General features: G+C 61.8%; 53 protein-coding genes, 4 tRNA genes and 2 pseudogenes. 33 read left to right on the top strand and 26 right to left on the bottom strand.

Annotation, left to right across the window (positions count from 1 at the left end; translation table 11 throughout):
* Positions 1-29 precede the first annotated feature (29 nt).
* Positions 30-106 (top strand) — tRNA-Arg (locus P0D84_RS04070).
* Between the two features lie 115 nt (positions 107-221).
* Here the strand turns inward: P0D84_RS04070 and P0D84_RS04065 are convergent.
* The 5 genes from P0D84_RS04065 to P0D84_RS04045 form a co-directional block, all read right to left on the bottom strand.
* Positions 222-710 (bottom strand): phage protein NinX family protein, encoded by a 489-nt coding sequence (locus P0D84_RS04065; RefSeq protein WP_408332660.1) that lies wholly within the window; start codon positions 708-710, stop codon positions 222-224.
* 137 nt (positions 711-847) lie between these two features.
* On the bottom strand, positions 848-3,205 hold the full coding sequence (locus P0D84_RS04060) for a RelA/SpoT family protein (RefSeq protein ID WP_408332659.1): 2,358 nt from the start codon (positions 3,203-3,205) through the stop codon (positions 848-850).
* Between the two features lie 124 nt (positions 3,206-3,329).
* Positions 3,330-3,533, bottom strand: coding sequence for a DNA-directed RNA polymerase subunit omega (rpoZ, locus tag P0D84_RS04055; RefSeq protein ID WP_006025620.1), 204 nt, complete (start codon positions 3,531-3,533; stop codon positions 3,330-3,332).
* 141 nt (positions 3,534-3,674) lie between these two features.
* Positions 3,675-4,355 carry a guanylate kinase gene (gene gmk, locus P0D84_RS04050; protein ID WP_323043300.1) on the bottom strand — a complete coding sequence of 227 codons (681 nt, stop codon included), beginning with the start codon at positions 4,353-4,355 and terminating at the stop codon, positions 3,675-3,677.
* Positions 4,356-4,373: 18 nt separating this feature from the next.
* Positions 4,374-5,297 carry a YicC/YloC family endoribonuclease gene (locus P0D84_RS04045; protein WP_408332656.1) on the bottom strand — a complete coding sequence of 308 codons (924 nt, stop codon included), beginning with the start codon at positions 5,295-5,297 and terminating at the stop codon, positions 4,374-4,376.
* 267 nt (positions 5,298-5,564) lie between these two features.
* Between P0D84_RS04045 and rph the strand changes: the two genes are divergently transcribed.
* The 8 genes from rph (at position 5,565) to P0D84_RS04005 (ending at position 10,555) form a co-directional block, all read left to right on the top strand.
* Positions 5,565-6,305, top strand: coding sequence for a ribonuclease PH (rph, locus tag P0D84_RS04040; protein ID WP_408332654.1), 741 nt, complete (start codon positions 5,565-5,567; stop codon positions 6,303-6,305).
* Positions 6,298-6,945, top strand: coding sequence for an RdgB/HAM1 family non-canonical purine NTP pyrophosphatase (gene rdgB / locus P0D84_RS04035; RefSeq protein WP_408332652.1), 648 nt, complete (start codon positions 6,298-6,300; stop codon positions 6,943-6,945). The genes rph and rdgB overlap by 8 nt, the downstream gene beginning before the upstream one ends.
* Positions 6,942-8,171 (top strand): radical SAM family heme chaperone HemW, encoded by a 1,230-nt coding sequence (gene hemW, locus P0D84_RS04030; RefSeq protein ID WP_408332650.1) that lies wholly within the window; start codon positions 6,942-6,944, stop codon positions 8,169-8,171. The genes rdgB and hemW overlap by 4 nt, the downstream gene beginning before the upstream one ends.
* Before the next feature lie 55 nt (positions 8,172-8,226).
* Positions 8,227-8,316, top strand: a tRNA-Ser gene (locus P0D84_RS04025).
* A 238-nt stretch (positions 8,317-8,554) separates the two neighbouring features.
* A complete protein-coding gene (locus P0D84_RS04020) occupies positions 8,555-8,734 on the top strand; it encodes an AlpA family phage regulatory protein (protein ID WP_408332648.1) in 180 nt (59 codons plus the stop codon).
* 295 nt (positions 8,735-9,029) lie between these two features.
* Positions 9,030-9,410 (top strand): PAAR domain-containing protein, encoded by a 381-nt coding sequence (locus P0D84_RS04015; protein ID WP_408332646.1) that lies wholly within the window; start codon positions 9,030-9,032, stop codon positions 9,408-9,410.
* Positions 9,403-9,834: a PAAR domain-containing protein gene (locus P0D84_RS04010; RefSeq protein WP_408332644.1), complete on the top strand. Its 432-nt coding sequence runs from the start codon at positions 9,403-9,405 to the stop codon at positions 9,832-9,834. The genes P0D84_RS04015 and P0D84_RS04010 overlap by 8 nt, the downstream gene beginning before the upstream one ends.
* Positions 9,835-9,961: 127 nt before the next feature.
* Positions 9,962-10,555, top strand: a complete 594-nt coding sequence (locus tag P0D84_RS04005) for a peptidoglycan recognition protein family protein (RefSeq protein ID WP_408332642.1) — start codon at positions 9,962-9,964, stop codon at positions 10,553-10,555.
* Positions 10,556-10,710: 155 nt separating this feature from the next.
* Here P0D84_RS04005 and P0D84_RS04000 read toward each other — a convergent pair whose 3' ends face one another.
* Positions 10,711-11,034: a hypothetical protein gene (locus P0D84_RS04000; RefSeq protein WP_408332640.1), complete on the bottom strand. Its 324-nt coding sequence runs from the start codon at positions 11,032-11,034 to the stop codon at positions 10,711-10,713.
* 101 nt (positions 11,035-11,135) lie between these two features.
* Here P0D84_RS04000 and P0D84_RS03995 point away from each other — a divergent pair, with 101 nt between their 5' ends.
* Complete coding sequence (locus P0D84_RS03995; protein WP_408332638.1) at positions 11,136-11,585, top strand: YdcF family protein; 450 nt, start codon at positions 11,136-11,138, stop codon at positions 11,583-11,585.
* Positions 11,586-11,695: 110 nt separating this feature from the next.
* Here P0D84_RS03995 and P0D84_RS03990 read toward each other — a convergent pair whose 3' ends face one another.
* Both P0D84_RS03990 and P0D84_RS03985 read right to left on the bottom strand, forming a co-directional pair.
* The gene (locus P0D84_RS03990; protein WP_408332636.1) at positions 11,696-12,028 is read right to left on the bottom strand and encodes a hypothetical protein; all 333 of its coding nucleotides are present in this window, start codon (positions 12,026-12,028) and stop codon (positions 11,696-11,698) included.
* A 226-nt stretch (positions 12,029-12,254) separates the two neighbouring features.
* The gene (locus P0D84_RS03985; RefSeq protein ID WP_408332634.1) at positions 12,255-13,613 is read right to left on the bottom strand and encodes a hypothetical protein; all 1,359 of its coding nucleotides are present in this window, start codon (positions 13,611-13,613) and stop codon (positions 12,255-12,257) included.
* Between the two features lie 190 nt (positions 13,614-13,803).
* Between P0D84_RS03985 and P0D84_RS49170 the strand changes: the two are divergent.
* Positions 13,804-13,959 (top strand): annotated as a pseudogene (locus tag P0D84_RS49170) (FapB/FapC family functional amyloid domain-containing protein); the annotation flags it as partial.
* Between the two features lie 43 nt (positions 13,960-14,002).
* Here the strand turns inward: P0D84_RS49170 and P0D84_RS03980 are convergent.
* The 3 genes and pseudogenes from P0D84_RS03980 to P0D84_RS03970 all read right to left on the bottom strand — a co-directional run.
* Positions 14,003-14,095, bottom strand: a pseudogene (locus P0D84_RS03980) (RidA family protein); the annotation flags it as partial.
* Positions 14,096-14,410: 315 nt separating this feature from the next.
* Positions 14,411-14,641 carry a hypothetical protein gene (locus tag P0D84_RS03975; RefSeq protein ID WP_408332632.1) on the bottom strand — a complete coding sequence of 77 codons (231 nt, stop codon included), beginning with the start codon at positions 14,639-14,641 and terminating at the stop codon, positions 14,411-14,413.
* 201 nt (positions 14,642-14,842) lie between these two features.
* Positions 14,843-16,063: a Bcr/CflA family multidrug efflux MFS transporter gene (locus tag P0D84_RS03970; RefSeq protein ID WP_408332630.1), complete on the bottom strand. Its 1,221-nt coding sequence runs from the start codon at positions 16,061-16,063 to the stop codon at positions 14,843-14,845.
* A gap of 339 nt (positions 16,064-16,402) precedes the next feature.
* Between P0D84_RS03970 and P0D84_RS03965 the strand changes: the two genes are divergently transcribed.
* From P0D84_RS03965 to P0D84_RS03940, 6 genes are all read left to right on the top strand, one after another.
* Positions 16,403-16,987 (top strand): hypothetical protein, encoded by a 585-nt coding sequence (locus tag P0D84_RS03965; RefSeq protein WP_408332628.1) that lies wholly within the window; start codon positions 16,403-16,405, stop codon positions 16,985-16,987.
* A 433-nt stretch (positions 16,988-17,420) separates the two neighbouring features.
* On the top strand, positions 17,421-18,704 hold the full coding sequence (gene hemL, locus P0D84_RS03960; protein WP_408332626.1) for a glutamate-1-semialdehyde 2,1-aminomutase: 1,284 nt from the start codon (positions 17,421-17,423) through the stop codon (positions 18,702-18,704).
* Positions 18,705-18,775: 71 nt separating this feature from the next.
* Positions 18,776-19,945: a bifunctional diaminohydroxyphosphoribosylaminopyrimidine deaminase/5-amino-6-(5-phosphoribosylamino)uracil reductase RibD gene (gene ribD, locus P0D84_RS03955; RefSeq protein WP_408332624.1), complete on the top strand. Its 1,170-nt coding sequence runs from the start codon at positions 18,776-18,778 to the stop codon at positions 19,943-19,945.
* A gap of 15 nt (positions 19,946-19,960) precedes the next feature.
* Positions 19,961-20,596 carry a riboflavin synthase gene (locus P0D84_RS03950; RefSeq protein WP_408332623.1) on the top strand — a complete coding sequence of 212 codons (636 nt, stop codon included), beginning with the start codon at positions 19,961-19,963 and terminating at the stop codon, positions 20,594-20,596.
* Between the two features lie 458 nt (positions 20,597-21,054).
* Complete coding sequence (locus P0D84_RS03945) at positions 21,055-21,420, top strand: YkgJ family cysteine cluster protein (RefSeq protein ID WP_408339660.1); 366 nt, start codon at positions 21,055-21,057, stop codon at positions 21,418-21,420.
* A 41-nt stretch (positions 21,421-21,461) separates the two neighbouring features.
* A complete protein-coding gene (locus tag P0D84_RS03940) occupies positions 21,462-23,429 on the top strand; it encodes an APC family permease (protein WP_408332621.1) in 1,968 nt (655 codons plus the stop codon).
* Between the two features lie 250 nt (positions 23,430-23,679).
* On the opposite strand, the gene ilvD is transcribed toward P0D84_RS03940, so the two are convergent.
* Complete coding sequence (ilvD, locus tag P0D84_RS03935; protein WP_408332619.1) at positions 23,680-25,542, bottom strand: dihydroxy-acid dehydratase; 1,863 nt, start codon at positions 25,540-25,542, stop codon at positions 23,680-23,682.
* A gap of 259 nt (positions 25,543-25,801) precedes the next feature.
* Between ilvD and ribBA the strand changes: the two genes are divergently transcribed.
* From ribBA to P0D84_RS03915, 4 genes are all read left to right on the top strand, one after another.
* Positions 25,802-26,938 (top strand): bifunctional 3,4-dihydroxy-2-butanone-4-phosphate synthase/GTP cyclohydrolase II, encoded by a 1,137-nt coding sequence (gene ribBA / locus P0D84_RS03930; protein WP_408332617.1) that lies wholly within the window; start codon positions 25,802-25,804, stop codon positions 26,936-26,938.
* A gap of 50 nt (positions 26,939-26,988) precedes the next feature.
* A complete protein-coding gene (ribH, locus tag P0D84_RS03925) occupies positions 26,989-27,495 on the top strand; it encodes a 6,7-dimethyl-8-ribityllumazine synthase (RefSeq protein ID WP_006050161.1) in 507 nt (168 codons plus the stop codon).
* Positions 27,492-27,926 (top strand): transcription antitermination factor NusB, encoded by a 435-nt coding sequence (gene nusB, locus P0D84_RS03920; protein ID WP_408332615.1) that lies wholly within the window; start codon positions 27,492-27,494, stop codon positions 27,924-27,926. The genes ribH and nusB overlap by 4 nt, the downstream gene beginning before the upstream one ends.
* A gap of 331 nt (positions 27,927-28,257) precedes the next feature.
* Positions 28,258-29,454 (top strand): pyridoxal phosphate-dependent aminotransferase, encoded by a 1,197-nt coding sequence (locus P0D84_RS03915; RefSeq protein ID WP_408332614.1) that lies wholly within the window; start codon positions 28,258-28,260, stop codon positions 29,452-29,454.
* Positions 29,455-29,649: 195 nt separating this feature from the next.
* Here the strand turns inward: P0D84_RS03915 and P0D84_RS03910 are convergent, their stop codons facing one another.
* Entirely contained in the window at positions 29,650-30,834 is a 1,185-nt protein-coding gene (locus P0D84_RS03910; RefSeq protein WP_408332612.1) for a transglycosylase SLT domain-containing protein, read from the bottom strand.
* A gap of 608 nt (positions 30,835-31,442) precedes the next feature.
* Between P0D84_RS03910 and P0D84_RS03905 the strand changes: the two genes are divergently transcribed.
* On the top strand, positions 31,443-33,011 hold the full coding sequence (locus tag P0D84_RS03905; protein WP_408332610.1) for a UbiD family decarboxylase: 1,569 nt from the start codon (positions 31,443-31,445) through the stop codon (positions 33,009-33,011).
* A gap of 125 nt (positions 33,012-33,136) precedes the next feature.
* Entirely contained in the window at positions 33,137-33,814 is a 678-nt protein-coding gene (locus tag P0D84_RS03900) for a LysE family translocator (protein WP_408332608.1), read from the top strand.
* Positions 33,815-33,899: 85 nt separating this feature from the next.
* On the opposite strand, the gene P0D84_RS03895 is transcribed toward P0D84_RS03900, so the two are convergent.
* Positions 33,900-34,865, bottom strand: a complete 966-nt coding sequence (locus tag P0D84_RS03895) for a threo-3-hydroxy-L-aspartate ammonia-lyase (protein ID WP_408332606.1) — start codon at positions 34,863-34,865, stop codon at positions 33,900-33,902.
* A gap of 147 nt (positions 34,866-35,012) precedes the next feature.
* Positions 35,013-35,303 (bottom strand): hypothetical protein, encoded by a 291-nt coding sequence (locus P0D84_RS03890; RefSeq protein ID WP_408332604.1) that lies wholly within the window; start codon positions 35,301-35,303, stop codon positions 35,013-35,015.
* A gap of 767 nt (positions 35,304-36,070) precedes the next feature.
* Between P0D84_RS03890 and P0D84_RS03885 the strand changes: the two genes are divergently transcribed.
* The 5 genes from P0D84_RS03885 (at position 36,071) to trmB (ending at position 39,641) form a co-directional block, all read left to right on the top strand.
* Entirely contained in the window at positions 36,071-37,009 is a 939-nt protein-coding gene (locus P0D84_RS03885; RefSeq protein WP_408332602.1) for a Rossmann-like and DUF2520 domain-containing protein, read from the top strand.
* Between the two features lie 77 nt (positions 37,010-37,086).
* On the top strand, positions 37,087-37,407 hold the full coding sequence (locus P0D84_RS03880; protein ID WP_408332600.1) for an EthD family reductase: 321 nt from the start codon (positions 37,087-37,089) through the stop codon (positions 37,405-37,407).
* A 218-nt stretch (positions 37,408-37,625) separates the two neighbouring features.
* Complete coding sequence (locus P0D84_RS03875; protein ID WP_408332598.1) at positions 37,626-38,189, top strand: YggT family protein; 564 nt, start codon at positions 37,626-37,628, stop codon at positions 38,187-38,189.
* An 84-nt stretch (positions 38,190-38,273) separates the two neighbouring features.
* Positions 38,274-38,347: transfer RNA gene (locus P0D84_RS03870), tRNA-Gly, on the top strand.
* A 496-nt stretch (positions 38,348-38,843) separates the two neighbouring features.
* Complete coding sequence (gene trmB, locus P0D84_RS03865) at positions 38,844-39,641, top strand: tRNA (guanosine(46)-N7)-methyltransferase TrmB (RefSeq protein ID WP_408332597.1); 798 nt, start codon at positions 38,844-38,846, stop codon at positions 39,639-39,641.
* Between the two features lie 97 nt (positions 39,642-39,738).
* Here trmB and P0D84_RS03860 read toward each other — a convergent pair whose 3' ends face one another.
* The 3 genes from P0D84_RS03860 to P0D84_RS03850 form a co-directional block, all read right to left on the bottom strand.
* The gene (locus P0D84_RS03860) at positions 39,739-40,572 is read right to left on the bottom strand and encodes an undecaprenyl-diphosphate phosphatase (RefSeq protein WP_408332595.1); all 834 of its coding nucleotides are present in this window, start codon (positions 40,570-40,572) and stop codon (positions 39,739-39,741) included.
* Between the two features lie 80 nt (positions 40,573-40,652).
* Positions 40,653-41,246 carry a DUF1439 domain-containing protein gene (locus P0D84_RS03855; protein WP_408332593.1) on the bottom strand — a complete coding sequence of 198 codons (594 nt, stop codon included), beginning with the start codon at positions 41,244-41,246 and terminating at the stop codon, positions 40,653-40,655.
* A gap of 94 nt (positions 41,247-41,340) precedes the next feature.
* Positions 41,341-41,706 (bottom strand): YkgJ family cysteine cluster protein, encoded by a 366-nt coding sequence (locus P0D84_RS03850; protein ID WP_408332591.1) that lies wholly within the window; start codon positions 41,704-41,706, stop codon positions 41,341-41,343.
* Positions 41,707-41,892: 186 nt separating this feature from the next.
* On the opposite strand from P0D84_RS03850, the gene hemN reads away from it, so the two are divergent.
* The 3 genes from hemN to P0D84_RS03835 all read left to right on the top strand — a co-directional run bounded on the left by hemN (position 41,893) and on the right by P0D84_RS03835 (position 44,119).
* Positions 41,893-43,278 (top strand): oxygen-independent coproporphyrinogen III oxidase, encoded by a 1,386-nt coding sequence (hemN, locus tag P0D84_RS03845; protein ID WP_408332589.1) that lies wholly within the window; start codon positions 41,893-41,895, stop codon positions 43,276-43,278.
* A 118-nt stretch (positions 43,279-43,396) separates the two neighbouring features.
* Positions 43,397-43,481 (top strand) — tRNA-Leu (locus P0D84_RS03840).
* A 116-nt stretch (positions 43,482-43,597) separates the two neighbouring features.
* Complete coding sequence (locus P0D84_RS03835; RefSeq protein ID WP_408339657.1) at positions 43,598-44,119, top strand: PH domain-containing protein; 522 nt, start codon at positions 43,598-43,600, stop codon at positions 44,117-44,119.
* A gap of 75 nt (positions 44,120-44,194) precedes the next feature.
* On the opposite strand, the gene P0D84_RS03830 is transcribed toward P0D84_RS03835, so the two are convergent.
* Positions 44,195-45,580, bottom strand: a complete 1,386-nt coding sequence (locus P0D84_RS03830) for an amino acid permease (protein WP_408332587.1) — start codon at positions 45,578-45,580, stop codon at positions 44,195-44,197.
* A gap of 213 nt (positions 45,581-45,793) precedes the next feature.
* On the opposite strand from P0D84_RS03830, the gene P0D84_RS03825 reads away from it, so the two are divergent.
* Positions 45,794-46,762: an alpha/beta fold hydrolase gene (locus P0D84_RS03825; protein ID WP_408332585.1), complete on the top strand. Its 969-nt coding sequence runs from the start codon at positions 45,794-45,796 to the stop codon at positions 46,760-46,762.
* Positions 46,763-46,811: 49 nt separating this feature from the next.
* Here P0D84_RS03825 and P0D84_RS03820 read toward each other — a convergent pair whose 3' ends face one another.
* The 5 genes from P0D84_RS03820 to gsiB form a co-directional block, all read right to left on the bottom strand.
* Complete coding sequence (locus P0D84_RS03820) at positions 46,812-47,645, bottom strand: M55 family metallopeptidase (RefSeq protein ID WP_408332584.1); 834 nt, start codon at positions 47,643-47,645, stop codon at positions 46,812-46,814.
* Positions 47,646-47,652: 7 nt separating this feature from the next.
* Entirely contained in the window at positions 47,653-48,729 is a 1,077-nt protein-coding gene (locus tag P0D84_RS03815; protein ID WP_408332582.1) for a DmpA family aminopeptidase, read from the bottom strand.
* Positions 48,726-49,631 (bottom strand): glutathione ABC transporter permease GsiD, encoded by a 906-nt coding sequence (gene gsiD / locus P0D84_RS03810; RefSeq protein WP_408332581.1) that lies wholly within the window; start codon positions 49,629-49,631, stop codon positions 48,726-48,728. The genes P0D84_RS03815 and gsiD overlap by 4 nt, the downstream gene beginning before the upstream one ends.
* A 7-nt stretch (positions 49,632-49,638) precedes the next feature.
* The gene (gene gsiC, locus P0D84_RS03805) at positions 49,639-50,559 is read right to left on the bottom strand and encodes a glutathione ABC transporter permease GsiC (RefSeq protein WP_408332579.1); all 921 of its coding nucleotides are present in this window, start codon (positions 50,557-50,559) and stop codon (positions 49,639-49,641) included.
* A gap of 117 nt (positions 50,560-50,676) precedes the next feature.
* Entirely contained in the window at positions 50,677-52,239 is a 1,563-nt protein-coding gene (gene gsiB, locus P0D84_RS03800) for a glutathione ABC transporter substrate-binding protein GsiB (protein WP_408332577.1), read from the bottom strand.
* Positions 52,240-52,333: 94 nt separating this feature from the next.
* Here gsiB and P0D84_RS03795 point away from each other — a divergent pair, with 94 nt between their 5' ends.
* Complete coding sequence (locus tag P0D84_RS03795) at positions 52,334-52,546, top strand: DUF6444 domain-containing protein (RefSeq protein WP_408332575.1); 213 nt, start codon at positions 52,334-52,336, stop codon at positions 52,544-52,546.
* Positions 52,547-52,636: 90 nt separating this feature from the next.
* On the opposite strand, the gene tnpC is transcribed toward P0D84_RS03795, so the two are convergent.
* Entirely contained in the window at positions 52,637-54,040 is a 1,404-nt protein-coding gene (gene tnpC / locus P0D84_RS03790; RefSeq protein ID WP_408332573.1) for an IS66 family transposase, read from the bottom strand.
* Positions 54,041-54,214: 174 nt separating this feature from the next.
* Positions 54,215-56,137 (bottom strand): dipeptide ABC transporter ATP-binding protein, encoded by a 1,923-nt coding sequence (locus tag P0D84_RS03785; RefSeq protein ID WP_408332572.1) that lies wholly within the window; start codon positions 56,135-56,137, stop codon positions 54,215-54,217.
* Positions 56,138-56,198: the final 61 nt, after the last annotated feature.

The raw sequence follows: 56,198 nt of genomic DNA, 5'->3' as shown, positions 1-56,198 counted from the left end.
CATCACTGCAAGTGTCACCTGTTTAGCGTGCGGCTGTAGCTCAGTTGGATAGAGTACTTGGCTACGAACCAAGGGGTCGTGGGTTCGAATCCTGCCAGCCGCACCATCTATGAAGGGCCTTCCGATCGGAAGGCCCTTTGTTTTTGCGTGACCGTTTTGCTTCAGCGCGCCCGTCAGGACAAATCCCACCAAGCCAGAAGGCCTTGGCAGGGTCACAGCAACTAGCGCGGTGCCGACTGGATATCACCGATCTGCCCGTCGGGACGGGGCACATCCTCGAATGAACCTCCCGCCAATTCCTCGCCGATCGGTTCCGCACTCGCTCCAGTGACGGCCTGCGCCTCGCGCAACACATCGTCCACGCGATCACCGAAGCGGCTTTCGACAAACGCCCGCAACAGCGCGACGCGCAACGAGTCGCCCCGCCCTTCCACGGTTCGATGGCCGCCCTCGAATTCCGCGATGCAATGTGCCGCGCCATGGTCAGTTCGCTCTCGCACTTCCAGCCGCTGCGCGCGCTCCAGCACCGCCGCGGCTGCTTCCCATGACGTGGACGGCGTAAAACGGCCATCCCATGGACGGCCACGGTCGATGCCGCGGATCGAGACGGTTTCGCCGCCGTCGGTAAAGTGGATTTCGCGCACGAAGTCGTGCAGGCTGCGGGCGACCCAATAGTCGAGCGCCATGCCGGTGAGCTCAGCTACGTTCATAAGCGTTCTCCCTGAAGTTCCGGTGAGACTCGCTGGCGAGCGGTGCGTTCAGATTCGAACGAAGGCCACCCGAAGCCCGAAGCCGCCCGCGCCGCCCTGACGCCCACGTCGTCGAGCAGCCTCAGCCAGCCGTCAGATCAGTAATCCGCCCGCTCGCGGTCGATCCGCATCCCGCCGTCATGACGGTGATGCCCTTCCTCGCTCGGCCGCTCGCGCGCAATACGCATCACGTCCGGATTGGTCCGCACGCGACGCATCACGTTGGCGAGATGGACGCGATCGCTGACCTGGATGACGAAGCGCAGCACGGTGGATTCCTGCGACAGGTCTTCGTCCATCGCGATGTGGACGATGTTGGCATCCGCCGACGTGATGTCGGCCGCCACGCGGGCGAAAACACCCTTGGTGTTCTTCACCAGCACCTTTATGGCGACGTCGAACAGGCGGCCCGGCTGCGGCGCCCATGCCACGTCGATCCAGCGGCCCGGGTCGCGGCGGTGGATCCGCTGCGCGACGCGGCAATCCGTGGTGTGAATGGCCATGCCAAGGCCGATGCCGATGTAGCCCATGATGTCGTCGCCCGGAATCGGTCGACAGCAAGCGGACAGTTGCACCGACATGCCTTCGGTACCGGTAATGACAACCGGCGGCGCATGCGGATGACTACCGTCGGAGCGCGAGCCGTCGTCGTCGGCATCGCGGCCGCTCATCAGCACTTCGATGCGCTTGGCCATGACCGCCGCAACGCGCCGGCCGAGGCCGATATCCGCGAAGATTTCCTGACGGTTCTTGTTGCCCGTCCACTGCACGAGCTTTTCCCACGCTTCCGGCGTGACATCCGAGAGCGCCAGACCATAGCCCTTCAGCGCCTGATCGACCAGCCGCTCGCCGAGCTGCACGGACTCGTTCAGCCGCATGGTCTTCAGATAATGGCGGATCGCCGAACGCGCCTTGCCCGTGCGCACAAAGCCTAGCCACGCCGGATTCGGCTTCGAATACGGCGCGGTGATCACTTCGACGATATCGCCGCTCTTCAGCTCGGTACGCAGCGGCAGCAGTTCATTATTGATCTTCACCGCGACGCACTGGTTACCCAGGTCGCTGTGGATCGAATACGCGAAGTCGAGCGCGGTGGCGCCGCGCGGCAGCGCCATGATCTTCGACTTCGGCGTGAACACGTAGACCGCATCCGGGAACAGATCGATCTTGACGTGTTCGAGGAATTCGCTCGAATCGCCCGCTTCGCTCTGAATGTCGAGCAGCGACTTGAGCCATTGATGCGCGCGCTTCTGCACGTCGTTCAGGTCCGCGCCGCCGTTCTTGTACAGCCAGTGCGCGGCGACGCCCGCTTCGGCGATTTCGTGCATCTTGCGCGTGCGCACCTGGAACTCGATCGGCGCGCCGAACGGGCCGACCAGGGTGGTATGCAGCGACTGATAGCCGTTCACCTTCGGGATCGCGATGTAATCCTTGAACTTGCCCGGCACCGGCTTGTAGAGCGCATGCAGCGCGCCGATGCAGGTGTAGCACTCCAACGCACTTTCGACCACCACGCGGAAGCCGTACACGTCGAGCACCTGCGAGAACGACAACTGCTTGTCGCGCATCTTCTTGTAGATGCTGAAGATGGTCTTTTCGCGGCCGGTGACTTCGGCGTCGAGCTTCGCGTCGGCAATCGCGCGCTGCACCGACTCGAGAATCTTGCCGACCACTTCGCGCCGGTTGCCACGCGCGGCCTTGACGGCTTTCTCGAGCGTGGCGTACCGATGCGGATTGAAGTTCGCGAAGCTCAGGTCCTGCAGCTCGCGATAGGTATTGTTCAGGCCAAGCCGATGGGCGATCGGCGCGTAGATGTCCAGCGTTTCGCGCGCCACGCGGCGGCGCTTTTCATGCGGCACCGCACCCAGCGTGCGCATGTTGTGCAAGCGGTCGGCGAGCTTCACCAGAATCACGCGGACGTCGCGCGCCATTGCGAGCAGCATCTTGCGGAAGTTTTCCGCCTGCGCCTCTTCGCGATTGCGAAACTCCATCTTGTCCAGTTTCGACAAGCCGTCGACCAGTTCCGCGACCTTCGCGCCGAATCGCTCGGCGAGTTCGGCCTTGGTCACGCCCTGGTCTTCCATCACGTCATGCAGCAGCGCCGCCATGATCGACTGGGCGTCGAGATTCCAGCCAGCGCAGATTTCCGCGACGGCGACAGGATGCGTGATGTACGGTTCGCCGCTCTGGCGATACTGGCCGAGGTGGGCTTCGTCGCTGAAATGGAACGCCGCCTTGATGTCCTTGATCTCTTCCGGCTGCAAATAGCCGGACAAGGCGGACGTCAGCTTGGCGATCGAAACGACGTCATGCCGGCGCGGTTGCTCCGGCGTGGCGGTCGGCCCGAACAGATGGCGAAACGACTGTTCGAGGACCGCGTCGATGTACTTCCGTGCAGACGAGGGCGAGTCGGCGTCGTGTTCCACTTCCGTGGCGGTGGGCGGGGTAGTACTCATTTTCGCCTCCGTAGCGGTTAGGGTTGGACGCCGGTCTGCACGTTGATGCGACTACATGTGGCAGCCAGGTGTGGCAAATGCGGGTAAATCAAAACGCAAAAACGCGAAATCGGAACAGTGCGCCTTAAACCGGCACCTTCTTCAGCATTTCGACGCCAACCTGGCCAGCCGCGATTTCACGCAATGCGACGACCGTGGGCTTGTCGCGGCTTTCGATCTTCGGCGTGTGACCTTGCGCGAGCTGACGCGCGCGATAGGTCGCGGCAAGCGCGAGTTCGAAACGGTTCGGGATCTGTTTGAGGCAGTCTTCGACGGTAATGCGGGCCATGTTGGGTTCCTTCTTGCAAGAAAACGCTGGGCCGCCCCAAGTTTTCTTGTCCCCCTCGGGGGGCCTGGCGCGAAGCGACAGGTCTGGGGGCGTTAATTGATGTTGCTTATTCTACCTTATGTGCTCGGCACACCGCCGCGCTCACGCGTGTGGCAGGTGGATGCCGAGCTGCACGAAAAGCTGCGTGTGGCGCGCGTATTGCGAGGCGAAGCGCGAACGCGTCGCCGCCACGAGGCACTGCAGTTCGCCGAGCGCGCGATCGAAGTTCTCGTTGATCACGACATATTCCGCTTCGGCCGCATGCGCCATCTCGCTACCGGCTGCGAGGAGACGCCGCGTGATCACGTTCGGTTCGTCCTGGCCGCGCTTTTTCAGACGCTCTTCGAGCGCATCGAGCGACGGCGGCAAGATGAAAATTTCAACGGCGTTGTGAAACTGTTTCTTCACCTGTTGCGCGCCTTGCCAATCGATTTCGAGCAGCACGTCATGCCCGCTTTTCATCTGCTCTTCGATCCACACGCGCGAAGTGGCGTAGTAGTTGCCGTGCACTTCCGCGCTTTCCAGAAACTCACCTTCCGCGTGACGCGTCAGGAAATCGTCGACGGTCGTGAAGTGATAGTGCTCGCCGTCCTGCTCCTTCGGACGCGGCGGGCGCGTCGTGTACGAAATCGACAGACGGATCGCGTCGTCGCCGGCGAGCAGCGCGTTCACGAGCGTCGACTTGCCCGCGCCCGATGGCGCGACAACCATGAACAGATTGCCAGGGTAAGCCCCGGCGTAAGGATTGCGCGGTGCGCTATGTTCGCGTGTGTGGTCGGTCATGTTCGTGTTGCTCCAGCCTTATTCCAGATTTTGTACTTGCTCGCGCATCTGCTCGATGAGCAACTTCAGGGTCATCGACGAATCCGCCAGTTCCTTCGCAGCCGCCTTCGACCCGAGCGTGTTCGCTTCGCGATTCAGTTCCTGCATCATGAAGTCCAGGCGCTTGCCGACCTTGCCGCCCTTCTCGATCACGTGACGCGTTTCGTTCAGGTGAGCCGTGAGACGCGACAGTTCTTCGGCAATATCGATGCGGATGCCGTACATCGTCACTTCCTGGCGAATCCGTTCGTTGATTTCCTCGCGCGAGACAATCGTGGCCGCGGTATCGGGCGCGGCGATACCGAGCGCTTCCTGCAGACGTTCGACAATCTTCTGCTGGTGCTTCGCGATCAGTTCCGGCACCAGCGGCGTGATCTTCGTGACGATCGCTTCCATTTCGGTGACGTTGGCGAGCAGCATCGTCGCCAGTTGCGCGCCTTCGCGGGCACGCACGTCGATCAGATCGGTAATTGCCTGCTTGCCGCATGCGAGCACCGCATCGCGCAGCACTTCCGGCGCCACGCCGGTTTCGGCCAGCACGCCCGGCCAGCGCAGAATTTCGCCGGTACGCAGGCGCCCTGCTTCCGGAAACGTCGACAACACCGTGCGCTCGAGCAACGCCAGTTGCGTCAGCGCGTCGCGATTGACCGAGCCCGCGTTGGCCGACTGCTCGCTGCGCTGCAGATTGATACGGATGTCGACCTTGCCGCGCGAGAGCTTGTTCATCAGCATTTCGCGCAACGTCGGTTCAGAGACGCGCACGTCTTCCGGCATGCGGAAGTTCAGATCGAGAAAGCGCGAGTTCACGGTGCGCAGTTCAACCGATACGCTCACGCCACCTGTGCCCGAGGCCGCGACGAGTTCGCGCGTGGCGCTCGCATAGCCAGTCATACTGTAGATCATCGTGTTTCTCGCGATTGTGGCCATGCGTTCGACGATGGCCGGAGAGTCGAATCGCCCGGCGTGTACGAGACGCGGGGCGGGCAACCCACATTATCCCATTTTTACCGGCGAGACCGCTTCCAACGAGGTCAGCACGCGTAAAGCGCAACCTCGCGCAGAGCCCCGGCACATGCGGGCAGGCGTCCCAGGGACCGGCTGCCGCTTGCGCGCCGCGATCAGCGGTAAAATTGAGGTTTCCCTCCTGCCTTTCTTCCAGATCGATCCAACATGACCAACAACACCCAACGCCCCAGCGGCCGCCAGGCCAATCAGCTGCGCGACGTGCGCATCACGCGCCACTACACGAAGCATGCGGAGGGCTCGGTGCTGGTCGAATTCGGCGACACCAAGGTCATCTGCACGGCGAGCATCGCCGAAAGCGTGCCGTCGTTCCTGCGCGACCGTGGCCAGGGCTGGCTAACCGCCGAATACGGCATGCTGCCGCGCGCCACGCACACCCGCAGCGATCGTGAAGCCGCGCGTGGCAAGCAAACCGGCCGCACCCAGGAAATCCAGCGTCTGATCGGCCGCGCACTGCGCTCGGTGTTCGATCTCGAGAAGCTCGGCGCGCGCACGCTGCATATCGATTGCGACGTGATCCAGGCCGACGGCGGCACGCGCACGGCCAGCATCACCGGCGCATTCGTCGCCGCCCATGACGCGGTGGCCAGGCTGCTGGCTACGGGGCGCATCGAAAGCTCGCCGATCAGCGACTATGTCGCGGCGATTTCAGTCGGCGTGTACGACGGTCTGCCGGTGCTGGATCTCGACTACGACGAAGATTCGCAATGCGACACCGACATGAATGTGGTGATGACGGGCGCGGGCGGCTTCGTCGAAATTCAGGGCACGGCCGAAGGCGTGCCTTTCTCGCGCGACGAAATGAATGCGCTGCTCGATCTGGCGAGCGACGGCATCAACACGCTGATCGCGAAGCAGAAAGAAGCGCTGGAGCAAAAGAGTGAGTGAAGTTCGTCAAGGCAACGGCGCGGTTGCGTCTGACTCGCCGTTGAAGAAAGTCGTGCTGGCGTCGAACAACGCGGGCAAGCTGCGCGAGTTCGCGGCGCTGCTCGGCGCGGCCGGCATCGACCTGATTCCGCAAGGCGAATTGAACGTGCCGGAAGCGGAAGAGCCGTATCCGACTTTCGTCGAAAACGCGCTGACCAAGGCACGTCATGCGGCGAGACTCACCGGCCTGCCCGCGCTCGCCGACGATTCCGGCTTATGCGTGCGCGCGCTACGCGGTGCACCGGGCGTTTATTCGGCGCGTTACGCGCAGCTCGCGGGCGGTGAAAAGAGCGACGCGGCTAACAACGCGCAGCTCGTTGCAGCCTTGCAAGGTGAGACCGATCGTCGCGCGTATTACTACTGCGTGCTGGCGCTCGTGCGTCATGCGGACGATCCCGAACCGCTGATCGCCGAAGGCCGCTGGCACGGCGAAATGCTGGATGCACCGCGCGGCGAGCATGGTTTCGGCTATGACCCGTACTTCTTCCTGCCGTCGCTGAATGCGAGCGCCGCGGAACTCGAACCGGCGGTAAAGAACGCCAGCAGCCATCGCGCGATTGCCTTGCGCCAACTGCTCGCGCGTTTGACGGAGGAAGCGTGATTCCGATCAAACCAGCGCCCGCCGATATCGGCAACGGCGTCATCAAGGCATTCACGTCGCCAGGCAGCATTCGCCTGACCTCGTTGCCGCCGTTGGCCCTGTATGTGCACTTTCCGTGGTGCGTGCGCAAATGCCCGTACTGCGATTTCAACTCGCATGAGTGGAAAGGCGACACGTTCCCGGAAACCGAGTATCTCGACGCTTTGCGCGCCGACCTCGAGATGGCGCTGCCGCTCGTGTGGGGGCGTCAGGTGCATACGGTGTTCATCGGCGGCGGCACGCCCAGCTTGCTGTCGGCGGCTGGGCTCGATCGGATGCTGTCCGACGTGCGCGCGCTGCTGCCGCTCGACGCCGATGCGGAAATCACGCTCGAAGCCAACCCGGGTACCTTCGAAGCCGCGAAGTTCGCGCAGTTTCGCGCGAGCGGCGTGAATCGCCTGTCGGTCGGGATCCAGAGTTTCAATGAAGCGCATCTGAAGGCGCTCGGCCGGATTCACGATTCCACGCAAGCACGTCATGCGATCGAAGTGGCCGCAACCACCTTCGATAACTTCAATCTCGATCTGATGTTCGCACTGCCGCAGCAGACGCTCGCGCAATGTCAGGCGGATGTGGAGACGGCGTTGTCGTTCGCGCCGCCGCATTTGTCGCTGTATCACTTGACGCTCGAACCGAACACGCTGTTTGCGAAATTCCCGCCCACGCTCCCCGACGACGATGCATCCGCCGACATGCAGGACTGGATTCACGAACGCACAACGGCTGCCGGCTATGGACGCTACGAAGTGTCCGCGTATGCGCAGCCGCATCGGCAGAGCAAGCACAATCTGAATTATTGGCGCTTTGGCGACTATCTCGGCATCGGCGCAGGTGCGCACACCAAGCTGTCGTTTCCGAACCGCGTGCTGCGTCAGGCGCGCTACAAGCATCCGGCCACCTTCATCGAGCAGGCTAAGGGCGGCACGGCGGTGCAGGAAGAGCACGAAGTCGGGCCGCGCGATCTGCCGTTCGAGTTCATGCTGAACGCGCTGCGGTTGGTGGAAGGGTTTCCGGTGCATCGGTTTATCGAGCGTACGGGGATGTCGATGACCTCGATCGAGCCGGCTTTGCAGGAGGCGGAACGGCGCAAGCTGATTACACGCGACCACGAAAAGATCGCGCCGACGCCGCTTGGCCAAGCCTTCCTGAACGATCTGCAGGAACTGTTTTTGAAAGATCCGCAGTGATTGCGACCTCACGGAGCGCCGCAACGAGGATTTTTCAGGTTACAATTTAGGGCTTGGAGGTGTGGCCGAGTGGTTTAAGGCACCGGTCTTGAAAACCGGCGAAGGAGTGATCCTTCCGTGAGTTCGAATCTCACCGCCTCCGCCAGAGCTCCACACAAAACCCCGCAAGTTCAATGACTTACGGGGTTTTGTCTTTTCTGGTCCATCAAACAGCCCATCATCGGGCAAAGTTTCACGGCTATCCCGGCGATTTCTCTTGCCGCTTGCTCCCCGTCGCGCGTTCGCTACACTGAACTCACCCCGCTATTCACGGCCCGATTGCGCCAATCTAATACCGCCATGCCGTGTCATACCGGCGCGCACCGTTCCTCACAAGGTGAGTCATGGCCGATCTAACCATCCCCGTTCTGATTCTCCGCTCGCGCGTTTTCGCGATTACGGGTCTCCAGCGTAGCGCGCTGTATGAGCGCATCGCGCGCGGCGAATTCCCGAAGCCGGTCGCTATCGGCAGCGCCGCCGGACGACACGATGACGCGCGCCGTGCGCGAGCGACATACGCGTGACACCGACGCAGACAGCGGCGCGTGAATAACCTCACTGGTTGAATCTTCCGCCCAAAAAAAGCGGCGGGTACGTGTCGCGGCGCATCGCCACACCATTTGACAGCCGGGAAAGACCGACATGAAAACCGACCTCGCAAGGGTCGGTTTTTGCTTGAAGCATGGCCGGACAATCAGCGCGACTCATTGACATGCGCTGGCACTTGACGATTTTTGACAAAGCATCTGGGCGAGATGGTTAGTCTTGCAAGACGCACTCGTTTCAGGTGTGGCATTCGTTCATATAGGAGACTTAAACATGCCGGAACAGCAAAGCAATGAAACCACCTACCTTTTCGTTACCCTGGATTCGCGTACTGAGCGCGGCGGGCGAGTCAGCCGGGTAACGACCAAGGCGGAGTATCAAGGGATGGCGCTAGCGCGTGTCGGCGATATCGTCACCTATGGCGACGGCAGCGAGGCCACCATCATTGATGGCGCGGGGTTTGCCGCTACCTGGGAGGATAAGCCGCTTGCGCTGGTTGGTTCCTGTTTGAGCAACGGCGACACGATCACGGAGACGTTACAGGACGGATGGGGTATCACGGTTCGCGACGGTGAACGGATTCCCGGCCTGTTTGATCCGGCTTATACGCTGCCCCCGAACATCGCCACGGACGGAGGAAACATCCATGCGTAAGGCGGCGGTACGGCATGGCGACCCGACAACGACGCGTGGCTTTGTTATAGCGTATTCGTCCACCATTCACGACGATGGCAAGAAGGTCGCACTGAGCGGTGATGAGGCGACATGTGAAAACTGCAAAGGAACGTTCAAGATATTTGGCACGGGCAAGGGCATGTCGGAAAAAGGACGGGACGTTGTTGTCGAAGGCGATCTGGTGCTGTGCCCGTGCAAGAAGAACAGGGTAATCGTCGGCAGCGATCCGGTATTTTTCTCACCATCTCTGACGGTTCGGCGGGTACGAGCAGCGTTACCGCCGCAGCATCCCCATCACAGGCCGCAGATGAGGCGAAGCATACCCGCTGGTGCTTGGTATTGGACAGTGTTACTTGTGAGCCAGTGTCCAATCGGGATTTTATTGCCAATATCGGAGGCGTAAGACAACCCGGAAAGACGGACGGGCAGGGCTACGCGAAGATCGAGACCAACGGCGAGCAACCTTTCATCATCCATGTCATCTTTTCGTCGCCGAAGCGCGTCCTGAAACCTCGTCAAGGAAATTAGTCGTGGCAACAGATTACAACATTAAGCATTGGACATCGGCTTGTACGATGGTTGGTAGCAGCAAGGATGATGCTGTATCAATCAAGGTTGATGATCGGTCGGCAACGCGACAGGCCGTTATCACGCAATTGAAGCAGAAGGGCTACGCATTACTAGAAAGATCGTCATGGGGCGCAACGCCACCAAAGAACGCACTAACGCCATCACACTGGGATTATCGCGATATTGCAGTTCACCACGCAGGGCATAGTTATTCGTGTGCAGTGGACGAGCACAGCGCGATCGAACAAATGAAGAAGGTTCAATCCTATGACATGGGCGTTCAATCGTTTGATGACGTTGGTTATCACTATGCCGTTTCATGCCCCGGTGAGGTAATCGAAGCCCGCGACATTCGTTTCACCGGTTCTCACGTGAAAGGCGACAACACTGGCAAGCTTGGTATCGTCCTGCTTGAGAATCTGGCCGAAGCCGGCGAAGCTTGGCAACAAGAGTACAGCAGGAAATCACTTTGGCGACGGATATCGCGAAAGATGCTGTGGCCTTTGACCACGCGATGCCAACAAAGGCACAGATTGATGCCCTGTCGGCCTTAATAGCAACGTTGAAGGAATTCTTCAATATCACGGCGTTAGGCGGGCATCGCGAATATCAGCTTCTAGCGCCAGGGAACGAGGGGCGGGCCTGTCCAGGTAAGTACGGTACGCTGGTGGTCGAAGAAATGCGCGCGAAATTTGGACTTGCAGCACCTTCAAAGTGAGATTGTCCAGCCAAGCTGTTCGTTGATGATGTAAGTATGGCGCTCAAGCTGGCCCTGAACTAGTCGGCAGCGTTTCTGTTTTGGAAGACGATTTGTCACCGGCAGCTTGGCTCTTTCCTCAAATGCGTTAAACCATTCACTGTTGCCCAAGTCAGGTCCGTGCCCTTCCCCATCTGAGATATCGAAGTAATGGCTGTCGAGGTATGAAAACCACTCTTGCGTACACGGCTGGACGACTGGGGCACGGGGTACGCTGGTAGTAACGAACAGCCACGCGAGAACGATAACGGAACAGATGCCAGTGAGGATTTTCATTTGCGCCTTTTGAAGATAATTGCTTACTTATGGTTATTTTCGGGGGGCGTGCTGGCTTCAGTCGGCCTGTTTCTCGACCGCGTCCAGCGGATGTAGCCGTTGTGCTGGGAAATACGGTACATGCCGATGGTAGTCTGTCGCCACGGTTGGCGGCAAGGCTGGATAGAGCCTATCAGTGCTATGAGCAACGGCAATGCAAACTCGTTTTTGTCAGCGGTGGTGTTGATGCATCTGGTACAGACGAAGCGCTCGCAATGCGCGCCTATCTTGTGCTTCGTGGCGTTCCATCCGACAGCATCGTGCTTGATCGTTCGGGAAACGACACTTGGTCTACCGCGCGTGACGCGAGTGCCTTCATGCGGGATCGCGGCTTGTCGAGTACGTTGGTAGTGACGCAGTATTTTCATCTTCCGAGGGCGATGTTCGCGCTTAAGCGCTTTGGCGTTCGTGAAGTTAGTGGTACGTATCCCGTTTTCTGGGAGGTGCGTGACATCTATTCGATTGCGCGTGAAGTGCCGGCCTTAATCTGGTACGGCATTCGCCCGCTTTAGCATCGGTCTGACAATGCTCGGTTGTGGCTGGGTTGCCACTGAATATGCAGCATGTGATCGGAGTTGCTAGCCTGTTGGCTTCGTGAGGATCGGCGTTGCTATCAGCAGACTCACGGCACGATTGGCTCAGTTGCTGCAAGCATGCTTTGCCCAAGCTTCCAGCATCGGGCGGCGCTGTTCCAGCAGGTCGGTGCGGTGATAGGCCGCTTCAACCTTATTCGCCACTGCATGCGCGAGCGCCCGCCGGCGAGATCGCGCGCATAACCTTGTTCGCTGGCCCAATCGCGAAAACTTGAGCGGAAGCCATGCGCTGTTGCCACGCGTCTGGGCGTGTCGCCTTTAGCTTGGACGTGGCGCAGGAAAGACGTGAGCACCATGTCACTGACATCCTTCGCGCGCGGCGAAGGAAATACAAGCGTCTCGTGCAGCTTCTGTTCCTTCAATGCCTTGACGAGTGCGAGCGCGGGAGCCGATAGCGGGACGCGGTGAGGCTCTTTCGCCTCCGTCAATCGCTCAGATTCAATTGCCGGGAAGCCCATTAACAGGGCTCCCGTGCCTCAACTGCACGATTTCCATCCGAATCCCCAACGGTTAGACACCGGCCCAACCGCCAGCACCGTTCAGCCTGAGTGGCTTACGGCCCGCTCTCTATAGCGGCCACAATTGCAACTAGTGGAACTGTTGTATCTGCTGCAGCAACTGCTGCAACTCCTGATTCACGTTCTGCAGCCGATTGTTCACGTCAGCGAGACGGCCCCGCAACATATTGTCCAGATAGGCCAGTTCCATGCCTGAGCGGCCCGCATGCTGGGGGCCTGGAAACTGACGTATCTGTTCTTCCAGCTCGTGCTGGTCATGCTGTAATTGCTGTCGCTGATTTTCCAGCTGCGTTCGTCGTGCCTGAAGATCCGGCGGGACATTGGTTGCATTCCCCCCGCCCTTGAGACCGACGTCGTCGTGCACCTGCCAGTCGCCATGCTCATCCTGTCGGACGGGATATTGAAACTTCGCCGGATCATCGGGGTTGTACACGCGCCACGTGCCATTGTCCTTGTCGTATCTGACCGGGTAGGTCTTGCCGGACATGTCGATATAAGCTTGGCCCTTGTCGTCCCTGAGCACACCTTGAGTGCCCGGATCAGCGTGCAGGTCGCCGCTCGGTTTGCGGGCATATTGCGCGGGTACATCGAATTGCGCACCTGTCGTGGCCAGAGCATTCGTTCCCGCTTCTTGAGCAGGAGGCTTACCCGTTTGTGCCTCATTTGACGGACCGGCCGCACCATCATGGGCCCCGGGTTTCGCTTCAGGCTCGCCCCCAAACGGCATACCCGCCGGATGTCCGCCGAACGTACTTTCCGGCACATCCGGCTGAACGTCCGGGGTCGGAAGTTGTGGGCTCCCATCCTGATTGGGTTCCCCGGCAAGCCCACCCGTTATGGTTAGCGCCGTGCTGACGACAGGCAACTGGGCAAGTATCTTGTCGGCTTCGTCGCCCCTCTTTTTGTTGGTGCCCGATTTATCCCCCGTGGCCTTGTCTGCAAGCTCGCCGAAGAATTGTCCAGGGTGAGTGGCCCCATCCTTGACGCCGCTCAGGAAGACATCTCCCGCTGTCCGATCCTGGCTGGTGTCGCGCGGAGGACGCGGGTCAACATGAGCACCAATGAGGACGGGGTTTCCGCTGGCGTCGAGCTTGAACTCAGTCGCAATGTTGTTTGTTGAGCCATCGCGATTCTGTGTCGGATTGACTTCTTTAAGGACTGGTTTGCCTTGCTCGTCCCGCTGCCAGCGCGTCACCATTTGGGGCGATTTCTGCTCAACCCAGGTGCCGGGCGCACCTTGGGCAGGGGGAGTTAGCGCGGGGTCCGGCACGGAGCTCACATCGGCTGAGTTGCGGTACGGTGTGTCACCGGTACTTGATGTATCGAATTTTGCGGGCGATACCTGTGACTGCGCACCCTGCCCGTCGTTTTGTGCAACGCCGGCATAGCCAGGGTCGGTCGGTTGCGTGTTGATTTGCTGGACTTTCATTCGCGATTCCTATCTATGTGAAAGGTCAAATTCGGCTTCGCAGAACACGGCTCCAGTAGGAGGCGTCAGTCCATTTCAACAGTAACGCTCTATGACGAGGTGGTGCTTATATCGATGCAAGCTCACGACGCTCAATCGTGACTGTTGACGTCGGCGGTTATTTTAGCGGCCGCGGGAGGTGATAAACGCGATGTTCGGCTCGGCCCAGTTGTCCGATCTGCAGGACGTCGGCGGCAGCGCGCAAGCTGGCGCGTGCGGCGCCGTAGGAGCACATGCGCTGAGAGGCACAAGCGGCAATACCGGCGTGAATATCGCGTCCGGCGTAGGCAATGCCCAGTTCAACGGGCTCGTGGTTCACTCGGGCGATACCTCGACACCATGGCCACGACTTAAATCAGCGCGGTCGCCTCTACCTCAACCTTCAACCGGTAATGCAGATGTGGAACCGGCACGACAGCCCGCGCCGGCCGGGCGTCGCCCGCCAGATGCGGAACGCGCTGGGTGTCAGCCATGAATACGACTTCAAAGGGCATGGTGCTTTCGCGGGGCGTGATTATGCGCATGACACTCGAGGCGACTCACTCGCACGCAGTTCGCTCGCGCGCAGGTCTTTGGCGATAACAATGAAGACATCGCGCAACAGGCAACCGTCGCGAACGCTCCGTGCGGCGCCTCAGTCGCCTCAGCCGCCTCAAGATCTTCACGTGCCTCACGCGATTCTGCAAGCAAGCGCTCGACCGGCTCAGCCACGCGCCAATCGCAATAGGCCTGTCACTAACGCCAATACGCCCATCGCCTCACACGCTAAGCGCGTCCAGCTTCTCACGCGCATCGGCGCAACGGCGATTGAGGTCGCGATGCATCAGCTGGCCGTCGAGCAGCGCCGATACATCAGACAAACCGTAATCAAAGCGCAAGACGTATTCGATGTCTGTGTAATCGTGATAAGCGCCGCTGTCAGCCAGCTTCTGCGCTTCCGCGAAGGCAGCATGTTGCCGCTCGCCGTTCATCAAATCTCTGATCGCCATGATTGCCGCTCCGAGGAACAGTGACGCCATCATAGCAATGCAAATTGCAACACACGGTCGCGCGCGCGCAACACCTGGTGTTTTCCGTAGACGCGCGGTTTAGCGCGGCACGCCGAAGCGAGCTTGCCGCACGTTTCGGCGAAGGAACACTGATCCGCCTTGAGCGATGGACTCTCCCAGCCCATCCAGCGACACGCAGACTCAAACGGCAGCGACCGGCGCCTTCATTCCGTGCCATCTGACAACCAGCATCCGGCCGACGTAACACAGCACGCCCGCGACACCCACAACGACGCCCATGCCCTTGGGCGAGCCATCCTGCCAAAGTCCGACGGCGAGACTCGACAACGCACCGAGCGCCAACTGCACGGCGCCGAACACGGCGGCCGCAGCGCCGGCATTCAGTGGATAGCGATGCATCAGATCGGTGGTGCAGTTAGCGGACAACAGCCCGACGACGCCGACCACGAAGAACAGACCGAAGACAATCGACCACAGCCCACCCCACCCGGTCAGCGAGACAAGACAGACGAACAGGGACGCGATGCCACTCACGGTCGCGGCAAAAGAGATGATCGGCAGCGACCCGAGCCGGCCGACGAGGCGCGTATTCATGAAGTTGCCGAACATGATGCCGACGATATTCAGCGCGAACAAAAAGCCGTAGTGCTGCGCCGATACATGGAAATATTCGATGTACACGAACGGCGTCGCGGTGATGTACGCGAACATTGAGGCGAACGCCATGCCGCCGCACAACATATGCCCCCACGCGACCGGATCGCGCAGCAACTTGCCATAGGCGCCGAATGATTTCAGCAGCGCCGAGTGCGCACGCTTTTCTGGCGGCCACGTTTCCGGCACCTTGAGGAACGCGGTCACCGCGCACACCACACCGAATAGCGTCAGCACGATAAAGACGACACGCCAGCCGCCGAGCAACAGCAACTGCCCGCCGATCAGCGGCGCGAGCAACGGCCCGATCGACGTGACGATGGCGAGCATCGACAGCACCCGTGCGGCATCGGTCGGCCCGTGCGCGTCGCGGGCGATCGCGCGCGCCAGCACCGAGGCCGCACCCGCGCCGAGCGCCTGCACGAAGCGGAAAGTCACCAGCGAGCCGATCGAAAACGACAGCGCACATGCCACGCTGGCCAGCGCATACATGATGATGCCGCCGAGCAGCACGGGCCGGCGGCCATAGGTATCCGACAGCGGACCATAGAGCAGCATGCCGATCGAAAAGCCGAACATGAAGCTGGTCAGCGTGGTTTGCGCGGCGCCGGTGCTGATGGCGAATGCCTGCGCGATAGTCGGCAGGCTTGGCAGATACATATCGATGGAAATCGGCCCGCATGCGGCAAGCGCACCGAGCAACAGAATCAGCCGGCCATCGGGCCGGCGTCTGGTGACGTGAGACATGGGAATCCAGATGAAGCGCCGCGCCGTCATTGGCAGCGAAACGCGGTGAAACGGGAAAAGCAGCAACCTGACGGCCCCAATTGTACGCGACGGTTAAATCATGCGCCGCGCGCGGACCGGGCCTGGCGGCTCATCCACGCGCCGGGACACGCACGCCGTCGATCGGTTAAGCTGCGGCCAGAACGCTTCTGGCGTTCGCGTGGCCTGATACAAATCTGTCGTGGGTAAATCTGTCCGCGCGTCTTGTGTCTACGCTACGCCTGCATCGTCTTGCGCGTCGTCTTGCGTATCTCGCATGGTACCGCGCGCTTTTTCACACTGTTCTGTCCCGACCTCGTCATGACTGCCTTCCTGTTGATCTGGAGCCCCAAGAAATGGCCGTGGCCCGAGTTGCCCGACGTGGCGAAGCGCGTCGCCGCGGGCATAGCGGTGGCTGACGTGTGGGGCAGCGGATTTGCCCGCAGCATCTTGCCGGGCGATCGCGTCTTTCTGCACCGTGTCGCACAGGAACCGAAAGGCATTTTCGGCTCGGGCTACGTGACACGCGCGCCGTACGAAGTCCCCGACCCGGCGACAAAACGCGGCTATCGATTGTGCATCGACTTCGTGTACGACTGGTTGGTCGACGCACACGAGGGCGTCGTGATACCACGCGAGATGTTGCGTACGCATCCATTTTCGGTACAGACGTGGGACGCACAGAGCTCGGGCACCGTGATCAAGCCGATTGCGGAAGGCGCACTCGAAAACCGCTGGGCCGAACTCACAGGCAAGCGTAAACCACCGAAACTCGACACCTCGAAGGGCCCCACGCGCTCCAGCAAGGTAACGGCTCACAAGGCGGCGGCGGAGAAAAGCGCGGCAGAAGGCCACACGAGGACGGAAACGAAGCCTGCGACAGCAAAACGCACCCACAAGGTCTAAGCACCAGCGCGGGGTTGATGAAGTACCGCTGCAGCGCGCGCAGCGCCGCTGGAAGTATGACGGCTGTGTCACTCACGCCGAATGTGCGAGAACACAGATTCCAGATGTGCCACTACCGCGACTGCGCGGGGGCCCCGCTTATGGGCTGGCGGTGTGAGCCGCTTTCTTTGCTTATCTTTCTTTGCGGCGGCAAAGAAAGTAAGTGCCGCCCCGCACAGGGGCAACGCTAATAGACCACTAACAATTCAAGGAAAGGCCAAAGAGCCCCCCAGGAAATCAAGAAGGTCCAAAAAACCAGCACCCCGCCCCAGCATGGGGCAACACAAAACCCCTTCCCCCCGACTCCGGTACAATTTCTGCACTCACCCCAGCGCCGCGCCGCCCACCTCCAGGCCCCGCGCGCCACTGCGCAACCCAAATTCCAGCCATCACCATGTCCAAAAACCAAACCCTCTTCGACCGCGCGCAGCGCACCATCCCTGGCGGCGTGAACTCGCCGGTCCGCGCCTTCCGCTCGGTCGGCGGCACACCGCGCTTCATCGAGCGCGCACAAGGCCCCTACTTCTGGGACGCGGACGGCCAACGCTATACCGACTACATCGGCTCGTGGGGCCCGATGATCCTCGGCCACGTCCACCCGGAAGTTCTGGAAGCGGTCCAACGCGTGCTCGCCAACGGCTTCTCATTCGGCGCCCCGACCGAATCCGAAGTGGAAATCGCCGAGGAAATCTGCAAACTGGTGCCGTCGATCGAACAGGTCCGCATGGTCTCGAGCGGCACCGAAGCGACCATGAGCGCGCTGCGTCTCGCGCGCGGCTTCACGAACCGCAGCCGCATCGTCAAGTTCGAAGGCTGCTATCACGGCCACGCGGACAGCCTGCTGGTCAAAGCCGGTTCGGGCCTGCTCACCTTCGGCAATCCGACTTCGGCGGGCGTGCCGGTCGACATCGCCAAACACACTACCGTCCTTGAGTACAACAACGTCGCCGAACTCGAAGAAGCGTTCAAGGCGTTCGGCAACGAGATTGCCTCGGTGATCGTCGAGCCGGTGGCGGGCAACATGAACCTCGTGCGCGCCACGCCGGAATTCCTGCAAGCCTTGCGGCGCCTGTGCACCGAGTACGGCTCGGTACTGATTTTTGACGAAGTCATGTGCGGTTTCCGCGTCGCCCTGGGTGGCGCGCAAGAGGTCTACGGCATCACGCCGGATCTGACGTGTCTGGGCAAAGTGATCGGCGGCGGCATGCCGGCGGCGGCCTTCGGCGGCCGGCGCGACATCATGGCTCACCTCGCGCCGCTCGGCGGCGTCTATCAGGCGGGCACGCTGTCGGGCAATCCGATCGCGGTCGCCGCGGGCCTGAAGACGCTGCAACTGATTCAGGCGCCGGGCTTCTATGAAACGCTCACCGCCCGCACCACGCGTCTCGCGCAAGGTCTCGCGAAGGTCGCGCGCGAAGCGAAAGTGCCGTTTGCCGCCGACTCGCTCGGCGGCATGTTCGGCCTCTACTTCACCGATTCGGTACCAACGAGTTTCGCCGAAGTCACGAAGAGCGACGTGCCGCGCTTCAACGCGTTCTTCCACAAGATGCTCGACGCGGGCGTGTACTTCGCGCCGTCCGCATATGAAGCGGGCTTCGTTTCGATCGCGCACGACGACACGATCATCGACGCGACGATCGACGCAGCGCGCGGCGCGTTTGCCTCGCTCGTGGCCTGAAGCGGGCGAGACATAGAACCCGCCGATAACCAGGCCCAATACTGACTAGCCACTGTACCGACCGGATACCGATGTTTTCGCAAACCGACTTCGTCCATATGGAACGCGCGCTCGCGCTGGCCAAGCGCGGCATGTACACGACCGATCCGAATCCGCGTGTCGGTTGCGTGCTCGTCAAGCACGGCGAGGTGATCGGCGAAGGCTTCACGCAACCGGCCGGGCAGGACCACGCCGAAGTCCGCGCGCTGAAGGACGCGCGCTCGCGCGGTCATGATCTGCGCGGCGCCACGGCCTACGTGACGCTCGAGCCGTGCAGCCATTTCGGCCGCACGCCGCCCTGCGCGAATGCGTTGATCGAAGCGCAGGTCGAGCGCGTGGTCGCGGCGATGGAAGATCCCAATCCACAAGTTTCCGGGCGCGGTCTCAAGATGCTGCGCGACGCCGGTATCGAAGTGCGTTGCGGGCTGCTCGCCACCGAAGCGCACGAACTGAACATCGGCTTCGTGTCGCGCATGACGCGGGACCGTCCGTGGGTCCGCATGAAGGTGGCGGCCTCGCTGGACGGCCGCACCGGCTTGCCGTCGGGCGTCAGTCAATGGATTACTGGCGAAGCGGCTCGCGCCGACGGTCATGCGTGGCGCGCCCGCGCGTCGGCGATTCTGACGGGCATCGGCACCGTGCGGGAAGACGATCCGCGCATGACCGTGCGTGCCGTCGACACACCGCGCCAACCGCAACGCGTGCTGATCGACGCCCAGCTCGACGTGCCGCCCGACGCGCAGATTCTGGCCGGCGCACCCACCCTGATTTTTTGCGGCAATCTCGACGAGCGTCATACCGAGCGGGCCGCCGCGCTGCGCGATCGCGGCGCGGAGATCGTGCAACTGGCAAACGCGGCGGGCAAGGTCGACCTGCCCGCCATGCTGAAAGTGCTCGGCGAGCGTCAGGTGAACGAACTGCACGTCGAGGCCGGCTACAAGCTGAACGGCTCGCTGCTGCGCGAAGGCTGCGTCGACGAGCTGCTGATCTATCTGGCGCCGAGCCTGCTCGGCATGGACTCGATGAGCATGTTCAATCTGAACGCACCGGAAACGCTCGACGGCCGCGTGCAACTGAATTTCCACGCGGTCGACCGGATCGGCGACGATCTGCGGATTCTCGCGCGCTTTGTGCCTCGCGTCGTAGCGAACCAGGCGCCCGAAGCTGGTTTTGATCCCGCGCCCCAACCCCCTTCGAATTGATCAAGGATTAGTACGATGTTTACAGGAATCGTCGCGGCAGTCGGCCGCATTGAATCAGTCAAACCGCTCGGCACCGATGGCGATGCGGGCGTGCGCCTGAACGTCGAAGCCGGCGGCCTCGATCTCGACGACGTGCAACTCGGCGACAGCATCACGATCCAGGGCGCCTGCATGACGGTGGTGGAAAAAACCGCGCATTCGTTCGAAGTGGACGTGTCGCGCGAAAGTCTGAACTGCACGGTCGGTCTGGGCGAGCCGGGCGAAGTCAATCTCGAGAAAGCGCTGCGCGCGCACGACCGGCTGGGCGGCCACATCGTCTCCGGTCACGTGGACGGCCTCGGCACGGTCACGCGTTTCGCGCCGGTCGGCGAGTCGCACGAACTGCGTGTGCTGGCGCCGCGCGAGATCGGCCGCTATCTGGCGTTCAAAGGCTCGATCACGGTCAACGGCGTGAGCCTGACGGTGAACTCGGTTGAGGATCGCGACGACGGCTGCGAATTTTCGATCAACCTGATTCCGCACACGGTGCAGGTGACGTCGCTGAAGAACTTGCGCGAGGGTTCGCAGGTGAATCTGGAGATCGATCTGATTGCGCGCTACGTGGAGCGGATGCTCAGCACGTCTCAGGACGGCCCAACCCGATTGAAGTAATTCGGCTTTTGAGAAGCCATCGTCTATTGCCGACTCACTAAGCCCATTGACCTGATCTGCGGCTTTGTGACGATATCTCTGACGCTATACGGCCGCTTTCTGCGGTTCGTATACCGTCACGATCCAGAAATTCAGCGACTCCACTCTGCTGCAATCGCATTCTCCAACCAGAAGCTGCTTTTAAAACGCGAGTAAATACGGCGTTTTAATTCTATTCGTCGAAATTTTATAACGAATATATCTCGCTGGAAGTACTCTGTGCACTGCCACCGGGCATCACAGATTCCTCTATACGTTTCAGGTGAAACCGCCTTCCCGCCGCCGTTCCAGACTGCGGCGCCCGATTACTGTTTTCTCCGCCCGACATCAACGGAAAACGTCTTGATATTTAAAAAATGACTAAAAGCAATGTCATTCAAATAGTCCATTTTGAAGACGACAATCGTATTCGCGTGGACATGGCCGATGACGTGGATAACCCGTGCCTGTCGTGCGGCGCCTGCTGCCAGCACTTCCGGGTGTCGATGTATATGGGCGAGATGGCAAGCTCGCCGTGCGGCACGGTGCCCGACGAATTGGTCAGCGCGATCAATCCCGTGATGGTGTGCATGAAGGGCACTGAAGCGGGCCATGGACGTTGCATTGCCTTGCGCGGCACGGTGGGCACGCCTGGTATCCGGTGCGGGATATATCCGCTACGTCCGTCTCCGTGTCGGGAGTATCGCGTGTGGTCCGTGGATGGCACGCCCAATCCGGACTGCCAGCGACTACGCAAGGCTATCGGACTGCCGCCGTTGAAGCGCGGTATAGCGACCGCTACATGAAATGACTGATCCCCGGACGCTCACGGGCTAACCCATCCGCCATGACCGCCTGCCGGAAAATAAGGAAGCTGATCGCCGGCGAGGCGCTCGATCCGCTCGACCCACGCACGCGCCAGGCCATGGCGATTACGCCGCTGTTCGCGTTGATCGGTCTCGGCGCAGATGGACTGTCTTCCGCCTGCTATGGTCCCGAGGAGGCGTTCCTCGCACTCGGACAGCACACGCCACTCGCGCTGTTTCTCACATCGGCGACGGCGGCCACCGTCTTTATCATCGCGTTCGGCTACAGCCAGATCATCGAATTGTTCCCCGCCGGTGGGGGCGGATATCGCGTCGCGACCGAGTTGCTCGGCCCGCGCTGCGGCGCGGTGTCGGGCGCGGCGCTGCTGGTCGACTATGTGCTGACCGTCGCCACGTCGATCGCGAGCGGTGTCGAAGCCTTGTTTAGTCTGTTGCCCGCGACCGCCCAGGCGTTCAGGCTCGTCACGGAGCTAGGTCTGATCGTGTTGATGAGCTGCCTTAACCTGCGTGGCATGAAGCAGTCCATCCTCGTGCTGCTGCCGGTTTTTCTTGGTTTCGTCGCGCTTCATGCGGCGCTGATCGTGTACGGCGTGGCAGTCCACGGCGATCAGCTGGCGGCGATCGTGCCGGCCGCCGTGGGCGAGGCGCACGGCATGTCTCACGCATTCGGCCCGCTCGTGCTCGCGGCGTTGCTGATGCGTGCGTTCTCGCTGGGTGGGGGCACCTATACCGGTCTTGAAGCCGTGTCGAACAACGTGAGCATGATCGTTGAGCCGCGCGTGCGCAATGGCAGGTGGACCATGTTCTACATGGCGGCGTCGCTCGCGTTCACGGCGGGCGGCATCATCATGCTTTACATGCTTTGGCACGTGAGGCCGGTCGAGGGCAAAACGCTCAACGCCGTGGTGTTTGGCAGCGTGATCGATCATCTCGCAATCGGCTCGGCGCAAGCACACCACGCGCTACTCGCTGCCGTGCTTGCGTTGGAGGCAGGGCTGCTGCTCGTCGGTGCGCAAGCGGGATTCCTCGACGGACCCACGGTCCTGTCGAACATGTCAGCGGACTCATGGGTGCCGCGTTGTTTCCGCCACCTGTCACGGCGGCTGGTACGGCGGAATGGCGTTGTCGTCATCGGCGCTGCGAATCTCGCGGTCCTGCTATGGACGCACGGCGATGTGACCACGCTCGTGGTGCTCTACAGCATCAACGTATTCCTGACGTTCAGCCTGTCATTTCTCGGCCTGTGCATCTACCGGTGGGGCCGGCGTGGCCGCCAAGGCTGGTTGCGGGCGTTTGCGCTGGCGCTGCTCGGTTTATCGACGACGGTCACCGTGCTGGGCGTGACGCTCGTCGAAAAGTTCATGGCGGGCGGCTGGCTGACCGTGCTGGTTACAGGCGTCGTGATCATGTTGTGTTTTCTCGTCAGGCGTCACTACAGGCAAACCAGCGCGCAGTTGGCGAAGGAAGATGCCGCGTTTGCCGGTGCGGCGCCAGAGGTCGACGGCGACTTACCGCTCACGCCAGACCCGTTGCGCTCAACCGCGATCGTGCTTGTCGACCGGCACCGCGGCACCAGCATGCATGCGCTGCTTTGTGTTGCGCGCAAATTTCCTGGGAAGTTCGACAACGTGATCGTGCTGGCGGTCGGCGAAGTGGACGCGCAAAGCTGGGAAGACGCGAAGCATATGGAGCATTTGCGGCAAGAGATGTCGGCATCGCTTGCGTACTATATTGCCCAGAGTCGCTATCAGGGGTTTGCAGCCGATTTCCGGATCGCGTTTGTCACGCGGCCGAAGGACGGATTGATGCGACTTACCGAAGCCACAATGGACGAGTTCCCGAACAGCGTGTGCTTCGCCAGCACGCTCGTCTTCAAGCGGGTCAACGTGCTGTCGGCATGGCTGCGCAATCGAACGCCGGCCGGGATCCAGAGGCGCCTGCGGTCGCAAGGCAGGCAGATGATGCTCCTGCCGATGAGCATCGGCTGACGGACGGCCTGGCGTTACAACTGAAGGTGCCACCGCGGACCGTGGGTTGGTTCGTCAGGCTGACACGGCAATGCCGCTTTCTTTCTCGGCCAATACGACGTGTGGAGCGGATGCTCCCGGCGTCGCAAGACGGCCGACAACCGTTGAAATCATTGAAATGAAAAAGGGCAGCGTTCATTGCGAACGCTGCCCCGCCTTCACGGCTCGTGTTTCAACGAGCCGGTCAGTTGTGCCTCAGCTCAGTGAAGCTTCACTTGCGCTTCAATTGCGAGAGATCGCGCACGGCGCCGCGGTCGGCGGATGTGGCCAGCGCCGCATAAGCCTGCAACGCCTGCGACACCACGCGTTCACGCCCAACCGGCATCCATGCATCGTCGCCGCGCGCTTCCATCGCTTCGCGGCGGCGTGCCAGCTCCGCGTCCGACACCACCAGATGCATCTTGCGGTTCGGAATGTCGATCTCGATAACATCGCCCTCTTCCACCAGACCGATCGTGCCGCCTTCGGCTGCTTCCGGCGACGCATGCCCGATCACCAGACCTGACGAACCGCCGGAGAAACGCCCGTCGGTGAACAGCGCACAGGTCTTGCCCAGACCCTTGGATTTCAGATACGACGTGGGGTAAAGCATTTCCTGCATGCCGGGGCCGCCCTTGGGGCCTTCATAACGGATCACGATCACGTCGCCTGCCACCACCTTGTCGCCCAGAATGGCTTCGACGGCGTCGTCCTGGCTCTCGAACACGCGTGCACGCCCGGAGAAGATCCATTGCGATTCGTCGACACCCGCGGTCTTGACGATGCAGCCCTTCTCCGCGAGGTTGCCGTACAGCACGGCGAGGCCGCCGTCTTTCGAATACGCGTCCTGCTTGCTGCGGATACAGCCGGTCTTGCGGTCGGTATCGAGCGACGCGAAGGTGGCTTCCTGACTGAATGCAACCGTGGTAGGAATGCCGCCCGGAGCCGCGCGGAAGAATTTCTGCGCTTCTTCGCCCGCGCCGCCGGCGATGTCCCACTTTGCAATCGCATTGCCCAGCGTGCCGCTATGCACATTGCCGCACGACAGGTCGAGCAGTTCCGCCCGCGCCAGTTCACCGAGAATGCCCAGGATGCCGCCGGCACGGTGCACGTCTTCGATATGGTATTTGTCCGTTGCGGGCGCCGCCTTGCACAGGCACGGCACTTTGCGCGAGATGCGGTCGATGTCGGACATCGTGAAATCGACGCCGGCTTCCTGTGCGGCTGCCAGCAAGTGCAGCACGGTATTGGTCGAACCGCCCATGGCGACGTCGAGCGCCATGGCGTTCTCGAACGCCTGCTTGCTGGCGATGTTGCGCGGCAGGACCGATGTGTCTTCTTCCTGATAGTAGCGGCGGCACAGGTCCACCACCAGACGCCCAGCCTGTTCGAACAGGCCCTTGCGCCATGCGTGCGTGGCGACGATCGTGCCGTTGCCCGGCAGCGCGAGCCCGATCGCCTCGGTCAGGCAGTTCATCGAGTTCGCGGTGAACATGCCCGAGCAGGAACCGCACGTCGGGCAGGCACTGCGTTCGACTTCAGCCACTTCGGCGTCGCTGATTTTCGGGTCGGCGGCCTTGATCATTGCGTCGATCAGGTCGATCTTGGCGATCACCTGGCCGTCGGTCGGCGATTTGACCTTGCCCGCTTCCATCGGACCGCCGGACACGAACACGACGGGGATGTTCAGGCGCATCGCGGCCATCAGCATGCCCGGGGTGATCTTGTCGCAATTGGAAATGCAGACCATGGCGTCCGCGCAATGCGCGTTGACCATGTATTCGACCGAATCGGCGATCAGTTCGCGCGAGGGCAGCGAATACAGCATGCCGCCGTGGCCCATGGCGATGCCGTCGTCCACCGCGATGGTGTTGAATTCCTTGGCCACACCGCCGGCCGCTTCGATTTCCTTCGCAACCAGCGCGCCCAGGTCGCGCAGATGCACATGGCCCGGCACGAACTGGGTGAACGAGTTCACCACGGCGATGATGGGCTTGCCGAAATCGTCGTCTTTCATTCCGGTGGCGCGCCACAAGGCGCGGGCGCCGGCCATGTTGCGGCCGTGAGTCGATGTGCGTGAGCGATAGTGCGGCATGATCTGTCTCGAACGTTTAGCGGGGAAATTGGTGTCTGGAGGCGGCCTTCGCGGGCGCGGCGAATTATAGCAACGCCGCTTGTCGACCCGAGTTGGCGCTTTAGCGCCTGCTCGCGGCCCATGCAAAGCTGCTGAACCGCCGCCGGGCGGCCCGGGCATGGTCCGGACGACTCGCCAAACGGCCTATGCCGTCCGGCGCAGGCGACTTGGGAGCGCGCGTGGCGTAAAATACGCGCTTTCTTCGAAAAACTCCGCCAACATGACGCTCGCCTCCACTCAAGAGATCATTGCCGAACTGAAAGCAGGCCGGATGGTGATCCTCGTCGACGAAGAAGACCGCGAAAACGAGGGCGACCTCGTGATCGCCGCCGAATTCGTCACGCCGGAAGCGATCAACTTCATGGCTCGCTACGGCCGCGGCCTGATCTGCCTCACGCTCACGCAGGAACGCTGCAAGACGCTGAACCTGCCGCTTATGACCTATCGCAACGGCACGCAGTACGGCACCGCGTTCACGGTCAGCATCGAGGCGGCGGAAGGCGTTACCACCGGTATCTCCGCGGCCGACCGCGCCCGCACGATCGCCGCGGCGGTCGCGCCGGACGCGAAGGCCGAACACATCGTCCAGCCGGGCCACGTGTTCCCGATCATGGCGCAGCCGGGCGGCGTGCTGGTGCGCGCCGGTCACACCGAGGCCGGCTGCGACTTTACCGCGCTGGCAGGCCTCACGCCGGCCGCGGTGATCTGCGAAGTCATCAAGGACGACGGCACGATGGCACGCCTGCCGGACCTAATGGAGTTCGCCAAAGAGCACGATCTGAAAATCGGCACGATCGCGGATCTGATCCACTACCGCAGCCGTACTGAATCGATCGTCGAGCGCATTTGCGAACGCACCATGCAGACCGCGCACGGCGCGTTTCGCGCGGTAATGTACCTCGACCAGCCGAGCGGCCAGCCGCATATCGCGCTGGTGCGCGGCACGCCGAACCCGGAACACGACACGCCGGTGCGCGTGCACGAGCCGCTGTCCATGCTGGATCTGCTCGAAGTCGGCAAGTCCACTCATTCGTGGACGCTGGATGCGGCGATGAAAGAGATCGCCCAACGCGACCTCGGTGTGATCGTGCTGCTGAACTGTGGCGATTCGAAAGAGCATCTGGTCGACGTGTTCAAGGCGTTCGACTCGAAAGAGAAAGCCGAGGCGCTCAAACGCCGGCCGGTCGACTTCAAGACGTACGGCATCGGCGCACAGATCCTGCGTGAGCTGGGTGTCGGCAAGATGCAGGTGCTGTCGAACCCGCGCAAGCTAGGCAGCATGTCGGGCTACGGCCTCGAAGTCACCGGCTTCGTACCCATGCCAGGCAGCACCGCACAGGCTCCGCAACAAGGCTGATCCGACCATTCACGCGCTTAAGCGCCAACTCAAAACACTACGGAATTCTCATGGAAATCGGACAATACCAACCGAATCTCGACGGCGACGGACTGCGTATCGGCATCGTCCAGGCGCGTTTTAACGAACCCGTCTGCAACGGTCTCGCGGATTCGTGCATCGAAGAACTCGAACGCCTCGGCGTGACCGGCGAAGACGTGCTGCTGGTCACCGTGCCGGGCGCGCTGGAAATCCCGCTGGCGCTGCAAAAGCTCGCCGAAAGCGCGCAATTCGACGCGCTGATCGCGCTGGGCGCGGTGATTCGCGGCGAGACGTACCACTTCGAACTGGTGTCGAATGAAAGTGGCGCGGGCATCACGCGTATCGGCCTCGACTTTGGCATTCCGGTCGCGAACGCCGTGCTGACCACGGAAAACGACGAGCAAGCCGTCGCGCGCATGACCGAGAAGGGTCGTGACGCAGCGCGCGTAGCTGTCGAAATGGCAAACCTCGCCGTCGCGCTCGAACAACTCGGCGGTGACGACGAAGAAGAAGACGAAGAAGAGGAAGAGGCATGAAGAGCGCACGCCGACGCTCCCGCGAATTGGCCACGCAGGGGCTTTATCAGTGGCTGCTGTCGGGCTCGCCCGGCGGTGAAATCGACGCGCAGCTGCGCGGCGCGCAAGGCTTCGACAAAGCCGACCACGAACATCTGGACGCCATCCTGCACGGCGTGATCCGCGATTCGGAAGCACTTTCCGCGGATATCACACCGTGCCTCGACCGCCCTATCGACCAGCTTTCGCCGGTTGAACGTGCCGTGTTGCTGGTCGCCGCGTTCGAACTGAAGAATCACGTCGATATCCCCTATCGCGTGGTCATCAACGAAGCGGTGGAACTCGCCAAGACGTTTGGCGGCGCAGACGGCTACAAGTACGTGAACGGTGTGCTGGACAAGCTGTCGGCGCAACTGCGCGCTGCTGAAACGCAGGCGGCTCGCAAGCATTGAGGTGGAGCGTGTGGCCTGGTCATGCGCCTCGCGCTAAACGTTGACCCGCCGGGTACCGGCCTGTGACGTGCGGTGCCGCAGGGACGCCAGCCGCTGGTTCGCCAGCCGCTGGTTCGCCAGCCGCTGGTTTCGGCGACGGCTGGTTTCCGTGGCCACCGTATTGCCAGCGGCTGGATCGCCGGCCGCCGGATCGCCGGCCGGTTGAACCCCAAACTGAACAATGCAGCCCCATATTGCTGGGCGCTTGCAAGGACGCCACCGCGCACATCAACCCATGCGCCAGGCGCCGTCTCGCTTTTGCTTCTGAATTGAACTGAACTGGATTGATCGTATGAACTCCGTGACCGAACCTTTGGTGCGGCTTGCTGCCCGCGTCGACGCCATCCAGCCTTTCTACGTGATGGAACTGGCCAAGGAAGCCGCGCTGCTCGAGCGTGATGGGCGCGACATCATCCACATGGGAATCGGCGAACCCGATTTCACCGCCCCCGAGCCGGTCATCGAAGCGGCCGCGAGCGCCCTGCGCCGCGGCGTCACGCAATACACCAATGCGCTCGGCCTACACGCACTGCGCGAGGCGATCTCGACGCATTACGCCGAGGTCTACGGCGTCAGCGTCGATCCGGCGCGGATCGTCGTCACCGCCGGGGCTTCTGCCGCGCTGCTGCTGGCTTGCGCGGCACTGGTGGATCGCGATGATGAAGTATTGATGCCCGACCCGTGCTACCCGTGCAACCGGCACTTCGTGATCGCTGCCGAGGGCAAGCCGGTGATGGTGCCAAGCGGGCCGGCCGAACGCTTTCAGCTGACCGCCGCCGATGTGGAGCGTCTGTGGAACGAGCGCACCCGTGGCGTGCTGCTGGCATCGCCGTCGAACCCGACCGGCACGTCGATCGAACCGGCGGAACTCGAACGTATCGTCAAGGCCGTGCGGGCGCGTGGCGGCTTTACGATCGTCGACGAGATCTACCAGGGCTTGAGCTACGACGCGCAGCCCGTCTCGGCGCTCTCATTCGGCGAGGACGTGATCACCGTCAACAGCTTTTCAAAGTACTTCAACATGACCGGCTGGCGTTTGGGCTGGCTGGTGGTGCCGCCCAGCATGGTCGGCGCGTTCGAAAAGCTCGCGCAGAATCTGTTCATCTGCGCGTCGGCGCTCGCGCAGCATGCGGCGCTGGCCTGCTTCGAACCGGACACCATTGCCATCTACGAAGCGCGCCGCCTCGAATTCAAGCGCCGCCGCGATTTCATTGCGCCAGCGCTCGAATCGCTGGGCTTTTCGGTGCCGGTGATGCCCGACGGCGCGTTCTATGTGTACGCCGATTGCCGCACCGTCGCGCATCAGGCGGCCGGAGATAGTGCAGCGCTAACCAAAGCGATGCTGCACGACGCGGGCGTGGTGTTGGTGCCGGGCATGGACTTCGGCACGCACGCGCCGAAAGACTACATCCGGCTGTCGTATGCAACCGCCCTGCCGAAGCTGGAGGAAGCGGTCGAGCGGTTAGCGAAGCTCTTTGGGCGGCACTGACCGAAAGGCATAAGCGCCGCGCAGACTTGAGCCTCCTAAGAGCCCGCCAAAGCAGGTTGCCACAACGTGCTGACGCACACGCTTCACCGCCGCGCGGCGCGCGAGCGCCCTGGCCCCAAAAGAAAAAGGACACCCGACCGGTGTCCTTTTTTGTACCTGCTGCCTTCGTGTCAGGCTAACCGCATTACACCAACCTCAAGCGCCCAACTCCGAAGCCGATGCCACATGCTTGGTCGCATTGGAACTGGCATCGTCCTGTTCGGACACTGGCGCCTTCACGGGTGTTGCCGTACTCAGCGGATGACCGCCTTCGAGCGTCACCTGCACGCGTTTGCCGTTAGTCGCCGACGCCGCTGCAGCCGTAGCCGTGTTCGACGCGGTCAGAACCGGCGCCTGCGGTGCGTTGATCGGCACCTTGCGACCACGCGCCACATCGCGCAAACGGCCACGTTCGGCCATTACCTTGGCGCCGTAGCCGCCGTCGTCCTGCGAGGTCGAGCCGACGTAGAGACGCAGACCGCCCGGCAGCGAACCGCCACGTGCGATGCAATCCTTCAGCACCAGCGCGCCCACCTTGATGTTCGCAACCGGTTCAAGCGCAGCGCTCTCGCCGCCGAAATACTGGAATTTGTCCGAGTGAACCTTGGACATCACCTGCATCAGACCTTGTGCGCCCACGCCGCTCTCGGCGTACGGGTTGAAGCCCGATTCAATCGCCATCACGGATAGCAGCAGAAGCGGGTCGAGACCGACCTCGCGGCCGGTGTCGAACGCGGCCTTCACGAGCTCGCTGACGGGCTCCTGAGCGACGCGATAGCGGCGCGCCAGGTACGACGCGACCAGATCCTGCTCGCGGGTCGAGACCAGCACGCGATCATCGCGTGCGTCGGCGGAAACGCGTTGCGCCGGAATCAGCCGGGCCAGCGCGGAGACGCTCTGCATGGTGCGCGGGTCGAGCCCGTTCAGCGCTGCCACGCCCATACCGGACGTGCCGCTGCCGTCGAAGGCGCCGTCGTAGCTGGTGTTGCTGGCGGTGACGCCGTTACTACCGTTGTTCGCGCCGCTAGCGGCGTCGCTACTGGTCGAATTCGAGGACAGCGAATCGTCAGCGGACGCGCGAGGCGGTCCGAAAGCGGGCAAGGGGTTGCCCTGCAGCAGGCGGGCAGGACCGGCTTGCACAGCAGCGGAGATGACCGGCATCAGCTTGGCGGCAAGGGGGCCGCGCCAGGCCGGCATCAGCCACAGCGTGAGTGCCAGCACGACAGCGATTCCGCCGACGATGCTGAACAGGTGATGACTCATTCGTGTCCCGCGACGCAACACACCACGCACAAATTGCGCGATACGCTCATCGGGACGCCACGATAACCAGGCGTTCATTCAGATCTCCCATGTTGCATGATCCACGAACCCCGCCAGGTGAACAGGCGGCAACACACGTTCGCAGAGTCAAGACATCGCGCGCTCTGTCTGGTTAGGGCAGCTGCGACGTCGGGAAAACGGCAAATACCGTTTGTGGGGAGCCATCTTGAAAAGAGGCCCGCGGCATGCCAAAAAAGCATGCAGGCGGTAGCTCCCACGCGAAAAACCAGCGTCAGTTGGCGCTGGCAAGGACATCTATAAGACCGTCAAATACCGTGCAGGGGATCGGCAAACGGTGACGCGTTGCGTCTGATGGGACCGGGGGCAGTGGTAAAAAGGTTCACGCCCTGCAACCAATGTGGACGGATTCTATGCAGGGTTTTATAGATCGTCAACACTATAAATAGGCAAATCTATAACTAATTGTAATAATGAACAGTGTTCAGCCCGTTCAAAACCGCGCGGCGCGCGCCTCTTGAGCTATCTCAATTCCTCCTCAAGACGTAGGCCATTTGGCCGATCTACGTGCGCGAGCCAACACAGGTAAAATCGACAATCATTTTGGCGCCGCAAAGCCCTGCTGCGCCCATCCATTTCGCCGCTTGCGCGGCTCTCTACCGCACCAGATGAAATACAAAGACCTGCGCGATTTCGTCGGCCGTCTCGAAACGATCGGTGAGTTGCGCCGTATCTCGCAAAACGTCTCGCCGATCCTGGAAATGACCGAAGTGTGCGACCGCGTCCTGCGCGCGGGCGGCCCGGCGTTATTGTTTGAGAGCCAGCAGCAGCACGCGTTTCCGGTCCTCGGCAACCTGTTCGGCACGCCGCGCCGCGTCGCGCTCGGCATGGGGATCGACGCGCAAGCTGGCGCAGGTGATGGCGCTGCGTTGGAGTCGTTGCGAGACGTAGGGCGCCTGCTCTCCGCATTGAAGGAACCGGAGCCGCCGAAGGGACTCAAGGACGCCGGAAAACTGTTCACGCTCGCGAAGGCCGTTTGGGACATGGCGCCCCGGACAGTGAGCGCACCGCCCTGCCAGGAAATCGTCTGGGAGGGCAATGATGTCGACCTCGGCAAGCTGCCGATTCAGACCTGCTGGCCGGGTGACGCAGGCCCGCTGATCACATGGGGTCTGACCGTCACGAAAGGCCCGAACAAGAGCCGACAAAATTTAGGTATATATCGCCAGCAACTGATCGGGCGTAACAAACTGATCATGCGATGGCTCGCGCATCGCGGCGGCGCACTCGATTTCCGCGAGTTCGCGCTGCAGAATCCGGGCAAGCCGTATCCGGTGGCCGTGGTACTGGGCGCCGATCCGGCAACCATCCTCGGTGCGGTCACGCCGGTGCCCGACACGCTCTCCGAATACCAGTTCGCCGGGTTGCTGCGCGGCGGCCGCACCGAACTCGCGAAGTGCATCACGCCGGGCGTCGACGGCTTGCAGGTGCCGGCGCGTGCAGAGATCGTGCTGGAAGGCTTCATCCATCCGCAGGAAGGCACGCCCTCGCCGGCTCCCGCGGGTGCGCCGCCGCGTCCGGCCAAGGGCGCTTCGGCCGCTTACGAACACGCGCTGGAAGGTCCCTATGGCGACCATACCGGCTACTACAACGAGCAGGAGTGGTTTCCCGTCTTCACGGTCGAGCGCATCACCATGCGGCGCGACGCGATCTATCACTCCACCTACACCGGCAAACCGCCGGACGAACCCGCCGTGCTCGGCGTCGCGCTCAACGAAGTGTTCGTGCCGCTGTTGCAGAAGCAGTTCACCGAGATCACCGATTTCTATCTGCCGCCCGAAGGATGCAGCTACCGGATGGCGATCGTGCAGATGAAGAAGAGCTACCCCGGCCACGCCAAGCGCGTGATGTTCGGCGTGTGGAGCTTCCTGCGGCAATTCATGTATACGAAGTTCATCGTCGTGGTCGACGAGGACGTGAATATCCGCGACTGGAAGGAAGTGATCTGGGCCATCACCACGCGTGTCGACCCGGCGCGCGACACCGTGCTGGTCGATCGCACGCCGATCGACTATCTGGATTTCGCCTCCCCGGTAGCGGGCCTCGGATCGAAGATGGGACTGGACGCGACCAACAAATGGCCCGGCGAAACGGAGCGCGAATGGGGCCGCCCGATCGAGATGGACGGTGCGGTCAAACAGCGCATCGACACTCTGTGGGATGAATTGGGGCTGTAATAAAAGCCTCGAATCACACCCGTTCGATTTCATGATTCTGTTGGCATCGAAGCGATCTGGCCACCCGCCGGATCGCTCGCGCTCAAACAAGTCTGAATAACAAAACTGATGGAGCAGTTGCGCGGATGCATGCCTTTTCAATGATGTCGGATGGATTTTTTCTGTCGTTGTCGCTCTGTCTGGATATCGGTCTCGTCAACGTCGCGATCATTTCGCTGACGCTGTCGCACGGCTTCAAACCGGGCTTCTGGCTGGGCCTGGGTTCCTGTTTCGGCGATCTGGTTTACGCGGCGCTCGCGCTCGCGGGAATGGCTGCGCTACTGCAGTTCGAATCGGTGCGCTGGGTGGTGTGGATCGGCGGCGCGGCGATTCTGCTGTTTCTCACATGGAAGATGGCGCGTGAAGCACTGTTGCCGGCCTCCGCCCCTGCCGTTGCCGGAGGAGCGGAGGCCAAAACGCCGCATCTTTCCCCGTGGCGCGGTTTCTTGCGCGGCGTGTTGCTGGCAATGTCGTCGCCTTCGGCGATTCTGTGGTTCGCCGCAGTCGGCGGCGCGTTGATTGCGAAAGCCGGCGCCACCAGCGTGACGACTGCACCGGTATTCCTCGGCGGCTTCTTCCTGGGTGGCTTGTGCTGGACGATCTTTATCTGCGGACTCGGCAGCCACGGACGCAATCGCGCCGGCACCGGTTTGCTGCGCGCCTGCCATGTGTTGTCAGCGCTGCTGTTCGCGTACTTCTCGTACAGCGTGATCGTGAACGGATATCGCGATCTGATCGTGCAGACCGCACAGGTGGCAAGCTAATAAAAAAAACGGCTCGCCTTGGCGAGCCGTCTTCCGTCAATTCCACCGGAGTGCAGCGCGGCGGCGTAAAGCCCAATGCCTACTATCAGGCGAGATACTGTGCGAGCTTCGCCAGATCCACGTTGCCGCCGCTCAACACCACCCCAACGCGCTTACCCTTCACCGGCACGATGCCATTGAGCACGGCAGCCGCGCCAAGGCAACCCGTCGGTTCGACCACGATCTTCATGCGCTGCGCGAAGAAACGCAGGGTCTCGATCAACTGCGCGTCGGTGACCGTTTCGATCTGCGCGACCCGTTGCCGGATGATGGCAAAGGTGTAGTCGCCGAGATGCGTGGAGGCGGCACCGTCGGCAATCGTGCGCGGTGCGTCGATATGCACGATCTCGCCGCGCGCGAGCGATTGCTGGCCGTCGTTGCCGGCTTCGGGCTCGACGCCGATCACGGTGCACGCCGGGCTCAATGCCGCCGCCGACAATGCACTGCCGCCGATCAGCCCGCCGCCGCCAAGGCAAACGAACAGCATGTCGAGCGGGCCAGTTTCTTCGATCAACTCCTTGACCGCCGTGCCCTGCCCGGCGATCACGTGCGGATGATCGTACGGCGGAATCAGCGTCATGCCGCGCTCTTCGGCGAGCCGCCGGCCGATCTCTTCGCGATTCTCGGTGTAGCGGTCGTAGCTGATCACTTCGCCACCATAACCCTTGGTCGCCGCGACTTTAGCGGCGGGCGCGTCGTGCGGCATGATGATCGTCGCCTGAATGCCTGCAAGGCGCGCCGATAGCGCAATCGCTTGCGCATGGTTACCCGACGAGTACGTCAGCACGCCTGCTTTGCGCTGCTCCGCGTCGAAATGCGAAATCGCGTTGTAGGCGCCGCGAAACTTGAAGGCGCCCATGCGTTGAAAATTTTCGCACTTGAAAAACACCGACGCGCCCGTGCGCTCATTGAACGTGCTGGAAGTTAGAACGGGGGTACGGTGGGCGACGCCTTCGAGACGCGCAGCGGCGTCGAGTACGTCTTGATAAGTAGGAACGGGAAGCGCTTGCATCGGCGAAACTCTCCAGGAGCGGTGGCGAAGCCAGCCATTCTCCCAGCTTCGCCGATGCTTTGGTATGTCGCAGTAAAAACACAAACGGCGCAACCCGGCGATCACGCCGGCGTTACGCCGTCAACCTGTCTTCACGCCCTTTTTCGATCAGTGGCGATAGTAGCCGTGTCCGCGGCCGTAATAACCGCGGTAATAGCCGTGACGGTAATAAGGACGGCCATAGCCACCGTAATATCCACCCACCACGACCGCCGGCGGCGGTGCGTAATAGACCGGCGGCGGCGGCGCGTAATAGACCGGCGGCGGCGCGGCATAAACCGGATATGCCGGCGCGACCGGAATACCAATCCCAATACCCACGGAAACGTGCGCTTCAGCAGCGGTAGCGAACCCCACGCCGAGTGCGGCGGCAACAACAAACGGAACGATCTTTTTCACTTTGTTCTCCTGGCGCGGCCGGTCAAGGTCGCCAACTTCGCATGCCTTGCATGCTACGAAATCAATGTATCGAAAAAGACTGCGCATGGATGTTCGCATTTGTTGCAAATTGCAATCGACGGCAATAGGTCGGAATTTGCAACAGCGCTGCCCCGCGCGGACAAGCGCTGTAACGGACTGAGAACCAAGGGTTTGGCAGCGGTGGAGCGCACGCGAATGCACTGCCTTGCGGCGCTTGCGGCTTCAGGCGCCCGTTTGTCAGTAATCTTTGATTACAAATTCGCTTCAATCCTGACGGCTCAAATGAAAAATGCCCGGCGCAATCGCGTCGGGCATCTCTTACTCGTGAGCAGACGGTATTTTCAGCCTACCTTCACATAGGCGAATTCTCTGGAGACGTTGGGTGGGACATACGCGCCGCTGATGCGCACGCGTGGCGTCAAGCGCTTTTTCTGTTCCCACCAGCGACGGCGCTGCGAATGCGTCAAGAACCGCAAGTGCTTTCGGTAAGAAAAAATATTCATCGTTACCTCCCGAATCTGACTGCGAGACGAAAAACCCAGAACAGCAACTGCCAAACCGGCTCAAGACGAAATTGTGAGCAGTTTTCGGACCTGCGGGGCGCGCGCGAGCGGATGACCGACCGGACGCGCCATATCTCAGGCGCACTGATCAGAGGAATGCCTACGCCGGGACACACCACAGCCGGGCGGATGCGCGATACTTCTGCTTTCCCCGTTCAAGTGTCCCGTCTGGAGCACGCAACCATGTCCCACCCCTCTCTGCCGCGCCTCGGCTTTATCGGTGCGGGGCGGCTCGCGCGCTGTCTCGCGCTAAGCTTTTCACGCGCCGGCTATCCCGTCACGGCGGTGGCGAGCCGCACGCCAGCCTCGGCCAGCCGGCTTGCCAGTCAAATCGAGCATTGCGCGGCATTCGACAATCCACAACAGGTTGTCGACGCCGCCGATATCGTCTTTTTAGCCGTTCCCGATGACAGCATCGGTACGACAGCACACATACTGCGCTTCGCGGCCGACGCGGCGAGCGGCCCACACGGCAAAGCACTCGTGCATTGCAGCGGCGCCTCGCCGATCGAATTGCTGGCCCCGGCGCGCGCCCAGGGCGCGGCAATCGGCGGTTTTCACCCACTGTACCTCTTTGGCGGCGATCTCGCCGACCTCGAACGGATCGCTGGCTGCTCGGTGACGATCGAGGCCGACGGCACCCTGAAGGACGCCCTTACGGCGCTGGCCGTCGCGCTGCGCTGCCACCCATTGTCGATCCCAGCGGGCGGCCGCATGCTGTATCACGCCGCCGCGCATTACGCCGCGAGTTTCGCGCTGTGCAGCCTCGCTGAATGCGTTGCCCTGTGGCGCACGCTGGGTTTCGCCGAAGACGACGCGCTGCGGGCGCTGCTGCCGATGCTGTCCGGCACCATCGAAACCGCCCGCGACAAGGGCCTGCCCAATGCGCTCGCCGGCCCCGTGTCGCGCGGCGATACGGGCGTCGTGGCGAAGCAGTTGGCCTTGCTGGAAAGCCTCGGCGGCGACCATGCCGCGTTGTACGGCTTGCTGTCGCGACGCGCGGTCGAACTGGCCGAACGCCGCGCTAAACCGCCCGCCGCCATCGAGGCGATTGCCGAGGCGGTGGAAGAATCGCTCGGCCGGTCACTGAATCAGGCCGCAGCAGGTGCAAGCGTCAAGTAAGGCGTGATAATGTGACGTCCGGCGCCGCGTGCAATCCGCCAGCGCCGCGCTTCGGGACCAACAGACGAGAACGCACAATGATCAAGGTCAGCATCCTTTATCCATATCGGGAAAACGGCCACTTCGACGTGGAGTATTACTGCGCCACGCACATGCCGCTCGCAGCGAAGCTGTTCGGGCCGTCACTGAAAGGCTGGTCGGTCGACGTCGGCATCAACGCCGGGCCGCCGGGAACGCCACCGCCGTACGTTGCCGCAGGCCACTTCCTGTTCGATAGCGCGGACGACTTCTACAAAGTCTTCAAGCCGGCCTCGGAGCAGTTGCTTGCCGACATCCCGAACTACACCGACGGTGGCAACGGCGCGATTCTGATCAGCGAAATCAAGGTTTCTGTGTGATATCCCGTGGCCGGGTGCGGCTTGGCGGCATGCGGTTCGCCGGCTAGCCTGACTCGCACATCTGGAAATTGATCTACCGCGTCCCTATTTATGACGCGTCACGCGCCCTCCTGCGGGAACGGCGCGGGCAAGCCAAATAAACTGCCGGCGCACCGATCGGTCAGCGCCGGCACCTTGCGGCCGATCCACGGCCGTCATTCGAAGGATAAGGACACGAGATGTTTGGCGATATCGCCCGTTTTCTGCTCAATACCGTCTTTACGCTGTTCGGCGCCGCGTTGCTGCTGCGCGCATGGCTGCAAGTCGTGCGCCTGCCGCCGTACAACCCTGTCTCGAACGCCGTGCTGCAAGTCACCAACTGGATCGTGCTGCCCTTACGGCACATCCTGCACAGCACGCGCAATATCGACTGGGCCAGCCTGGTCGCGGCTCTGCTGGCGGCAATCGTTTATGTGGTGCTGATGGTGGCGCTCACAGGCGCCGATCCGCTCACGCTCGCGCCGACCTTGCTGATCGTGGCTGTGCTGACGCTCATCAAGTGGGCGCTGAATCTGATCATCTGGATGACGATCCTGATGGCGCTGCTGTCATGGCTCAATCCGCGCTCGTCGGCCATGCCGATCCTGTACCAGCTGACCGCGCCGTTTTTGAATCCGCTGCGCCGTATCGTGCCGCAACTCGGCGGCATTGACCTCTCGCCGATTCTGCTGTTCGTGATCGTGCAGGTGCTGCTGATGGTGGTCACGCGCGCGGCCGTTCAGTTGACTTACTTCGTGATCTGAACGGCGCTTTGTGCGCCGCGTGGACATGCGGGCGGCAGCGCGATTTGCGCTAACCGCCCCTTCCCGAGTAGAATTGTGGGCTTCGCGGGCGTCGTATAATGGTAATACCCTAGCTTCCCAAGCTAGAGCCGTGGGTTCGATTCCCATCGCCCGCTCCAGATTCTTTTCAGCCCGCCTGGCGGTCGCCCAGGCGGCTTCGCGAAAGCGATCTGATTCTGCAGCAATTCCCGCCAGCTTCACATTCAGCCTGTCTTCCGAGAAGTCGCACAAACGCGCGCACCAAGTCGCGAAGCGCCTTCGCGGTGTTCAACACCAGCGATTTGCTTCCCAAACCAAACGCGCAGATGCAGCCGCGTGATACCGCCCGAGAATAGCGTCGCCGTCCTTCAGGCCGGCCGCCGTCTGGACGGACCCTTTTCGGGTGTGCTACCTTACGCGCACTTGCAACGTCCGCTCCATCTTCCTGCTGAGCCTTCAGCAGAATCCAGCACGAGCCGCCTCCCATGAAGGCGGCTTTTTTGTAGTGGCAGCGGCCAGCCTGGCGTTTCGAGCGAACCGCGCCTGCGAGCCGCGGCCCTTGCCGCGCGAGCGCAGAAGGCGCCTCGCAACGCCATGCAAACCGCCACGCACTGACCCCTTGTAGCAGCATCGACAATGATCCACGATCCAAACGACGCCGGCCTGCCGGACGGCCTCCCGACTTCCCCCGAGACCGAAGGCCCACCGGCCAACACCAACGCCAACGGCGACAACGACGCCTTGCAAGAAGAAGGCTTGCATCGACGCCGCATCCGCAGCTTTGTCACGCGTGCGGGCCGCGTATCCACCGGCCAGCGCCGCGCGATGGACGAACTCGGTCCGCGTTTCGTCGTGCCCTTCACACCGCAGCAACCCGACTGGAATAGCGTGTTTGGCCGCGCCGCGCCGCGCGTGCTGGAAATTGGCTTCGGGATGGGCGCGACCACCGCGGAGATCGCCTCGCACCGTCCCGACGACGATTTCCTCGGCGTGGAAGTGCACGAGCCAGGCGTAGGCGCGCTGCTGAAGCTGATGGGGGAGCAAGGGCTGTCGAACATCCGCATCATTCAACACGATGCCGTCGAGGTACTCGAACAGATGATCGCGCCAGACAGCCTCGATGGCGTGCATATCTTCTTTCCGGACCCGTGGCACAAGGCTCGTCATCACAAGCGCCGGCTCATTCAGCCGAAGTTCGTCGCGTTGCTGGTCTCTCGTTTGAAGCCGGGCGCCTATCTGCATTGCGCGACCGACTGGCAAAACTACGCCGAGCAGATGCTCGAGGTGCTGGGCGCCGACCCCGCGCTGGAAAATACGGCGGACGGGTACGCGCCGCGACCCGAGTATCGTCCGGTGACGAAGTTCGAACGCCGCGGGCTGCGACTCGGACATGGCGTGTGGGACCTGGTGTTCAGAAAGCGCGGCGCAGCATAAAGCCGCTTCGCATTCGCAACTCGCCGGCAGCAAGCAACGCAAGCAAAAAGGTCCGCCAACGCGGACCTTTTTGCATGGCTAAAGGCCGGGCGGCAACTCAGTCCGCCCAGCTCAATTCGCCGCTATAGCCCACCAGCAGAATCAACAATCCGAAGCCGATCCGGTACCACGCGAACACCGTGAAATCGTGCGCGGCGATGTAGCGCAGCAGCCAGCGCACGCACGCGAAGGCGCTGATGAAGGCCGCCACGAAGCCGAGCGCAAAGCTGCCGAGCGCGTCGGCGGACAGCAGATGCCAGTCTTTATAGAGTTCGTAAGCCGTCGCGCCGAAGATGATCGGAATCGCGAGGAAGAAAGAAAATTCCGTGGCGACACGCCGCTCGAGACCAAACAGCATCCCGCCGATGATCGTCGAACCCGAGCGCGACATGCCAGGCATCAGCGCGAAACATTGAGCGAGGCCGACTTTCAAGGCATCCAGCGGGCTTAGATCGTCCACGTTCTGAATGCGCGCCGCCGCTCCTCGCGCGCGCTCGCGCGCTTCCGCCCACAGGATCACCACCCCGCCCGCCACCAGCGCGAACGCGACCGGCACCGGCGAAAACAGCGCCGCCTTGATGGCCTTTTCGAACAGCAGGCCGAGCACGATCGCCGGAATCGTCGCGATGATCACGTTGAGCGTGAAGCGGCGCGCGTCAGGACGGCTGGGCAAGCCGACCACCACACTGCCGATGCGCCGGCGAAACTCCCAGCAGACGGCCAGAATCGCGCCGAGCTGAATCACGACATCGAAGGTTTTCGCGTGTTCGTCCGTGAAATTGAGCAGACTGCCCGCGACGATCAGATGGCCGGTGCTGGAGACCGGCAAAAATTCCGTCAACCCTTCGACGACGCCCAGAATCAGCGCCTTGCAAGCCAATAGCCAGTCCATCCGTGACCCTCATCGCTGTAGATAGTCGAAACGAACAGGGTCGGCCAGTGCGCGCGCGACCCTGCAGGCCGCGCACAGCGTCATTTTTCGACGATTTGCACGCGTATGCCGTTTGTAAGGATGGTGATTGTACCGGGTTCGTAATTCACGCCGGCAAATTGCAGTTGTTCGGGCTTGAAGGTGTAGATCGGATAGTTGGTCAGCAACTGCGTGGCGAGAGCGGCCGCCGCGGCATTGATCTGCTGCGTGTAGGCCTGCGCCTGCCCGCTTACGCTGACGTTGTCGACGTTCGGCGACTTGAGCACGACCGATTTGCTGGCGGCGTCGTAGGCCAGTTCGCTCGACAGCGTGAATACGCCGTCGACCGGTTGCGGCATGAACGGGCTCGCGAATCGGGCGTCGAGCTTCACCGAGACGCGGTTCGCATCCGGCAGGAAGCCGACCACCGGATTGGTCAGCGCGACCTCGAACACTTGCGAGACGGTGCGCTGATAGGGGAATTTACGCTGCACCGCGTCCTGAACCTGTTGCTGCGAGAACGTGTAGTGCGAAGGGATGAACGGAAAGGTCGGCGTCGCGCAGGCCGCCAGCGACACGGTGATGCCGAGCGCCGTGCAGCTTGCCAGCGCTGCGAGCAGTAAGCGGCGCCGGGTCGGCGCAGCGGGTCGAGTCATGCGAAATCTCCTGTGGAAGCCTTCTCGAGCATGCGGTTGCGTGAGGTTGTTCTGATTCGAATCAATGGGTGACGTGACGGTTCGCCCGCGTGCGCTAGCGGCGCGCCGCTGGTTGCGGTTGAGTCTGCAATTCGAGCTGGGTCAGCCACGCGAGTGCCTCACTGCGGTTCGTGCCACACATATCCGCTTGCGGTTGCAAACCGGAACAGCACGCCGGCCGCTCCGGCTGACCGAAGATCGCGCAGCGCAGATCGTCGCCGAGTTGCACGCAGCGCACGCCCGCCGGCTTGCCATTCGGCATGCCCGGAATCGGGCTCGAAATCGACGGCGCGATGCAACACGCGCCGCAATCGGGACGGCACGCATGATCGGTCACATTGAACGGGGACTCACGTTTCACCACACTGTTCGGCACATCGCTCACGACATTTTTCCTGAACTCGAAAACATACAACGCCATACCAGACCCGCATTGTGCCATCGCATCCGGTGCGACCTTTTTACACAATCCGGCAGAAGGTCGCTCACGTAAACTCGGTGGATACGGAAGGCCACGCTCAAGAGGCGTTTGCGCTGTTCGATCCGGTGTTCCGAAGCGCCGCCGGCTCTTGCCTCTTCCACGGTGGCCGTCAAACCTGGGCGCCCCATGACCACCGCCAACACGCTATTCCGCCCCGACCTCCTCGCTAGATACAGCGCGAACGGTCCACGGTATACGTCCTATCCGACCGCCTTGCAGTTCCGCGACACGTTCGATCCCGCCGACTATGCGCGCGCCGCCGCCGATCCAGGCGCCTCGGCCACCGATCTCTCCCTGTACTTCCACATTCCGTTTTGTGACACCGCGTGCTTCTACTGCGGTTGCAACAAGGTCGCCACGAAAAACCGTGCGCATGCGCGTCCTTACGTCGCGCATCTGAAACGCGAAATGGCTTTGCAGGCAGCGTGTTTCGACACGCGGCGCCCCGTATCGCAATTGCATTGGGGCGGCGGCACGCCCACGTTCCTGTCGCACGACGAAATGGCGGAACTGATGGCGGCGGCGCGCGAGCACTTCACGTTGCTGCCCGACACCGAAGCCGAATATTCGATCGAAGTCGATCCGCGCGAAGCATCGCCCGAAACGATTGCGCATCTGCGTACGCTCGGCTTCAACCGCCTCAGTCTCGGCGTGCAGGATTTCGATCCGGTGGTACAGCGGGCGATCAATCGCATTCAACCGCTCGAGATGACCGCGTCGGTGATGCAAGCCGCGCGCGATACGGACTTTCACTCGATCGGCGTCGACCTGATTTACGGGTTGCCGCATCAAACGGTCGACAGTTTCAGCCGCACGCTCGACACGATGATCGAGCTCGCGCCCGATCGTCTTTCGGTGTTTGCCTACGCGCACATGCCGCAGCTCTTCAAGTTGCAACGTCAGATGGACGCGGCCACGCTGCCCTCGCCTGCCGTGCGGCTCGCGATCCTGCAACGGGTAGTCGAGCGGCTGACGGGCGCGGGCTATGTCTACATCGGCATGGACCATTTCGCGCTGCCCACCGACGAGCTCGCACGTGCACAAGCGCAGCGTACGTTGCATCGCAATTTCCAGGGCTATAGCACGCGTGCGGAATGTGATTTGATCGGCTTCGGCGCGTCATCGATCGGCAAGGTCGGCGATGTGTATGCGCAAAACGTCAAGGATCTGCCCGGCTACGCCGCGGCGATCGACGCAGGCAAGCTCGCGATCACACGTGGCGTGCGGCTCACTGCGGACGACCGTCTGCGGCGCGACGTGATCACGCAATTGATGTGCAATCTCGAACTGCGCTTCGACGAATTCGAAGCCGCTTATGGCATCCGCTTCGCCACTACGTTCGAGCCGGAACTGGAACGCTTGCGCGGCTTCGAGCAGGACGGCCTGGTGTCGGTGAGCGGCAGCAAGCTCGAAGTGCGGATGGCCGGGCGCATGCTCGTGCGCAACATCGCGATGGTGTTCGACCGCTATCTCGGTCAGCAGACGCTCGAACGGTTTTCCCGCACCGTTTGAAAACGCTAAATGATGGCTATGAACGAAAGAAAGCGACCGGCTTGCCCGTCGTCGAATTTTCGGCCATAATCTGCGTCTTCGCCGCGCGCCATATCCTGACGCGTGCGCTAGAAGACCTGCCCAGGTGGTGAAATTGGTAGACGCAGGGGACTCAAAATCCCCCGCCGCAAGGCGTGCCGGTTCGATTCCGGCCCTGGGCACCATGTAGCATTCCGGCCAGTACCGGTGAATTCTTCAAATTTCCACTGAGCCCGCAATAAGCTAAAAGCCTTGCGGGTTTTTTGCTTCCCACGGGAGCCGAGATCATCTATTGTCAGTCATGGCCAATCAGGTGATTTTCAGCGGCGCGCCGTCGCAGATCTGCAACCTTCCAGCGATCCTGAAAGGATGTGCCGTCATGGCTGTGATTGGCGGCATACATGTCTTCGCGTCGAGCGCTTTCCCGCTTCAATGGCATGTGCTGCTTGCACAAGCAGGCGCGGTGTCGATCGGCGTCGGCTTGCCGTTCGTCAAGACAGCGTTCACCCGGATCGTCATCGATACCGAGCAGATTGCCTGGACGCAAGGTATTCTGCACCGCCGGACATCGAGGCTGAAACTCTCCCGGATTCAGAGCATCACGTCGATCCACCCTTGGTGGCAGCGCGTATTCGGCGTCGGCACGATCATTTTGACGACCAACGATCTGGCGCATCCCGTGAGGCGTTTGCCGGGCATCAGGCACGCGGATCAGCTCTGCAGGAAGCTCGACGAGGCGATAGCCATGCAACAGGAACGGTTTATTGCCGCCGCCCCGTATGATCCCAACGCCCCCGATCACGCTCAGGCGCACAGCATTTGAACAGCCGGCTCCGTTCATCAATGTAAGGTGCCGGCCACTGCTGCATCGCAAGCGCCGGCTGCAAGATTTCTGACTCTACCGCCCCGCCACCCGCGCACCGCCATGCATTGACGCGCGCCGGCGCTTGAACACATAGCCGGCCCACATCACCACCAGCCACGCCGGCACGAGCCACACCGAGACCGACAGACCCGGCGTCATCGCGAGAATCACGAGGATCAGCGCCATGAAGGCGAGGCAGATCCAGTTGCTGACCGGGAACCAGAACGACTTGAACACGAGCGTCTCGCCCGCCGCCACCATCGCCTTGCGCGATTTCAGATGGGTCAGGCTGATCAGCGCCCAGTTCAGCACCAGCGCGGCCACCACGAGTGCCATCAGCAAACCGAGCGCTTCGGCCGGAATCAGATAGTTGATGATCACGCAGGTAAACGTGGCGAGCGCCGACAAACCGATCGCCATATACGGCACGCCGCGCCGGTCGACCTTCATCAGCGCACGCGGCGCATTGCCCTGTTCCGCGAGACCGTAGAGCATGCGGCTATTCGCATACACGCCGCTGTTGTACACCGACAGCGCCGCCGTCAGAACCACCACGTTGAGCACGTTCGCGGTCAGCGTCGAGCCGATCTGCGAGAAGATCATCACGAACGGGCTACCGCCAGCCGCTACCTGATTCCACGGATACAACGAAAGCAGCACCGCCAGCGAGCAGATGTAGAAAATCAGAATCCGGTAGATCACCTGATTCACGGCCTTCGGAATGCTCTTTTGCGGATCGTCGGCCTCAGCCGCCGTGATGCCGATCAACTCGAGCCCGCCGAACGAGAACATGATGACCGCGAGCATCATGAACAGGCCGTGAAACCCATGCGGGAAAAAGCCGCCGTTGGCCCAGAGATTAGTGATCGAAGCTTGCGGGCCGCCGTGACCGCTGATCAGCAGATAGCCGCCGAACAGAATCATGCCGATCACCGCCACCACCTTGACGATTGCGAACCAGAATTCTGTTTCGCCATAGGCTTTGACGTTGGCGAGATTGATTGCGTTGATGATGGCGAAGCACACCAGCGCCGAGACCCACGTGGGCACCCCCGGCCACCAGTAATGCACGTAGGTGCCTACCGCAGTCAGCTCGGCCATGCTCACGAGCACGTACAGCACCCAGTAGTTCCAGCCGGACAGAAAGCCGGGAAAGTCGCCCCAATACTTGTAGGCGAAGTGACTGAACGAACCGGCGACCGGTTCCTGCGCGACCATTTCACCAAGCTGCCGCATGATCATGAAGGCGATGATGCCGCCGATCGCGTAGCCGAGAATCATCGACGGACCGGCTGCCTGCAATACGCTGGCGGAGCCGAGAAACAAGCCGGTGCCGATCGCGCCGCCCAGCGCAATCAGCTGGATGTGGCGATTCTTAAGCCCGCGCTTCAGGCCGTCTTGCTGCTGTGCACTATTCAAATTGCGCCCCAGTGTATGGATATCGATCACCCGGTCAGACTTATGGTCCGGCCCGGCAGAACCCGAAATTTTAGCGTGTCCGAAAATACCTAAATACTGGGAGCAACCCGCGCTTGGTTCTGCGCCGCACTGAACGGCGAGGATAGTGGTTGTCACTGGCGTGGCGCTTCTGTATGTTCGCCTAGTCGAGGTTTCAGCCTTCGGAGATTCAACATGTTGCCCAAACGTCTGCTTTGCGCCGCTGCTTTGTATCTCTGCTTCGCTGGGGCGGGTGCCTTCGCGCAAACCGCGGCGCCCGCGGCAGAACCCGCCGCCGAACCCGCCACCGAACCGGCCGAGATGCCCGGCATGGAGTCGAGCGCACCTGAAGCGCCGGCCCCGCCGCCTGCGGCACCTGCCACGCCTGCAGCACCCACTCCCGCACCCGCCCCACCCGTCACGCCCAGGGCGACTGCCTCCACACCTCCCGTAGCACCGGTGACCGGCCCCGTGCGCAACGTCGTGCTGGTTCATGGCGCGTTCGTCGACGGGTCGAGCTGGAACGGTGTCGTCGCGAAGTTGCAGCAAAAGGGCTATCACGTGAGTTCGGTGCAGAATCCGCTCACGTCGCTCGCCGACGATGTCGCCGCGACCCGCCGCGTCCTTGCGCGGCAGGACGGCCCGACCATCCTGGTGGGGCACTCGTGGGGCGGCGTCGTGATCACCGAAGCCGGCGCGAATGCGCCGAACGTAGCGGGTCTTGTCTACGTGGCCGCGATTGCGCCGGACCTGCACGAATCGACGGTGGATCTGATGAAGCGCGCGGCGCCAGCGCCCGCGACTCAAGGCATCACCGCGGATTCAACGGGCTTTCTTTGGCTCGACCGCACCAAATATCACGCCGACTTCGCCGCCGACGTGCCCGAGAATCTGACGCGCGTGCTCTCCGCCGCGCAACAGCCGATGGCCGCGAAGGCGTTCAGCGAAACGGTAAGCCAGGTGGCGTGGCGAGAAAAGCCGTCGTGGTACATCTTGACGACGAGGGACCGCGCGGTGTCGCCCGAAGTCGAACAGTTCATGGCCAACCGGATGGGCGCGAAGATCGTGCCCATTTCATCGAGCCATCTCGTGCCGGTATCGCATGCGGGCGCGGTCGCCGATGTGATCGATCGCGCGGCGCGCGAGTTGAGCCGGCAGCAGTAGCCGGCGCCCCGGCTCGGCCGCTTGAGCGACGCCCCACTTCGTCACGCGGCTAGCGCAGCATGAACGACATCGCCGACAGGCAGTTCAGCATACGCACCGCATGTTCCGCCGACTCCGCGCCAAAGCGCAGCGTGACGGCGTCGACGCGCGTGAGCGTCGGCCATTGGCAGAACAGATCGGCGAGCGCGGTGGTTTGCACACGCAATTCGCATTCGACGGGCTTCGCGGCAGCGCGCGTCGCTTGTGGCGCATGACCGTTGTCGATGTAGTGCCGCACCACTTCGCGTGCAGCAATTTCGATTGCATCTCGCGCGCTCGCCGGGGTTTGCGAAACACCGCTCGCATGCCCCGTCGCGCTCTTGGTGACGACAAAACGCGCGCTGGGAAAGCGCGGTGCGGTTTCTTCCGCGAACGCATCGTCGCCCGATAAAAGCGCTACCTGTGCGCCATATTCTTCTGCTAACGCTCCATACAATCCCGCCTCGCCGACTTCGACGCCGTTCAGCGAAACGCGCGCGAACGCAAAGCTGTTGATCGTGTGCGCGAGGATGCCGCGCGTCTGCGACTTCGCGTGATAGCCGATCATGAACACCAGCGCCGCACCGTATTCAAGCCCGGCCATCATGCCGAGCGTACGTGGTTTGCCGAGCACGACCTGGGCACGTGCGTCGAGCAGATCGGGCAGGAGGTTGCGGAAGCCGCCATGCGAATCGTTGACCCATACATGCGTCGCGCCGCCGGCGAATGCGCCTTCGATCGCGGCGTTCGCTTCGAGTGTCATCCAGCGGCGCGCGGCCTCGTATTCGCCGTTGCCCGCGCGCGTTTGCTCGGGATGGAACACGCCGGCCACGCCTTCGATATCGGCGGAAATCAGGACTTTCATCAGGAGCTCAGGAGGATTGCTTGAGAAGTTGAGCGAGGTCGGGAGCGGCGTCGTGCAGCGCTAGACGCCGATGGCCGTCGCGGCCCGTCACCGACGTGGCGCTCCACAATGCATCGACGATCGCTTGCTCGACGCTGTCCGCGCAGGCACGGAATAGTGAATCGAGGCGTGCATCGGCGAGCATTGGCGGCAGCGCGATGAAGTCGGCATCGTGCGGCACGGTGTAGGCCGTTGAAAATGCCAACGCTATATCGCCGCTGCCGTGGCCGTACACCGAACCGGTTCGTGCGAGACCTGCCGCGGCGCGCAATGACAGACGCTTGAGTTGGCGAGCGTCGAGCGGCGCGTCGGTGGCGACGATCATGATGATCGAGCCTTGCTCGGGTTCCGAGACGGCGACTGCTTTCGCTGCGCGTTCAGCCAGCACGCGACCGAGCGCCGTGCCGTCGATCGTCAACATCGGCAGGCGGCCGAAGTTCGCCAGCACCAGGGCGCCGACCGTATAACGCTGCCCTGCTACCTCGATGACGCGCGATGCGTTACCAATCCCGCCCTTCAGATCGAAGCACGACATGCCGCGGCCTGCGCCGACCGAACCGCTCGCGACGTCAACGCTCGCCGCTTCACACGCAGCGTTGTAATGCCGTTCGCTTACCGCCAAAGCCTGAATATCGTTCAGGTATCCGTCATTACACTCGAACACCAATGGATTGACCGTCGACCATTCGCGTCCGATTTGCGGATTACCTTGAATTGCAGCGCGAATCTGCGCCTGTGCGACCGCGGCCACGCCAAAGGTATTGGTCAACGCAATCGGCGTTTCGAGCACGCCGAGCTCTTCGACTTGCACGAGCCCGATGCTTTTGCCGAATCCGTTGATCACTGAGGCAGCCGCGGGCACCTTCTCAAGAAAAGGATCGCCGGAATGCGGACGAATCACGGTCACGCCGGTCTGTACAGCACCATCATCTAGCGTGCAATGTCCTACTGTCACGCCGTGCACGTCGGCAAGCGTCCCGCGCGGGCCGCTTGGCAACACACCGATATGCGGTGCACTTGCACCCACAGGTTCACTCAAACTCATGGCCGGTCGAGCTTCGGATCGAGCGCATCGCGCAAACCGTCGCCGAGCAGATTGAATGCCAGCACGGTGAGGAAAATCGCCAGACTCGGAAACAGCGCGATATGCGGCGCCGTGACCATATCGGCGCGCGCTTCGTTGAGCATCGCGCCCCACTCCGGCGTCGGCGGTTGCGCGCCGAGTCCGAGAAACGACAAGCTCGCGGCCGTGATGATCGACGTGCCGATCCGCATCGTGAAGTACACGACGATCGACGAAATCGTCCCCGGCAGAATATGCCGCACGATGATGGTCCAGTCCGATGCGCCGATGCTGCGCGCCGCTTCGATATACGTGAGTTGCTTGAGCATCAGCGTATTGCCGCGCACGAGCCGGGCAAACGCCGGGATGCTGAAAATCGCCACCGCGCAGATCACATTGATCATGCCGTTGCCGAGAATCGCAACCACACCGATCGCCAGCAGAATGCCCGGGAAGGCAAACAGCACGTCGGCAACGCGCATCGTGATGCGATCCCACCAGCCCTCGTAGTAACCGGCCAGCAACCCGAAAAACGTGCCGATCACCGCGCCGATCGCCACCGATAGAAAACCTGCCTCGAGCGAAATGCGCGACCCCGCCAGAATCCGGCTGAAAATATCGCGCCCCAGCGAATCGACGCCGAACCAGTGCGCGGCCGAGGGCCCCGCGTTCAACGCGTCGTAGTCGAAGTAATTCTCTGGATCGTACGGCACGATATGCGGCGCGAGAATCGCGACCACGATCAGCAACAGCACGAAAATACCGGCGCCGAGCGCCGCATGCTGCTTGCGGAATTTGCGCCAGAATTCACTCCACGGCGTGCGGATCGTGCTTTCTGCGAGGGCGGCCTTGACCGCATTCGCCTCGGTGGCTGAGATGCTCATGCGGGCCTCACTTGAAACGGATGGTCGGGTTGATGACGGCGTACAACACGTCCACAACCAGGTTGATGATGATGAATTCGAGCGAGAACAACAGCACCTCGGTCTGAATCACCGGATAGTCGCGCATCGTCACGGAGTCCACCAGCAGGCGTCCGAGGCCCGGCCAGTTGAACACCACTTCGACCACGATCGAACCGCCCAGCAGAAAGCCGAATTGCAAACCCATCATCGTGATGACCGGGATCATTGCGTTGCGCAGGCAGTGTTTGACGATCACGAGCCGTTCGGGCACACCTTTCGCGCGGGCGGTTCGCACGAAGTCTTCATTCATCACTTCGACGAAGGAAGCCCGCGTGAAGCGCGCCATCACCGCCGCCACCGCCGCGCCGAGCGTGAGCGAGGGCAGTACGTAGCTCTTCCATGAACCGTCGCCGACAATCGGCAGCCAGCCGAGCTTGACCGAAAAGATCTCCATCAGCAGCATGCCGAGCGCGAAGGCGGGAAACGAAATGCCCGACACCGCCAGCGTCATGCCGAGCCGATCGGGCCAGCGATTGCGCCACACCGCCGAGACGATGCCGATGCCCATGCCGAGCATCACCGCCCACACCATGCTGGTGAGCGTGAGCAGCAGTGTCGGCATGAAGCGCTCGCCGATTTCCTGGCTGACTGGCCGCTTGCTGCGGGTGGACGTGCCGAAGTCGCCATGCGCCAGCTTCACGAAGAAATTGGCGAATTGCTGCGGCATCGGTTTGTCGAGTCCGAGATCGGACCGCACTAGGGCGACAGTGGCTTCGTCGGCCTCGGGGCCGGCCGCGAGCCGAGCGGGGTCACCGGGCAGCAGATGCACGAACAGGAAGACCAGCACCGCGACGATGAAGAGCGTCGGTACCAGCCCAAAAAGACGTTTAACAAGGAAGTTCAGCATGAAACCCAATCCGGCAATGATGCGGGCAACGAAGGATCGTCTGCAACGATGAAAGCGGGACCTCGCCACCCAGCCGGCACATTCCAGAGGAGCGCGCCGGGCCGGGCGGCCCGCGCGTTACTTGACCGCTATCTCATCGAAATTGAACGAACCGTCCGGCGCGACGTAAGCACCCGACAGACGCTTGCTACGCGCGTAGACGATCTTCTCCTTAACGAGGAAAATCCACGGCGCGTCAGCCCAGATGCGCTTTTGCGCATCCGTGTAGAGAGCGGTCTTTTGTGTGCGGTCCGTGGTTTGGAGCGCTTTCGTCAGATCGCTGTCGACCGCGTCGTTCCTGTAGTACGCGGTATTCATCAGCTTCGGCGGGGCCGAGATGGAGGCGAGCAGCGGCGAGAGCGCCCAGTTCGCTTCGCCCGTCGACGCTGACCAGCCGATGTAGTACATCCGCACCGGCGCGGTCGCCGGGTCTTGCGCACTCTCTACTCGCGCCACGCTCTGGCCCGCTTCAAGCGCTTCGACCTGTGCCTTGATGCCGACCTGCGACAGTTGCTGCTGAACGAACTGGATCACTTTCTGCGCGGTCGAATAGTTATACGCAGACCACAACTTCGTTTCGAAGCCGTTCGGATAACCCGCTTCCTTCAGCAGTTCGCGGGCCTTGGCCGGGTCGTACGGCCAGGGGCCGAGCTTCACCGCGTAGTCGACGCCTTGCGGTACCACACCGTCTGCCGGCGTCGCATAACCGGCGAACGCGACCTTGGTCAGCGCGTCCTTGTTGATCGCATAGTTCAGCGCTTCGCGCACCTTCGGGTTATCGAATGGCTTCTGGTTGACGTTCAGGCTGATGTAGCGCTGGATGATCGAGGGCGAAGCGATCAGATCGACCTTCGGGCTCGACTGCAATTGCGCCGCCTGTTCGAACGGCACCTGGAATGCGAAGTCCGCTTCGCCGGTACGCATCAACGCCGCGCGTGTGTTGTTGTCGGCCACCGGCTTCCAGTCGATCGCATCGACCTTCGGATAACCCTTCTTCCAGTAGCCGGCGAATTTCTTCACCGTCAGGTCGCCGGCCGGGTCCCACTTCACGAGTTCGAACGGACCCGTGCCGACCGGATGGAAGGCGATGTCCTTGCCATATTTTTTCAGCGCGGCCGGCGAAATCATCACCGCCGAAGGATGCGCCAGCACGTTGATGAACGCCGAGAACGGCGCCTTCAGCGTGATCTTCACTGTGTACGGATCGACCACCTCGGTTTTATCGATCTGGTTGAACATGTTGTAGCGCTTCAACTTGTTTGCCGGATCGGTCACGCGGTCGAAATTCGCTTTCACCGCGGCAGCGTTGAAGTCGGTGCCGTCCTGGAACTTCACGCCGTGGCGCAGCTTGAACGTGTAGACCGTGGCGTCGGGGCTCGCTTCGTAGCTGTCGGCCAGCACGTTGACCAGCTTCATGTCCTTGTCGAAACCGAACAGGCCTTGATAGAACGACTTGGAGACGGCTTGCGACAACGTGTCGTTGGCGTCGTACGGATCAAGCGACGTGAAGTTCGACGCGACTGCCATCACGACGGTCGTGTCCGCGTGCGCCACATTGCCCGCGAGCATCGCGAACACCATCGCGCCGCCGCTGACCAGCGCGCGCAAACGAAACGGAGAAGACGGGACCAGCAGGTTCATGAGGTTGGCTCCAGGCTGCGAATTGAATCAGGGTTATGTGCTGCGAGAGAAAATTTTTCGTGACAATTCAGTCAGGCTGACCCTATGAATAGGGTTGAAAACCGCATCGACCCAGGCCACCATGCTGGTTATGGCACAGAAACAGCGACCTCCGGACCTTTCCACACTAACTCATGCGGAGAAGGATGCCCTGATCCTGAGCTTGTTCGCGCGTCTGGAAGCGCTCGAAACGATGGCGCGCAAGGACAGTCACAACTCAAGCAAGCCGCCATCGTCCGACGGTTTTGTCAAGAAGACGCGCTCCTGATGCATTCGACAAGAAGGCAGGCGGGCAAATCGGTCGCAAAGGGACGACGTTTACGCTCAATACTGCTAACGTCCTGTGACGGTTCAGCAGCTAGGCAGCGGGCTGTATAGGATCGCCGGCAAAGGCCCGCTGTAATACGTCAAGCATGCCATGGCCTTGCTTGCGCAGTGTGTCGAGGCAGGAACGAATGACGCAGAAATTTTCGGCACCGTCGAGTGTGCGAAAGCAGCCGGATATTTTCTGCTTCACTTTTGGCATACGGACGGCGCGTTCGCCAAGGTTGTTGGTGAACGGGACAGCCGGATCGCGGATAAAAAGCAGCACAGCATCGGCATGTTGGCGCAAGCGGCGCAGTAGATTGAAGGCGATGGACTGCTTGCAGCGCCCCCGCTTGCCGGCCGGTTTGACGACCTCCGGATTAAGTCGCTCGCCCTCGCACAGAATCGCCTGGTAGAGCGTGTCAAAAGCCGCGATGTCTGCGGTGCAAAGCGTGCTGTGCTTCTGTCGTACCGCCTCGCATATGTCGTTGGCGTTGAGCAGAAAATCTATCATCCGCTGCGGCCAGTCGTGGCCGGTGAGCTCTTTCACGTAGACCAGTTCGCGTAAGAGGTGAGCGTTGCACAGCGCATGAATGCAATCGAGTTGCCAATATGGAGCCCAGCAATCGTGAACCAGCACGCCCAGACGGCTAGGCAAAATGCCATGCGCTTCGATGGCCTCCATGCCACGTCTGGCGTGAACGCCATACCACGTGTGCGTCTCGCTTGCCGCGATATGCAGCCAATGGAGCTTGCTGGCAACGCGTAGGCCTGACTCGTCGACGTGCAGTAGCGCCGCCTGGCGCAATTGATCGGCGATGAGAGCGGCCGTGCTGTCCAACGCGCTGCGGGCTTCGCCTACCCATGACACCAGGGTGCCAGGCGAAACAGCGATGCCATACAGGTCTTGAATGAGCTGGGCCGCGCGCGCGAACGGCAAGAGCTGCCCTTGCGTCAGATGTACACCTAAGGCTCGCAGGTTCGGACCATATTGAACGGCCTCCGTCACGCCCGCAGGAAACGTGCTTACGTGCGATTGGCCGCACTGGCAGACCAGTTCCAGCGTACGGTGCTCGATAACATCACAGGCTGTCGCGGGCACATCGAATACTTGCCGTCGTTCGGACACACGGGCTTCGTCCTGCGGCAGCCAGTTGTGACAACGATCGCATTGCGCTGGCAATGGATGGTACACGGTCTGGGTCGGCTGCTCGACTTGCTTGAGCGTCGTCCCTTTGTGACCGATTTGACCACCGGCCTTCTTGCCGGACGCCTCACGCAAGGAGCGCGTCTTCTTGACAAAGCCGTCGGACGATGGCGGCTTGCTTGAGTTGTGGCTGTCTTTGCGCACATTCGTTTCGAGCGCTTCCAGACGCGCGAACAGGCTCAGGATCAGGTCATCCTTCTGCGCATGTGTCAGTGTGGAAAGGTCCGGAAGTCGCCGTTTTTTTGCCATGGCCAGCATGATGGCCGAGGTCGCTACAGTTTACAACCCTATTCATATGGTCAGCCTGGCTGAATAGTCACAATTTTTCTTCAGGTTGGGCGCTGCATTCGGGGCTGCATTCGAAGCTGTGTTGCGTGCTGCGCTCGAGGCTGCGTTCGGATCGGCACGAGTCTTCGTGCGCGCCTAGTAAGCGCCACCGACCCGATGCCGAGCCACGAAATGATCCGGTCCGACAGCAACCAGTGGCGCCACAATCGGTTCATCGTTCAGCGAGCGGATCGGGCTCGGAATCTCATCGGCGGCGAGCATGCGTTTCGCGTGACGGCGCGCCGGATCGGCAACCGGCACGGCACCCATCAGCTTCTTCGTGTACGGATGCTGCGGCGCTTCGAACACCGCGCGACGCGGACCGATCTCGACGATCTGGCCGACATACATCACCGCGACGCGATGGCTGACACGCTCCACCACTGCCATGTCATGCGAAATGAACAGATACGCGACGCCCAGCTCGCGTTGCAGATCGAGCATCAGGTTGACGATCTGCGCCTGCACGGAGACGTCCAGCGCGGAAACGGATTCGTCGGCGATCACGACTTTCGGATTCAACGCCAGCGCGCGCGCAATCGCGATACGTTGCCGTTGGCCGCCGGAAAATTCATGCGGATAGCGGCGTGCCGCTTCGGGCGGCAAACCGACCTTTTCGAGCAGCCACGCGACGCGTGCCTGGGCTTCCGCGCCCTGAGCGACGCCGTGCACGAGCAGCGGCTCCATGATCGAGAAGCCGACCGTCAAACGCGGATTCAGCGAAGCAAACGGGTCCTGAAAAATAAACTGGATATCGCGGCGCAGCGCTTGCAACGCAGGGCCTGTGAGCGAGCTGATTTCCTTGCCGTCGAATTCGATCGAACCGCTCTGGCTTTCCACGAGGCGCAGCAATGAACGGCCCGTTGTCGATTTACCGCAACCCGATTCGCCGACCAGCGCCAGCGTTTCACCCGGGCGCAGGTCAAAGCTGACTTTCTCGACCGCATGCACGCGGCCCGTCACACGGCCGAACACACCACTCTTGACTGGAAAGCGCGTGACCAGATCGCGCACGCGCAGAACCGGCGGTGTGCTTTCGCAGACTAGCGGCTGGGTTTCTTCCGCTACGGCGGCTGCGGGACGAACGGCTTTATCAGCGCCGGTGAGCGCCGCCTGCTCGACGGTCAGAATCGGGAATTTGGCGGGCTGGTCGGTGCCTTGCATCGCGCCGAGTCGCGGGACGGCGGCAAGCAGCGCCTTCGTATAAGGATGCGACGGCGCGCCGAATAGCGCATCCGACGCACCCTCTTCCACTTTCTCGCCGCGATACATCACCAGCACGCGATCGGCCACTTCGGCGACCACGCCCATGTCGTGCGTGATGAAGATCACGCCCATGTTCATCTCGTCCTGCAAGCCGCGAATCAATTGCAGGATCTGCGCCTGGATCGTCACGTCGAGCGCGGTGGTCGGTTCATCGGCAATCAACAAGGCGGGCTTGCATGACAGCGCCATCGCGATCATCACGCGTTGACGCATACCGCCCGATAGTTGATGCGGAAAGCGCGCGGCCACCCGGCGCGCTTCCGGAATACGCACGAGTTCGAGCAGACGCAGCGTTTCGGCGTGCGCGGCGGAACGGCTCTTGCCTTGATGCAAGGCAATCGCTTCGCTGATCTGGTCGCCCACCGTGAACACCGGATTGAGCGAGGTCATCGGTTCCTGAAAGATCATCGCGATGTCGGCGCCGCGAATCGAACGCATCGTGCCGGACGATGCTTTCGCAAGGTCGAGCACGCTGCCGTCGCGGCGCCGGAAAGCGATGCTGCCGCCGGCAAGGCGCCCACCGCCATGCTCGATCAGCCGCATCAACGCAAGCGACGTCACCGATTTGCCCGAGCCCGATTCGCCGACGATCGCCAGCGTCTCGCCACGCTCGACCGTCAGCGAGAGATTGCGCACCGCGTTGAAGGTCTTGTCGCCGCTGCGAAATGCGACCGACAGATCGTCGACCGCAAGCACGCATTGTGGCGGCAAGGTTTCGATAAACGGACGAGCGCTGTGCGATGAAGTCGGCACGATGGTTCCTTTTATTTCGAACGCGGCTAACGGTGGTTCATGCGAAAATTCAAGTGAAGGT

This window comes from Paraburkholderia sp. RL17-337-BIB-A (genome assembly GCF_046025895.1).
Lineage (GTDB): Bacteria > Pseudomonadota > Gammaproteobacteria > Burkholderiales > Burkholderiaceae > Paraburkholderia > Paraburkholderia fungorum_C.
This window is presented reverse-complemented; position numbering and strand designations above follow the sequence as displayed.

Excerpts from the sequence above, each read along its gene's own strand:
- P0D84_RS03970 (WP_408332630.1), bottom strand. The coding sequence starts at position 16,063 with ATGTCTCACGTCACCAGACGCCGGCCCGATGGCCGGCTGATTCTGTTG.
- hemL (WP_408332626.1), top strand. The coding sequence starts at position 17,421 with ATGTCCAAAAACCAAACCCTCTTCGACCGCGCGCAGCGCACCATCCCT.
- ribBA (WP_408332617.1), top strand. The coding sequence starts at position 25,802 with ATGACGCTCGCCTCCACTCAAGAGATCATTGCCGAACTGAAAGCAGGC.
- P0D84_RS03975 (WP_408332632.1), bottom strand. The coding sequence starts at position 14,641 with ATGGCGATCAGAGATTTGATGAACGGCGAGCGGCAACATGCTGCCTTC.
- P0D84_RS04010 (WP_408332644.1), top strand. The coding sequence starts at position 9,403 with ATGCGTAAGGCGGCGGTACGGCATGGCGACCCGACAACGACGCGTGGC.
- P0D84_RS03835 (WP_408339657.1), top strand. The coding sequence starts at position 43,598 with ATGGCCAATCAGGTGATTTTCAGCGGCGCGCCGTCGCAGATCTGCAAC.
- P0D84_RS03885 (WP_408332602.1), top strand. The coding sequence starts at position 36,071 with ATGTCCCACCCCTCTCTGCCGCGCCTCGGCTTTATCGGTGCGGGGCGG.
- P0D84_RS03940 (WP_408332621.1), top strand. The coding sequence starts at position 21,462 with ATGACCGCCTGCCGGAAAATAAGGAAGCTGATCGCCGGCGAGGCGCTC.
- gsiB (WP_408332577.1), bottom strand. The coding sequence starts at position 52,239 with ATGAACCTGCTGGTCCCGTCTTCTCCGTTTCGTTTGCGCGCGCTGGTC.
- P0D84_RS03965 (WP_408332628.1), top strand. The coding sequence starts at position 16,403 with ATGACTGCCTTCCTGTTGATCTGGAGCCCCAAGAAATGGCCGTGGCCC.
- P0D84_RS03815 (WP_408332582.1), bottom strand. The coding sequence starts at position 48,729 with ATGAGTTTGAGTGAACCTGTGGGTGCAAGTGCACCGCATATCGGTGTG.
- P0D84_RS04020 (WP_408332648.1), top strand. The coding sequence starts at position 8,555 with ATGGCCGATCTAACCATCCCCGTTCTGATTCTCCGCTCGCGCGTTTTC.
- tnpC (WP_408332573.1), bottom strand. The coding sequence starts at position 54,040 with ATGGCAAAAAAACGGCGACTTCCGGACCTTTCCACACTGACACATGCG.
- P0D84_RS03820 (WP_408332584.1), bottom strand. The coding sequence starts at position 47,645 with ATGAAAGTCCTGATTTCCGCCGATATCGAAGGCGTGGCCGGCGTGTTC.
- P0D84_RS04015 (WP_408332646.1), top strand. The coding sequence starts at position 9,030 with ATGCCGGAACAGCAAAGCAATGAAACCACCTACCTTTTCGTTACCCTG.
- ilvD (WP_408332619.1), bottom strand. The coding sequence starts at position 25,542 with ATGCCGCACTATCGCTCACGCACATCGACTCACGGCCGCAACATGGCC.
- P0D84_RS04000 (WP_408332640.1), bottom strand. The coding sequence starts at position 11,034 with ATGAAAATCCTCACTGGCATCTGTTCCGTTATCGTTCTCGCGTGGCTG.
- ribH (WP_006050161.1), top strand. The coding sequence starts at position 26,989 with ATGGAAATCGGACAATACCAACCGAATCTCGACGGCGACGGACTGCGT.
- P0D84_RS03850 (WP_408332591.1), bottom strand. The coding sequence starts at position 41,706 with ATGGCGTTGTATGTTTTCGAGTTCAGGAAAAATGTCGTGAGCGATGTG.
- P0D84_RS03900 (WP_408332608.1), top strand. The coding sequence starts at position 33,137 with ATGCATGCCTTTTCAATGATGTCGGATGGATTTTTTCTGTCGTTGTCG.
- P0D84_RS03905 (WP_408332610.1), top strand. The coding sequence starts at position 31,443 with ATGAAATACAAAGACCTGCGCGATTTCGTCGGCCGTCTCGAAACGATC.
- P0D84_RS03915 (WP_408332614.1), top strand. The coding sequence starts at position 28,258 with ATGAACTCCGTGACCGAACCTTTGGTGCGGCTTGCTGCCCGCGTCGAC.
- P0D84_RS04045 (WP_408332656.1), bottom strand. The coding sequence starts at position 5,297 with ATGATCTACAGTATGACTGGCTATGCGAGCGCCACGCGCGAACTCGTC.
- P0D84_RS04060 (WP_408332659.1), bottom strand. The coding sequence starts at position 3,205 with ATGAGTACTACCCCGCCCACCGCCACGGAAGTGGAACACGACGCCGAC.
- P0D84_RS03855 (WP_408332593.1), bottom strand. The coding sequence starts at position 41,246 with ATGACTCGACCCGCTGCGCCGACCCGGCGCCGCTTACTGCTCGCAGCG.
- hemN (WP_408332589.1), top strand. The coding sequence starts at position 41,893 with ATGACCACCGCCAACACGCTATTCCGCCCCGACCTCCTCGCTAGATAC.
- P0D84_RS03895 (WP_408332606.1), bottom strand. The coding sequence starts at position 34,865 with ATGCAAGCGCTTCCCGTTCCTACTTATCAAGACGTACTCGACGCCGCT.
- P0D84_RS03825 (WP_408332585.1), top strand. The coding sequence starts at position 45,794 with ATGTTGCCCAAACGTCTGCTTTGCGCCGCTGCTTTGTATCTCTGCTTC.
- P0D84_RS03875 (WP_408332598.1), top strand. The coding sequence starts at position 37,626 with ATGTTTGGCGATATCGCCCGTTTTCTGCTCAATACCGTCTTTACGCTG.
- P0D84_RS03880 (WP_408332600.1), top strand. The coding sequence starts at position 37,087 with ATGATCAAGGTCAGCATCCTTTATCCATATCGGGAAAACGGCCACTTC.
- P0D84_RS03985 (WP_408332634.1), bottom strand. The coding sequence starts at position 13,613 with ATGAAAGTCCAGCAAATCAACACGCAACCGACCGACCCTGGCTATGCC.
- trmB (WP_408332597.1), top strand. The coding sequence starts at position 38,844 with ATGATCCACGATCCAAACGACGCCGGCCTGCCGGACGGCCTCCCGACT.
- gmk (WP_323043300.1), bottom strand. The coding sequence starts at position 4,355 with ATGACCGACCACACACGCGAACATAGCGCACCGCGCAATCCTTACGCC.
- P0D84_RS03950 (WP_408332623.1), top strand. The coding sequence starts at position 19,961 with ATGTTTACAGGAATCGTCGCGGCAGTCGGCCGCATTGAATCAGTCAAA.
- rph (WP_408332654.1), top strand. The coding sequence starts at position 5,565 with ATGACCAACAACACCCAACGCCCCAGCGGCCGCCAGGCCAATCAGCTG.
- P0D84_RS03860 (WP_408332595.1), bottom strand. The coding sequence starts at position 40,572 with ATGGACTGGCTATTGGCTTGCAAGGCGCTGATTCTGGGCGTCGTCGAA.
- P0D84_RS03945 (WP_408339660.1), top strand. The coding sequence starts at position 21,055 with ATGGCCGATGACGTGGATAACCCGTGCCTGTCGTGCGGCGCCTGCTGC.
- rpoZ (WP_006025620.1), bottom strand. The coding sequence starts at position 3,533 with ATGGCCCGCATTACCGTCGAAGACTGCCTCAAACAGATCCCGAACCGT.
- gsiC (WP_408332579.1), bottom strand. The coding sequence starts at position 50,559 with ATGCTGAACTTCCTTGTTAAACGTCTTTTTGGGCTGGTACCGACGCTC.
- P0D84_RS03910 (WP_408332612.1), bottom strand. The coding sequence starts at position 30,834 with ATGAACGCCTGGTTATCGTGGCGTCCCGATGAGCGTATCGCGCAATTT.
- nusB (WP_408332615.1), top strand. The coding sequence starts at position 27,492 with ATGAAGAGCGCACGCCGACGCTCCCGCGAATTGGCCACGCAGGGGCTT.
- ribD (WP_408332624.1), top strand. The coding sequence starts at position 18,776 with ATGTTTTCGCAAACCGACTTCGTCCATATGGAACGCGCGCTCGCGCTG.
- P0D84_RS04065 (WP_408332660.1), bottom strand. The coding sequence starts at position 710 with ATGAACGTAGCTGAGCTCACCGGCATGGCGCTCGACTATTGGGTCGCC.
- gsiD (WP_408332581.1), bottom strand. The coding sequence starts at position 49,631 with ATGAGCATCTCAGCCACCGAGGCGAATGCGGTCAAGGCCGCCCTCGCA.